Annotated in this window: 39 protein-coding genes (1 of these 39 only partly in view); 15 read left to right on the top strand and 24 right to left on the bottom strand. The window is 70.4% G+C overall.

What is annotated here, in order from left to right; genetic code table 11:
* Positions 1–508: 508 nt before the first annotated feature.
* Positions 509–1516 carry a stage II sporulation protein M gene (locus ACFRMN_RS30005; RefSeq protein ID WP_383025189.1) on the bottom strand — a complete coding sequence of 336 codons (1008 nt, stop codon included), beginning with the start codon at positions 1514–1516 and terminating at the stop codon, positions 509–511.
* Between the two features lie 167 nt (positions 1517–1683).
* On the opposite strand from ACFRMN_RS30005, the gene ACFRMN_RS30000 reads away from it, so the two are divergent.
* Positions 1684–2610 (top strand): RDD family protein, encoded by a 927-nt coding sequence (locus ACFRMN_RS30000; RefSeq protein WP_383025187.1) that lies wholly within the window; start codon positions 1684–1686, stop codon positions 2608–2610.
* Positions 2611–2629: 19 nt separating this feature from the next.
* Here ACFRMN_RS30000 and ACFRMN_RS29995 read toward each other — a convergent pair whose 3' ends face one another.
* The 9 genes from ACFRMN_RS29995 to ACFRMN_RS29955 all read right to left on the bottom strand — a co-directional run bounded on the left by ACFRMN_RS29995 (position 2630) and on the right by ACFRMN_RS29955 (position 13009).
* On the bottom strand, positions 2630–3244 hold the full coding sequence (locus tag ACFRMN_RS29995) for a hypothetical protein (RefSeq protein WP_383025212.1): 615 nt from the start codon (positions 3242–3244) through the stop codon (positions 2630–2632).
* Positions 3245–3441: 197 nt separating this feature from the next.
* Complete coding sequence (ahcY, locus tag ACFRMN_RS29990) at positions 3442–4899, bottom strand: adenosylhomocysteinase (RefSeq protein WP_383025184.1); 1458 nt, start codon at positions 4897–4899, stop codon at positions 3442–3444.
* A 256-nt stretch (positions 4900–5155) separates the two neighbouring features.
* Positions 5156–6133, bottom strand: coding sequence for a cation diffusion facilitator family transporter (locus ACFRMN_RS29985; RefSeq protein WP_383025181.1), 978 nt, complete (start codon positions 6131–6133; stop codon positions 5156–5158).
* A gap of 88 nt (positions 6134–6221) precedes the next feature.
* The gene (gene manA / locus ACFRMN_RS29980) at positions 6222–7391 is read right to left on the bottom strand and encodes a mannose-6-phosphate isomerase, class I (RefSeq protein WP_383025178.1); all 1170 of its coding nucleotides are present in this window, start codon (positions 7389–7391) and stop codon (positions 6222–6224) included.
* A gap of 89 nt (positions 7392–7480) precedes the next feature.
* Entirely contained in the window at positions 7481–8743 is a 1263-nt protein-coding gene (locus tag ACFRMN_RS29975; protein WP_383025175.1) for an SIS domain-containing protein, read from the bottom strand.
* Positions 8744–8833: 90 nt separating this feature from the next.
* Complete coding sequence (locus ACFRMN_RS29970; protein WP_351415551.1) at positions 8834–9016, bottom strand: Trm112 family protein; 183 nt, start codon at positions 9014–9016, stop codon at positions 8834–8836.
* A gap of 225 nt (positions 9017–9241) precedes the next feature.
* Positions 9242–10606 (bottom strand): phosphomannomutase/phosphoglucomutase, encoded by a 1365-nt coding sequence (locus ACFRMN_RS29965; protein WP_383025172.1) that lies wholly within the window; start codon positions 10604–10606, stop codon positions 9242–9244.
* A 159-nt stretch (positions 10607–10765) separates the two neighbouring features.
* Entirely contained in the window at positions 10766–12382 is a 1617-nt protein-coding gene (locus ACFRMN_RS29960; protein ID WP_383025169.1) for an L-lactate permease, read from the bottom strand.
* Positions 12383–12583: 201 nt separating this feature from the next.
* Positions 12584–13009: a DUF3499 domain-containing protein gene (locus ACFRMN_RS29955; RefSeq protein ID WP_365752092.1), complete on the bottom strand. Its 426-nt coding sequence runs from the start codon at positions 13007–13009 to the stop codon at positions 12584–12586.
* 274 nt (positions 13010–13283) lie between these two features.
* Between ACFRMN_RS29955 and ACFRMN_RS29950 the strand changes: the two genes are divergently transcribed.
* Entirely contained in the window at positions 13284–13712 is a 429-nt protein-coding gene (locus ACFRMN_RS29950; protein ID WP_382883854.1) for a metallopeptidase family protein, read from the top strand.
* 94 nt (positions 13713–13806) lie between these two features.
* On the opposite strand, the gene ACFRMN_RS29945 is transcribed toward ACFRMN_RS29950, so the two are convergent.
* The 3 genes from ACFRMN_RS29945 to ACFRMN_RS29935 form a co-directional block, all read right to left on the bottom strand.
* Positions 13807–15375 carry a DUF5719 family protein gene (locus tag ACFRMN_RS29945; RefSeq protein ID WP_383025167.1) on the bottom strand — a complete coding sequence of 523 codons (1569 nt, stop codon included), beginning with the start codon at positions 15373–15375 and terminating at the stop codon, positions 13807–13809.
* The gene (locus tag ACFRMN_RS29940; RefSeq protein WP_383025164.1) at positions 15372–19199 is read right to left on the bottom strand and encodes a glycosyltransferase; all 3828 of its coding nucleotides are present in this window, start codon (positions 19197–19199) and stop codon (positions 15372–15374) included. Before ACFRMN_RS29940 ends, ACFRMN_RS29945 begins: the two co-directional genes overlap by 4 nt.
* A gap of 240 nt (positions 19200–19439) precedes the next feature.
* Entirely contained in the window at positions 19440–19703 is a 264-nt protein-coding gene (locus ACFRMN_RS29935) for a WhiB family transcriptional regulator (RefSeq protein WP_014046372.1), read from the bottom strand.
* Between the two features lie 705 nt (positions 19704–20408).
* On the opposite strand from ACFRMN_RS29935, the gene ACFRMN_RS29930 reads away from it, so the two are divergent.
* The 3 genes from ACFRMN_RS29930 (at position 20409) to ACFRMN_RS29920 (ending at position 23271) form a co-directional block, all read left to right on the top strand.
* Entirely contained in the window at positions 20409–20957 is a 549-nt protein-coding gene (locus ACFRMN_RS29930) for a cysteine dioxygenase (protein WP_383025161.1), read from the top strand.
* Between the two features lie 68 nt (positions 20958–21025).
* A complete protein-coding gene (gene cofD, locus ACFRMN_RS29925) occupies positions 21026–21982 on the top strand; it encodes a 2-phospho-L-lactate transferase (protein WP_383025158.1) in 957 nt (318 codons plus the stop codon).
* Positions 21979–23271: a coenzyme F420-0:L-glutamate ligase gene (locus tag ACFRMN_RS29920; RefSeq protein WP_383025155.1), complete on the top strand. Its 1293-nt coding sequence runs from the start codon at positions 21979–21981 to the stop codon at positions 23269–23271. Before cofD ends, ACFRMN_RS29920 begins: the two co-directional genes overlap by 4 nt.
* Positions 23272–23280: 9 nt before the next feature.
* On the opposite strand, the gene ACFRMN_RS29915 is transcribed toward ACFRMN_RS29920, so the two are convergent.
* From ACFRMN_RS29915 to ACFRMN_RS29905, 3 genes are all read right to left on the bottom strand, one after another.
* Positions 23281–24276 carry a DNA-3-methyladenine glycosylase family protein gene (locus ACFRMN_RS29915; RefSeq protein ID WP_383025152.1) on the bottom strand — a complete coding sequence of 332 codons (996 nt, stop codon included), beginning with the start codon at positions 24274–24276 and terminating at the stop codon, positions 23281–23283.
* An 850-nt stretch (positions 24277–25126) separates the two neighbouring features.
* A complete protein-coding gene (locus tag ACFRMN_RS29910) occupies positions 25127–26209 on the bottom strand; it encodes a sugar phosphate nucleotidyltransferase (protein ID WP_383025149.1) in 1083 nt (360 codons plus the stop codon).
* Positions 26210–26306: 97 nt separating this feature from the next.
* Positions 26307–27581, bottom strand: coding sequence for a peptidoglycan recognition protein (locus ACFRMN_RS29905; protein ID WP_383025146.1), 1275 nt, complete (start codon positions 27579–27581; stop codon positions 26307–26309).
* A 127-nt stretch (positions 27582–27708) separates the two neighbouring features.
* Here ACFRMN_RS29905 and ACFRMN_RS29900 point away from each other — a divergent pair, with 127 nt between their 5' ends.
* From ACFRMN_RS29900 to ACFRMN_RS29885, 4 genes are all read left to right on the top strand, one after another.
* Positions 27709–28461: a TIGR03089 family protein gene (locus tag ACFRMN_RS29900; protein WP_383025143.1), complete on the top strand. Its 753-nt coding sequence runs from the start codon at positions 27709–27711 to the stop codon at positions 28459–28461.
* A gap of 266 nt (positions 28462–28727) precedes the next feature.
* Entirely contained in the window at positions 28728–30035 is a 1308-nt protein-coding gene (locus ACFRMN_RS29895) for an LCP family protein (protein ID WP_383025141.1), read from the top strand.
* Positions 30036–30257: 222 nt separating this feature from the next.
* A complete protein-coding gene (locus tag ACFRMN_RS29890; protein WP_383025138.1) occupies positions 30258–32105 on the top strand; it encodes an LCP family protein in 1848 nt (615 codons plus the stop codon).
* A 45-nt stretch (positions 32106–32150) separates the two neighbouring features.
* Entirely contained in the window at positions 32151–33899 is a 1749-nt protein-coding gene (locus ACFRMN_RS29885) for an LCP family protein (RefSeq protein ID WP_383025136.1), read from the top strand.
* A 92-nt stretch (positions 33900–33991) separates the two neighbouring features.
* Here ACFRMN_RS29885 and ACFRMN_RS29880 read toward each other — a convergent pair whose 3' ends face one another.
* Positions 33992–35026 (bottom strand): glycosyltransferase family 2 protein, encoded by a 1035-nt coding sequence (locus ACFRMN_RS29880; RefSeq protein WP_383025133.1) that lies wholly within the window; start codon positions 35024–35026, stop codon positions 33992–33994.
* A gap of 259 nt (positions 35027–35285) precedes the next feature.
* Here ACFRMN_RS29880 and ACFRMN_RS29875 point away from each other — a divergent pair, with 259 nt between their 5' ends.
* Entirely contained in the window at positions 35286–36758 is a 1473-nt protein-coding gene (locus ACFRMN_RS29875; RefSeq protein WP_383025210.1) for an LCP family protein, read from the top strand.
* Between the two features lie 42 nt (positions 36759–36800).
* Here ACFRMN_RS29875 and ACFRMN_RS29870 read toward each other — a convergent pair whose 3' ends face one another.
* Entirely contained in the window at positions 36801–37355 is a 555-nt protein-coding gene (locus tag ACFRMN_RS29870; protein ID WP_383025130.1) for an acyl-CoA thioesterase, read from the bottom strand.
* 158 nt (positions 37356–37513) lie between these two features.
* Here ACFRMN_RS29870 and ACFRMN_RS29865 point away from each other — a divergent pair, with 158 nt between their 5' ends.
* The 3 genes from ACFRMN_RS29865 to ACFRMN_RS29855 all read left to right on the top strand — a co-directional run bounded on the left by ACFRMN_RS29865 (position 37514) and on the right by ACFRMN_RS29855 (position 40937).
* Positions 37514–38779 carry an LCP family protein gene (locus tag ACFRMN_RS29865; protein WP_383025127.1) on the top strand — a complete coding sequence of 422 codons (1266 nt, stop codon included), beginning with the start codon at positions 37514–37516 and terminating at the stop codon, positions 38777–38779.
* Positions 38779–39249, top strand: a complete 471-nt coding sequence (locus ACFRMN_RS29860) for a cytidine deaminase (RefSeq protein ID WP_383025124.1) — start codon at positions 38779–38781, stop codon at positions 39247–39249. Before ACFRMN_RS29865 ends, ACFRMN_RS29860 begins: the two co-directional genes overlap by 1 nt.
* A 92-nt stretch (positions 39250–39341) precedes the next feature.
* Positions 39342–40937, top strand: coding sequence for a hypothetical protein (locus ACFRMN_RS29855; protein ID WP_383025122.1), 1596 nt, complete (start codon positions 39342–39344; stop codon positions 40935–40937).
* Between the two features lie 94 nt (positions 40938–41031).
* Here ACFRMN_RS29855 and ACFRMN_RS29850 read toward each other — a convergent pair whose 3' ends face one another.
* The 3 genes from ACFRMN_RS29850 to ACFRMN_RS29840 all read right to left on the bottom strand — a co-directional run bounded on the left by ACFRMN_RS29850 (position 41032) and on the right by ACFRMN_RS29840 (position 44008).
* The gene (locus ACFRMN_RS29850) at positions 41032–41280 is read right to left on the bottom strand and encodes a hypothetical protein (RefSeq protein ID WP_383025119.1); all 249 of its coding nucleotides are present in this window, start codon (positions 41278–41280) and stop codon (positions 41032–41034) included.
* Between the two features lie 743 nt (positions 41281–42023).
* Positions 42024–42536 (bottom strand): hypothetical protein, encoded by a 513-nt coding sequence (locus tag ACFRMN_RS29845; protein WP_383025117.1) that lies wholly within the window; start codon positions 42534–42536, stop codon positions 42024–42026.
* Positions 42537–42835: 299 nt separating this feature from the next.
* Positions 42836–44008: an acyl-CoA dehydrogenase gene (locus ACFRMN_RS29840; protein WP_383025114.1), complete on the bottom strand. Its 1173-nt coding sequence runs from the start codon at positions 44006–44008 to the stop codon at positions 42836–42838.
* 183 nt (positions 44009–44191) lie between these two features.
* On the opposite strand from ACFRMN_RS29840, the gene ACFRMN_RS29835 reads away from it, so the two are divergent.
* Complete coding sequence (locus tag ACFRMN_RS29835) at positions 44192–45538, top strand: UDP-glucose dehydrogenase family protein (RefSeq protein ID WP_383025111.1); 1347 nt, start codon at positions 44192–44194, stop codon at positions 45536–45538.
* A 128-nt stretch (positions 45539–45666) separates the two neighbouring features.
* Here ACFRMN_RS29835 and ACFRMN_RS29830 read toward each other — a convergent pair whose 3' ends face one another.
* The 3 genes from ACFRMN_RS29830 to ACFRMN_RS29820 are packed head-to-tail and all read right to left on the bottom strand — an operon-like array spanning position 45667 to position 48514.
* On the bottom strand, positions 45667–46860 hold the full coding sequence (locus ACFRMN_RS29830; RefSeq protein ID WP_383025108.1) for a dipeptidase: 1194 nt from the start codon (positions 46858–46860) through the stop codon (positions 45667–45669).
* 11 nt (positions 46861–46871) lie between these two features.
* Complete coding sequence (gene purE, locus ACFRMN_RS29825) at positions 46872–47399, bottom strand: 5-(carboxyamino)imidazole ribonucleotide mutase (RefSeq protein ID WP_383025105.1); 528 nt, start codon at positions 47397–47399, stop codon at positions 46872–46874.
* A complete protein-coding gene (locus ACFRMN_RS29820) occupies positions 47396–48514 on the bottom strand; it encodes a 5-(carboxyamino)imidazole ribonucleotide synthase (protein WP_383025207.1) in 1119 nt (372 codons plus the stop codon). Before ACFRMN_RS29820 ends, purE begins: the two co-directional genes overlap by 4 nt.
* Positions 48515–48726: 212 nt before the next feature.
* On the opposite strand from ACFRMN_RS29820, the gene ACFRMN_RS29815 reads away from it, so the two are divergent.
* Positions 48727–48770: the 5' end (the start) of a GtrA family protein gene (locus tag ACFRMN_RS29815; protein WP_383025102.1), read on the top strand. Its footprint extends 463 nt past the window's final position; the window shows 44 of its 507 coding nt (coding positions 1–44); the start codon lies at positions 48727–48729; its stop codon lies beyond the right edge, outside the window.

Genomic DNA, 48770 nt, shown 5'->3' with positions numbered 1-48770 from the left:
GTTGACTTTTGGCACGCTGTTGAGTTCTCAAGGAACGGACGCTTCCTTTGTACTCACCCTCTCGGGCTTTCCTCCGGGCTTTTCCCTTCGGTCTTACGTTTCCGACTCTATCAGACTCTTTCGTGTCCGATTCCCCGTCGGAGCGGGGCCGCCTTCCGGGTTTTGGCTTTCGCGTTTCCCTTTCCGGCGATTCCGACTCTATCAGATTCATTCGGCGTGTTCTGCCTCATGAATTCCGATGGCCTGCGGATTGGCCTTTGCCTTTCGGCTGACCCGACTTTAGCAGAAGCATTCGGGCCGATTGATCGGCCTTGGTGATCTGGATGTCGAATCGAAGGGGCCGCGCGAGAATTCGATTCCCGACGCGAGCCGCATAGAAATGATCAACTGCTCTCGAAGCTTGTCCTACTTCGAGGCAACCGTTCAAATCTACCTCCCTACGTCAACCGTGTCAACGGTCGTTGTGGGGCGAAGAGGAGACTAACAGGTGTCGACCGGGATACGCACATCAGGCCGCGACCGGGAGTTCGGCGCTGCGGTCCGCGGCGTCCACGTCTCCAGTCTCGCCCGCCCGTACGGCCCGTCCGCCAAGGACGTAGACGTAAGCGAGGAAGGCCACCTCAGCGGCTACACCGACGGCGATCCGCGCCCATGTCGGCAGGCCGGACGGGGTTACGAAGCCCTCTATCAGGCCGGACACGAAGAGGACGAGTGCCAGGCCGAGGGCCATGCCGAGTGCGGCGCGGCCCTGCCGGGCCATGGCGGTGCGACGGCTGTACGGGCCCGGGTCGATCAGTGTCCAGCCGAGCCTGAGACCCGTACCCGCGGCGACGAAGACCGCGGTCAGTTCGAGCAGGCCGTGCGGGAGGATCAGCCCGAGGAAGATGTCGAGGCGGCCGGCCGAGGACATGAGACCGATGCCCACGCCCAGGTTGAGCACGTTGACGAAGAGGATCCAGACGACCGGGAGACAGAGAAAGGCGCCCAGGACGAGGCACATGGCGGCGGCCTGGGCGTTGTTCGTCCAGACCTGGGCCGCGAAGGACGCCGCCGGATGGCTTGAGTAGTACGTCTCGTACTCACCGCCGGGCCGGGTCATCCCGCGCAGTTCGTCCGGAGCGGCGATCGCGGACTGAACCTCGGGGTGGGCTCCGATCCACCAGCCGATGACGGCGGCCAGGAGGGTGGAGAGGATCGCCGTCGGGATCCACCAGCGCCGGGAGCGGTAGACAGCCGCGGGGAAGCCGGCCGTCAGGAAGCGCGCGGCGTCGCGCCAGGTGGCCCGGCGGGCTCCGGTGACCGTGGCACGGGCTCGGGCCACGAGCTGGGTGAGACGCGTGGTGAGCGCCGGGTCCGGGGCGGTGGACTGGATCAGCGAGAGATGGGTGGCCGTGCGCTGGTAGAGGGCGACGAGTTCATCGGCCTCGGCTCCGGTGAGGCGGCGCCCGCGGTGCAGGAGATGATCCAGGCGGTCCCACTCGGCGCGGTGGGCTGTCACGAAGACATCGAGGTCCATGGTCGGCTGCTGCTCCAGGCACTGGGTGCGTACGGTCCGTACTACTGCGCGGCCAGCGCATCGATGCCACTGCTACTGCTGCTGCTACTGCCGCGACGCGCTGCGGGCCAGCTTGGCAGACTGAGGACTTCAGGGGCAGAGAAGGTCCGGCGATGGGTGGGGCACCGGTGAATGAGCTTGTGACGGGCGACGCGGTGGTACTCGGGCTGCGCCCGGCTCGGCTGCCGAGCCGGGCGCTGGCGCTGGCGATCGACCTGGTGGTCGCCTGGACGGCTTATCTGCTGGTGTCGGTCGGCATCGCTCTGGCGACGGGCTCCCTGGACGAGGCGGCGGCCATGGCCCTGTCCATCGCGGCGTTCCTGCTGGTGCTGGTGGGCGGTCCGATCGCCGTGGAGACCCTCAGCCATGGACGTTCGCTGGGGAAGCTGGCCTGTGGACTGCGCGTGGTACGGGACGACGGCGGGCCGGTCCGGTTCCGGCACGCGCTCGTGCGCGGGGCGATCGGGGTCGTGGAGATCCTGCTGTCGTTCGGGGTCATCGCCTGTATCGCGTCGCTCGTCTCGGCGCAGGGTCGGCGGGTCGGGGACGTCTTCGCGGGGACCCTCGTCGTACGGGAGCGGGTGCCGGTGACGCACCCGGCCATGGTTCCGCCGCCCCCGCCGTGGCTCGCGGGACGGTTCGCGGAGCTGGACCTGTCCGCCGTGCCGGACGATCTGTGGCTCGCGATACGTCAGTACCTGACGCGAATGGGGCAGCTCGACGCCGGGGTGAGCTGGTCGATGGCCGAGCGGCTCGCGGGTGATCTGGCGGCGCGTACCGGGGCACCCGTGTCGCAGGGGATTCCCGCCGGCGCTTATCTGGCCGCCGTCGTGCATGAGCGGCAATCGCGGGACGCCCGACGGGCCTTCGGAGCCTCCCCAGGCCCGGCACAGGTTCCCGCCCAGGCGCAGGCCACTGCGCCGGCCCCTTTCCAGGCCCCGTCCCCGGCCCCGTCCCCGGCACCGGTTCCGTCCTCCGTATCCGCACCGTCCGACGTATCCGCATCCTCCGAAGCCGGGGCGCCGCCGGCCACCGGGTTCGCCCCGCCGGCGTAGGCATCGGGCAGCGCCCGCGTCAGGGCAGGACGGACGGCGGGGATTCCAGGTCTTCGAGCTCGATGCCGGGGGCCGACAGCACCACGTCGCCGGCCAGGTGAATCGTGTGCTGCTCGCCCGTGTCCAGGGCGCTGACCTGGTACTCGTCCACTGTCAGGGGTCCGTTGTCAGTGGCGTGCGCTTCACTGTTCACCAGGGCCCAGGACTGATCGAGAGTACGGGGAGCGAGGACGGGATCCGTGAAGGCGACAAGGCGTACGCGGGTCGCGTGGGAACCGGGGGTGAGACGCAGAAGTCGCGCGGTCGCGACAAGGAACGCGGGGGAGGTGCCGGTGAAGGCATGGGCGCGGACATTGCCTTCGGTGGCATGGGTGCCGGTGGGGTCGGTACGGACCCAGGTGACGCCGTCGAGTGCGGCGCCACGGATCTGCCAGCTCGCGGCGTGGAGTTGAAGGCGGATGGGGCGGCCGAGCTCGTCGAGGGCCAGATCGACGGAGCCGGAGTGGTCGCCGGAGGGGGTGGTGATCTGAGAGACATAGCGCCAGCCGGAGGGGCCGGGTGCGCAGTGGAAGTGTTCGTCACCGAGAGGAGTGTGATCGTGCGGATCATGGAGCGAATAACGGCCGCGGGGCATGGGGTCTTTCCGGTCCTTCGGGTCCTTCGGGTCCTCGGCGTCTGACACTCTTCCTCGCCGCGCACGGGACAGGCCCCCGACACGGGGGTGCGGGGGCCTGTCCGTTGCCACGGGTACCACGGGGGTACTGCCTACCACGGAGGTACCTAAGGCGGTACCTACGTGCATACAGAGGCGGGCTGCCTCCAGAGGTGGTGTCAGTAGCGGTAGTGGTCGGGCTTGTACGGGCCCTCGACCTCGACGCCGATGTAGGCGGCCTGCTCCGGGCGGAGCGTCGTCAGCTTCACACCGAGCGCGTCGAGGTGGAGCCGGGCGACCTTCTCGTCCAGGTGCTTCGGGAGCACGTAGACATCGGTCGGGTACTCCTCCGGCTTGGTGAACAGCTCGATCTGGGCCAGCGTCTGGTCCGCGAACGAGTTGGACATCACGAAGGACGGGTGGCCGGTCGCGTTGCCCAGGTTCAGCAGGCGGCCCTCGGACAGGACGATGAGCGTCTTGCCGTCCGGGAAGGTCCAGGTGTGGACCTGCGGCTTGACCTCGTCCTTGACGATGCCGTCGATCTTGGCGAGGCCGGCCATGTCGATCTCGTTGTCGAAGTGACCGATGTTCCCGACGATCGCCTGGTGCTTCATCTTGGCCATGTCCGAGGCCATGATGATGTCCTTGTTGCCCGTGGTGGTCACGAAGATGTCGGCGATACCGACGACATCGTCGAGCGTGGCGACCTGGTAGCCGTCCATCGCCGCCTGGAGGGCGCAGATCGGGTCGATCTCCGTGATGATCACGCGGGCGCCCTGGCCGCGCAGCGACTCCGCGCAGCCCTTGCCGACGTCGCCGTAGCCGAAGACGACCGCGACCTTGCCGCCGATGAGGACGTCGGTGGCGCGGTTGATGCCGTCGATCAGGGAGTGGCGGCAGCCGTACTTGTTGTCGAACTTGGACTTGGTGACCGCGTCGTTGACGTTGATCGCCGGGAAGAGGAGGGAGCCGTCGCGGTGCATCTCGTACAGCCGGTGCACGCCGGTGGTGGTCTCTTCCGTGACACCGCGGATCTCGGACGCCAGACGGGTCCACTTCTGCGGGTTCTCGGTGAGGGTGCGGTTCAGCAGACGGAGGATGTAGCTGTACTCCTCGCTGTCCGCGGTGGCCGGGTCGGGGGCCGCGCCGGCCTTCTCGAACTCAACGCCCTTGTGCACCAGGAGGGTGGCGTCACCACCGTCGTCGAGGATCATGTTCGGGCCGCCGGTGGGCGTGTTCGGCCACGTCAGAGCCTGCTCCGTGCACCACCAGTACTCCTCCAGCGTCTCGCCCTTCCAGGCGAAGACCGGGACACCCTGGGGGTTGTCGGCGGTGCCCTCGGGACCGACCGCGATGGCGGCCGCGGCGTGGTCCTGGGTGGAGAAGATGTTGCAGGACGCCCAGCGGACCTCGGCACCGAGGGCCGTCAGGGTCTCGATGAGGACCGCGGTCTGGACGGTCATGTGCAGGGAGCCGGTGACACGGGCGCCGGCCAGCGGCTGGGCAGCCGCGTACTCCTTGCGGATCGACATCAGACCGGGCATCTCGTGCTCGGCGAGGGTGATCTCCTTGCGGCCGAACTCGGCGAGCGAGAGATCGGCGACCTTGAAGTCCTGTCGGTTGGCGACAGTCGTCATAACGAGCTGCTCCTCGTAAATCGGGTCGAGGGTGGGTACGTACGGCTGGCTCTGCGGCGGCGGGCATACGAATGCCCGAGCCCCCGCGGCACAGTCCGTCGGAGGCCCTCTCTCCCTCGGCCGGCCCGCAACCGCGGACCGCCCGACCGCCATCAGCAGCGACGTCTGGCTCTGCAGACGAATCTACACCGACCGGCCCACGGGCCCACAGCCGAACGGAAAAGGGATCATGAAGGGATCAGGAAGGGACCGGGGCTCAGTGGGCGTCGCCGGAGGCCGGACCGGGCTGGTCCTTGCCGGGGTTGGTGCCCGCCGCGGCGGGCGACTCGCTGTAGATGTCCGGCTCCAGATAGATCACCCGGGCGATCGGGACCGCCTGGCGGATCCGGGCCTCGGCGGCGTTGATGGCCTGGGCGACCTCGCCGGCCGTGTCGTTGTGCTCGACCGCGATCTTGGCGGCGACCAGCAGTTCCTCGGGGCCGAGGTGGAGCGTACGCATGTGGATGATGCCGGTCACCACATCGCCGTCGACGAGCGCGTTCTTGATCTTCTCCACGTCCTCGGTGCCCGCGGCCTCGCCGAGGAGGAGGGACTTCGTCTCGGCCGCCAGTACCAGCGCGATCAGGATGAGGAGGATGCCGATGCAGAGGGTGCCGATGCCGTCCCAGACGCCGTTGCCCGTACCCAGGGCGAGCCCCACGCCGGCCAGGGCGAGAACGAGACCGACGAGCGCGCCGAGGTCCTCCAGGAGCACGACGGGGAGTTCGGGGGCCTTGGAGCGGCGGACGAACTCCGTCCAGGAGAGCGAGCCGCGCGTGACGTTCGACTCCTTGATGGCCGTACGGAACGAGAACGACTCCGCGATGATCGCGAAGATGAGCACACCGACCGGCCAGTACCAGGCCTCGATCTCGTGGGGGTGCTTGATCTTCTCGTAGCCCTCGTAGATGGCGAACATGCCGCCGACGGAGAACAGCACGATGGAGACGAGGAAGGCATAGATATAGCGCTCACGGCCATAGCCGAAGGGGTGCTGCGGAGTCGCCTCGCGCTTCGCCTTCTTGCCGCCGAGAAGCAGCAGCCCCTGGTTGCCCGCGTCCGCGACGGAGTGCACGCTCTCCGCGAGCATCGAGGACGAACCACTGAAGAGGAACGCCACGAACTTGGCTACTGCGATCGCGAAGTTGGCGCTGAGCGCCGCCACGATCGCCTTGGTTCCGCCTGACGCGCTCATTGGGTGCGAGGTGTCCCTTCATCGGTGGCGCGGCCCTGGCGCCGCGGTACGGCGGGACATTGTTGCAGCCGCCGGAACGGCCGGTGCATCAGACCACCACTGTGGCCCGGAACACCGTGCCCGTACCGGACAGTTCGGCCTTCTCGCCCGCCGCGACGAAGACCGAGCCGCCTGGGGCCAGCTCGATGTCGTTCGCCTGCGGTGCGCCCGCCGTGCAGAGCAGGATCTGAGGCGTCGCGGTGGTGAGGTCGCGCGGCTCTCCACCGGGAGCGAGGGTGTAGCGGGAGAGCCTGAACTCGTCGATGGGCGTCTCGTACAGCTCCTCGCCCGAGGGCGACGCCTCCGGACGCAGGACACCGGGGTCGGTCGCCTCGAAGCGGACGACACGGAGGAGTTCGGGCACGTCCACGTGCTTGGGGGTGAGCCCGCAGCGCAGGACGTTGTCCGAGTTGGCCATGATCTCGACGCCGAGACCGTTGAGATAGGCGTGCGGGACGCCCGCGCCGAGGAAGAGCGCCTCGCCCGGCTGGAGTTGTACGTAGTTGAGCAGCATGGCGGCGATGACGCCGGGGTCGCCCGGGTAGTGGTGGGCGATCGACGCGTACGGCGCGTAGTCCCCGCCGAGCCGGTCCGCCGCCGCGGCGACCTCGGTGACGGTGGCGGCCATCTCGTCCGGATCGGCGGTGAGGACGGCGGTCAGCACCTCGCGCAGCGCGGCCTCTTCGGGGTGGGCGCGCAGGAGATCGACGTACGGCTTGAGTGAGTCGACGTCCAGCCGCGCCAGCAGCTCGGCGGTCGCTTCCGGGGCGCGGAAGCCGCACATGCCGTCGAAGGGGGTGAGCGCGCAGATCAGTTCGGGCTTGTGGTTGGCGTCCTTGTAGTTGCGGTGGGGCGCGTCGATCGGGACGCCGCGCCGCTCCTCCGCCTCGTATCCCTCCTTCGCCTGGGCGAGGTTGGGATGGACCTGGAGGGAGAGGGGGGAGCCGGCGGCCAGGAGCTTGAAGAGGAACGGCAGACGGGGGCCGAACTTCCGGACCGCGGCCGCGCCGAGTTCCGCCTCCGGGTCCGCGTCGATGACGGCGGAGAGCGCCTGCTCACCGGAGTCATGTCCCCGGTCGAGACGGGACGGGGCTCCCGGGTGGGCGCCCATCCACATCTCGGCCTGGGGCTCGCCCGTGGGAGCGGTGCCGAGCAGCTCCGGGATGGCGGTCGTCGAGCCCCAGGCATAGGGGCGCACGGTGTTGGAGAGGCGGTCCATGGGGTGAGCTTTCTCGTACGGGGTGACGGAGCGACGACACGCGGTGGCGGCACGGGTGTGGCGAAGGTGAAGGTGTGGTGAAGTCCGGCTTACTCGGGGGCGGCCCCGGCGAGGGCCAGATAGACCGTAGCGAAGTCGGTGACGGCGACCAGCTCGGCCAGGGACTCCAGCTCGCTGCCCTCCTCGGGCTCCAGTTCGCTGATGGCCGTGTCATGGCCGAGCGCGAGTTCGCGGGCGGCGGGGGCCGCGGTCAGTCCGCCGGTCGGCCGGTCCCGGAGCAGGATCACACGGGCGCGCCACGCCTGGGGTTCCTCGACCCGGTCACGGAAGAAGTCATCGGGGTCGGCGGCGCCGCCCGCGAAGTGACCGGCGAGCAGCGCGCTGTGGGCCGGGAGGGCTTCGGGCAGCTCGGCTGCGAGGGCGGGGCGGCCGGTCAGTTCGGCGAGTACGGCGGCGAAGCGGCGCCCCGCGGGGGCGGCGGCCGGGCCCTCCGTCCAGATCAGCGGGAGGCTGTCGGCCAGCTCGGCGGCGAGGGTCTTGGCCGGGTTGCTGTACGTCGCGATGGCCGGTCCGCAGCGTTCGGCGGTGCGGTCCAGCCGGTCGGCGACGAGTTGAAGGGTCTCGGCCGGCGCGGTGAGCAGCCCGACGCGGTCCAGGAGCGCGAGCAGCGGGACGAGCAGGGCCCAGAGCGCGCCGGGGCCTGCCACCGGCGTCTCTTCGGGCTCGTACCACTCATCGGAGCCGTCGCGTCCGTACTGGCCGGCGGGCTCGGCGGACTGTCCGTACGAGCCGTCCTGTCCGTACGAGCCGTTCCGTCCGTACGAGCCGTTCCTTCCGTACTCGCCGTACTGGCCGTTCGGTGCCGTCGCCATCGGGACCATCAGCCCGTGCGTCCCGCCGACGATCTCGCTCAGCGGCGACTGACGCGGGGCGACGGCGACGACCGTACAGCCGCGGCGGTACGCCTGCTCGGCGAGGAGGGCGAGACCGGGCTCGCTGCCCTCGGTGGTGGCGATCAGCAGCAGGTCCACGGGGCCCGCCCAGCCCGGGAGCGCCCAGCGCAGCGCCCCCGCGGCGGCGGCGACGCCGGTGGGACGGAGCCGGGTGACGGGCGCGGCGTTCGCGGCGAGCGCGGTGACCAGATCGGCGACGCCGGTCGCGGCGGCGCCGGAACCGGCGATCAGTACGGCGCGCGGGCGGCCTTCCGGCGCGAGTCCGGCGATACCGGCCTCCGCGGTGTTCCGAAGGGCGGTGCGCACTCTCGCTCCGGCCTCCGCGGCACCGCGCAGCAGACCGTCGCGGTCGGCGTTGGCCAGGGCGTCGGGAGCGTCGAGCAATGACTCGTCGAGCATGGGGTTGGGCCTCCGATCGCCGGGCGCGGGCCTCGCGGGCACGGGGCGCGGGGCGTTGACGCAGGAGCGTTGTGGGCAGTGCTTGCCTGGTCAGGCGGGGCGACGTGCCTCGTCGACGAGGAGGACCGGGATGTCGTCCCGTACCGGATAGGCCAGGCCGCAGTCCTCGCCGGTGCAGATCAGCTCGGGGGTCTCGGCCGCGGTGCGGTCGCTGAGCGGCGCGTGGCAGGCCGGACAGGCGAGGATCTGCAGAAGGCCGGCTTCGAGCGGCATGGGAATGGGGTCCCTTCGTGCGGGTGGATCGGGCCATGTCAGCGTACCGCCGGGCACTGTCGGGCGGGGACCGTAGGCCGCGGGGCCGGGCCGGCGCCGCCGAGACGGTCCCCGGCGGCTCCGGTCCCCCGGCGGCTCCGGTCCCCCGGCGGCTCCGGTTCCCCGGCGCCCGGCCGGGCACGCCCCGACGGCGCGCGGCTGAGCGCGGCCGGGTCCGGGCAGGGCCTACGCGCGGATCAGCGCCAGCGCCTCGTCCCTGACCCGCTCCATCGTCGCCTTGTCGCGCGCCTCGACGTTCAGGCGCAGCAGCGGCTCCGTGTTCGACGCGCGGAGGTTGAACCACCAGTCCGCCGTCGTCACCGTCAGCCCGTCCAGTTCGTCGAACGTGACGCCATCGTGGGAGGCGAAGGCAGCGCGTACCGCGGCCGTGCGGGCCGTCTGGTCGTCGACCGTGGAGTTGATCTCGCCGGAGCCCGCGTAGCGGTCGTACGAGGCGACCAGTTCGGACAGCGGTCCCCGCTGGCCGCCGAGCGCCGCCAGGACATGGAGCGCGGCGAGCATGCCCGTGTCGGCGTTCCAGAAGTCGCGGAAGTAGTAGTGCGCGGAGTGCTCGCCGCCGAAGACCGCTCCCGTGGCGGCCATCTCCTGCTTGATGAAGGAGTGTCCGACGCGGGTGCGCACGGGCGTGCCGCCGTGCTCCCTGACGACCTCGGGGACCGACCAGGAGGTGATCAGGTTGTGGATGATCGTGCCGCCGGGGTACTTGGCCAGCTCGCGCGCCGCGACCAGGGCGGTGATCGCCGACGGGGAGACGCCCCGGCCCCGCTCGTCGACGACGAAGCAGCGGTCGGCGTCGCCGTCGAAGGCGAGTCCCAGGTCGGCGCCCTCGGCCAGGACACGGGCCTGGAGGTCCACGATGTTCTTCGGGTCCAGCGGGTTGGCCTCGTGGTTCGGGAACGTACCGTCCAGCTCGAAGTACATCGGCACCACATCGAGCGGCAGGTCCGCGAAGACCGTCGGGACGGTGTGCCCGCCCATCCCGTTGCCCGCGTCCACGACGACCTTCAGCGGGCGGATCGCCGAGACGTCGACCAGGGACAGCAGATACGCGGCGTAGTCGGTGAGCGTGTCCCGCTGCCTGAGGTGTCCGGGCTTGGTGACCGAGGCCGGGGCGCCGTCGGTCAGCCAGCCCTCGGCCAGCGCGCGGATCTCCGCCAGCCCGGTGTCCTGGCCGACCGGCGCCGCGCCGGCCCGGCACATCTTGATGCCGTTGTACTGGGCCGGGTTGTGCGACGCGGTGAACATCGCGCCCGGCAGATCCATGTCCCCCGACGCGTAGTACAGCTGGTCGGTGGAGCACAGTCCGATGATCGTGGCGTCGGCTCCGCGCGAGACGGCGCCCCGGGCGAAGCTCGACGCCAGACCGGGCGAGGAGGGCCGCATGTCATGGCCGATCACGATCGCCTCGGCGCCGGTGACCTCGACGAAGGCTGCGCCGAAGAGCTCCGCGAGGCGGTCGTCCAGTTGATCCGGGTACACCCCTCGCACGTCGTACGCCTTCACGAGCTGCGACAAATCGGCCACGACCAACGCCTCCAGAGGTTCCTGTCACCGCGGTCCGCACGGTCGCACGGTCTGATGCGATCCGCCGCTATCCGCCACGGTCGGTTCAAACTACCCGCCGGACAGCTGTCTACGATCCGGCGGACAGCCGTAAGTCACTAGACCTCGGCGACGCGTCCAAGGACCTCAGGGAAGCATCCACCCGAGCACCGCGGTGCTCTGCCCCAGCACGATGAGACACATCACCAGCAACAGCCCCAGGCTCCAGGGCAGTACTTTGCGCAGCAGATCCCCTTCCTTGCCCGCCAGTCCGACCGCCGCGCACGCGATCGTCAGGTTCTGCGGCGAGATCATCTTGCCGAGCACTCCCCCGGAACTGTTCGCCGCGGCCAGCAGTTCGGGCGAGAGGCCGGACTGGGCCGCCGCCGTCACCTGGAGCGCGCCGAAGAGGGCGTTGGCCGAGGTGTCCGAGCCCGAGACCGCGACACCGAACCACCCCAGGATCGGCGAGAGGAACGCGAGTCCCGCGCCCGCCGCGGCGACGAAGTGGCCGATGGTGCCCGCCTGTCCGGACAGATTCATGACGTACGCGAGGGCCAGTACGGAGGTCACGGTGAGGATCGCGTATCGCAGTTCGTACACGGTCGCCGCCCACTCCCGCGCCGCGTCACTCGCGCGTACGCCGAGGACGACGGCCGTGAGGAGACCCGCGAGCAGTACGAGCGTGCCGCCGGTCGCGACGAGGGGCAGGGAGAAGACATTGGCGCCGACGCGGTTCCCGTCCGGGTCCGCCGCATCGAGGAACGGCCAGTCGAACACCCGCGTCGCCTTGGCCAGCGCCTCCTTGACCGGCGGGATCTGGGCGACGGAGAAGATCACCACGATCAGTGCGTACGGGGCGTAGGCGCGCAGTACTTCGGGGCGCGGGTCCTCACGGTCCAGGTCCTCGCTCCGTACGCCCGTGAGCACCGCGGCGCGCACCGGCTCCGCCGCGGGCCTGCGGGCCGAGGGTACGGCCACCAGCGCCGCGGCTCCGGCCAGCGCGGCGCCGATGTCGGCGAGTTGGGCGGAGACGTAGTTGGCGGCGGCGAACTGCGCGGCGGCGAAGGCGACTCCGCACGCCAGCGCGGGCAACCAGGTCTCGCGCAGCCCCCGTCGGCCGTCGACGAGCCAGACCAGCACGAGCGGTACGACGAGCGCGAGCAGTGGGGTCTGCCGTCCGACGACCGAGGCGACGGTGTCCAGCGGCAGATCGGTGACCTGCGCGAGCGTCACCACGGGGGTGCCCATCGCGCCGAACGCCACGGGCGCGGTGTTGGCGACGAGCGAGACGACGGCGGCCTTGACCGGCGAGAAGCCGAGCGCCACCAGCATCACCGAACAGATGGCCACCGGCGCCCCGAAGCCGGCGAGCGCTTCGAGCAGCGCGCCGAAGCAGAAGGCGATGACGAGCGCCTGGATACGGGGGTCGTCGGAGAGACGCCCGAAGGACCGCCGCAGGATGTCGAAATGCTGCGTACGGACCGTCATCCGGTACACCCAGAGGGCGTTGACGACGATCCACATGATCGGGAAGAGCCCGAAGAGCGCTCCCTGGGCGCCGGCCGAGAGGGTCTGGCCGAGGGGCATGCCGAAGACGAGCCAGCCCACCAGCACGGCGACGGCGAGACCGATGACCCCCGCGCGGTGGGCTTTCATACGGAGGGCACCGAGCAGGATCAGTACGGTGGCCAGCGGGAGGGCGGCGACAAGGGCGGAGAGGGCGAGCGAGTCGGCGACGGGTTCCAGTTGCTGTACGTACACGACAGTCCTCCGGATTCCGCGATACGGAAAGTGATCTCTCACGGGTGGAGGAATGCTCGTGTCCATGCCAAGGCGAGGTCAATGGTCCGTACAGGATCTGTACCGGAAAGATGCCGATGAAGGGGAAGCGCCGCCAGGGTCTCGGGGCTCGCCGCTGAGAGCTCGCCGCTCAGGGCTCGGGGAGGGCCCGAGGTTCAGGGCTCAGGGCTCAGGAGAGCGCAGCACCCGCAGATGCCCCCGGCGCCCGCCCTCGGTCGAATCCGCCCCCCGCGCGCCGTTGCCACCACCCCCCGCCGCCCGCTCCTGCGGGCGCGCGGCTTCACGTACGGCGTTGGCGAGCGCCTCCAGATCGTCACCGCTCGGGCGCGCCGGGGCCGAGCCGTCCGTCAGCCGGACGACCTCCCAGCCACGCGGAGCGGTCAGCCGCTCGCTGTGTTCCGCACACAGGTCGTAGCAATGGGGCTCGGCGTAGGTGGCGAGCGGGCCGAGGACCGCGGTCGAGTCGGCATAGACGTACGTCAGTGTCGCGACAGCAGGGCGGCCGCACGCGGTGCGCGAACAGCGACGTACAGGGCTCACGATGTTGGACGGTACCGCACTCTTGAGCGGGCCGCGACGACTCTCCACCAGGTCACTCCCCCGTGTCGCGGCGCGATATCCCACCCAACTTGGCCGGAAGTAACTGCCCTGACCTGCACGGAAAGAAGAGTGACCGAGTAGCGACACTCCGTTACTCAGTCACGACTTGGGGCAAAAGCCGTCAATGACGGCGAGAGCGATGATCGCGGGGACGCCTGGAATCGAGCGCAAGCTTGGCCGGAATGCTCAATATGCGACATGCCGTACGAGGGGGGCGGCAGCCGCATATCGGCGGCGCGGACAGGGCTACCCTGCGTCAGTGATGGACAGTCCTGTACCGCCCCGCCCGACCGAACCACGGCCGCGCCGCCGCGACCGTCACGGCCGCGGTATGCGTGGGCCCGTCGCCCCGCCCCAGGTGCCGCTCTCGACCAGCCGCTCCGAGTCCTTCCGCGATCTCGTGCGGGACTCGGTGGACCGGCTGGAGCGGCGCTGGCCCCAGCTGGCAGAGGTGGATTTCCTGGTCATGGAGGTGCCGACCCCGCAGGACGACACCGTGCCGCTCGGCAGCTCGGTCCCGGCCGGCAAGGACCACCCGGCGCGGATTCTGGTCTACCGGCGGCCCGTGGAGATCCGTACCAAGAACCGCGACGACCGCGCGCTGCTGGTGCACGAGGTCGTGGTCGAGCAGGTCGCGGAACTGCTGGGGCTGGCGCCCGAGTCCGTCGATCCCCGGTACGGACAGGAGTGAACGAGGACCCGGACGCCATCGGGCCGTGTCCGGCGGAAGGCCCCCGGCCGGACAAGGCCTAGGACGGGACCCAGGACAGGATCCAGGACAGGACCTAGTTGCCGTCGTCCAGGATCGACAGGTCCTCCCTGGCCTTCGGTACGGACACGGTCCCCCGGTCGTCCGGCAGCGTCTGGACCGTGAACATCGGGACACCGTCCTCCGGCAGCTCCAGCGTGCGCGCCGCGTGGACCGGACCGCCGCCCGGCTCCGGCTCGACCGTCAGCGCGTACGAGCCCTTCAGCCCGCCGGGCACCGGCGGCGTGACCGCCAGGGTCGTACCGCCCTTGACCGTGTACGTCTTCTCGGCCGGCTCGCCGCCCCCGGTCCCCGCCGAGGCCGTGACCTTGACCTTCGCGGTCGCGCCCGGCGCGGTCAGCGAGAGCGTCGAGCCCTTGGCCCGGTTGTCGGCGACGGTCGACCGCGACGCGATCGGCGCGGTCGCCGGGATGAACGCGATCTCCCGCTTCTCACCCTTGCCGCGCACCACACGCAGCGCCGCGACCACCGGGGCCGCGCGCCCGCCCTCCGCCGTGCTGAGGATCAGCGAACCCGCCTGGCCCTTGGTGAGGTCCGCCAGTTCGAGGGTCGCCGTCATCTGCGACTTGATGTGCAGGCTCTCCTTTCCCGCCGGGGTGATCGTGCCCTCGGCGCCCGCCAGTTGCACCTTCAGATCGGCGTCGTCGGAACCTGTCGCGAACGCCACGAGCCGTACGTCGGTCGCGTCCGCCGGGATTCCGGGCAGCACCAGCCGGGCGGCCGGATCCGCCGCGGCGGCCAGCCAGTCGCTGCCCCCGGCGCTGTCCGCCACGCGCACCGCCGCGCCGACCCGGCCGGAGCGGGTGGTGACATGGACCGTCACATCGGTCGCGGCCTCGGTGGTCAGGGTGGAGAGCAGCACCGGCACGCTGGACCTGGCGGGCACCGGAATGCCCTCGCCCACCTCCGACTTGACCGCGCCGTCCTTCCCGTACAGCTCGATGTCGGCGACGGCCGCGGTGTCGTCGGGGTTGGTGAGATGGACGTAGTCCTGGCGCGACCTCTCCGTGCTCGCGCCCGGGAACCAGAAGTCCGTGTCCGGGGCCGTGCAGCTCAGGCCGAGCACCCCGCGCGCGTCGCCGACGCCGACCGTGGTGGTCTGCTGAGTGGTCCAGCCGGGTGCGAACCGGCCGGTGGCGGTGCCGACGAGAGCGGGTGCCTCGGCGCCGCTCGCCTCGACGGAAACGGGTTTGCCGGGCTCCTTCAGACTGACGAACGGCTTGTCCTTCGCCGGGTCCTTCTTCGCGCCCTCCGCGTCCGTCCCGTCCTTCCCGTCCTTGGCCTTGTCGTCGGAGGCGCCCGCGTCGGGGGCGTCGACCAAGGTGACGACGGACTCCATCAGTTCGGCCGAGCCGGCCGTATCACTGCCCGCCGTGCCCGCCGGCGTGATGGAGGTGTACGTCGTCTCCGCGACGTCCGAGACACTCGGCGCCGGGCAGAGCTGGCTGGTGCGCTCCACGGGCAGCCGGGCCGGGGCCTGGGCGGCCGCCGCGCCTCCCGTGTCGGGCGCGGTCAGGGCGGCGAAGCCGGTGACGGCGGCGAGGGCGGTGGCGGCCGCGATGAGGGAGAGGGTCGTACGGTTCACTGGTCACTGCTCCCGTCGGGGCGCCGGCGCTGTTCGTTCTCCGTGCCGTCGGCGTAGGGCTGCTGGGGCTGAGGCTGGGGTTGCTGGGGCTGCTGGGGCTGCTGCCCGTAGCCGTACGGGTCGTACTGCCCTTCCTGGTACTGGCCTTCCGCCTGGTACTGGCCTTCCCCTTGATACTGGCCGGCCTGGTACTGCCCCTCCTGGTACTGGCCGGCGGGGTACTGGCCCTCCTGGTACGGGTCCGCCGGGTACTGCTGATACGGCTGCTGGTACTGGCCCTCGCCGTACTGTTCGCCGTACTGCCGCTCGTTCGGGTACTGGGCCTGCGGGTACTCCGCGCCCGCGTAGGTGTTGGCGTCCCACTCGCCGTACGCGGGCTGCTGGGGCACCGTGCCGTACGCCGACTGCTCCTCAGCAGGCGCCGGCGGTACGGCCGGCTGCCGCGCGGTCGCGTACTCCCCCGGCTCCCCCGTCTCAGCCATCCCGCCCGGCCCGCCCGGCCCGGCTCCCGGCCCGGACTCCGGGCCCGGTCCATCCGCCTCGGCCTCCGCCGCCGCACGCAGCCTGCGCGCGCGCCGGCCCTCGCCCGCCGACGCCTGCGCCGGAATCTCGATGTCCTCGTCGGGCAGGTCGTCGTCGATCTCCCGGCGGCGCCCCGGCAGCGCGAGCACCAGCAGGACGACGGCGAGCGCGCCCTGCGCCCAGATCCACGCGGTGTGCGTGATCGGGTCCTCGTAGGTGAGGTCGAGACGGCCGCCCTCGGCGGGCAGTTCGAAGCCCTGGGCCCAGCCGTCGACGGTCTTCTTCGTCAGCGCCTTGCCGTCGAGTGTGGCCTGCCAGCCCTCGGCGGCCCGGTCGGCGATCCGCAGCACCCGTCCGGAAGCACCGGCCGGGATCTTCGTGTGTGCCTCGACCGGCTCGGACGCGACGGCCAGCGGCTCGCCCTCGCCCTTGCCGTCGACGATCGTGGCCCGCGAGATCTGCCGGTCGACGCGCCACAGCGCGCTGCCGTCCAGCTGGCTCAGCCGGGTCAGCCCCGGGGTGGCGTCCAGCACCCGGCTGGTCTGCCGCGGCACGCCGTCCCGTACGAGTACGTAGCGGATCGCGAAGCCACTGAGCTGGTCGGTCTGGTCGGCGCCGGAGCCCGCGACGAGGTTGGCGACGACCTTGTCGAGCCGCGGATCGCCGCCGCCCGACGCGGTCAGTTCGGCATCGCCGAGCCGGCCGCCCGAGCCGCGGACCAGCGAGTACGAGACCTCGGCCGCCGACGTACCGCCGAGGACGAGCGTGCGCGGCTGGTCGCGGGTGATGCTCTCCTCCGCGACGAACGCGGGGACCTGCACCGGGTCGCGGCGCTCCAGCGGTCCGGACGCGCCGCTGATCATCCAGCCGAAGGCGGCCAGCAGCGGGGCGAGTCCCGCCGCGACGGCGATGAGTACGGCGACGGGCTGGCGCCAGCCGAAGCTCTCCGCGGCGACACGCTCCCGCGCGCCGTCCGCGCCGAGCACGGCCGCCGCGATCAGCGCGAGTCCGTAGAGCAGCGTGGCGGGTCCGGCCCAGCCGGAGTTGTTGGTGAGTACGGCGAAGACCAGCGCGAGGATCGCGACGGCCCAGGCCGAGCGGATCGCGAACTGCCGCTCACCGCGCAGCAGGGCCGCCAGCGCGGCGAGCACGATCCCGATCAGCAGGATGCCGCCCGCCGCCTTGGGCCCGCCGGGGCTGATGCCGAGCAGATCGAGCGCGGTGGCCGTGCCCGTACCGAACTCCAGCCCCGCCTCCTGGAGGAAGGCGGACGGCGAGGTCAGCAGCGAGAGCGACCAGGGCGCCAGCAGCAGCAGGGGGGTGCCGAGCCCGGCGAGTACCCGCGGCCCGTACGCGGCGAGATCGTCGCGGCGCAGTGCCAGGACACCGAGACCGAGCAGCAGCGCCACCGGCCACACCACCGGGGTGAAGGCCATCGCGAACGTCAGCAGGAAGGCGTACGCCCAGGTGGCCCGCCAGCTGCCGCGGCTCTCCCCGCTCGCGACTCCGCCCGCCCCGCCGCGCATCCCGTAGGCGGCGACGGCGGTACGGGCGATCAGCGGCAGCAGGACGGCGAGTACGGCCGTACCGAGCCGTCCGGTGGCCAGCGCGCCGGTCGCGGCGGGCAGGAAGGCGTACGCGACGCTCGCCCAGGCGCGCAGCAGCCGCGATTCGACCAGCGGCCGTGAGGCGAAGTAGGCGGTGACTCCGGCCAGCGGGACCGAGCAGACGAGAAGGAGGGTCAGCGCGAAGCCGGTGGAGCCGAGGAACAGCGCGGAGAGCGCGGCGAGTACGGCGAGATAGGGGGGCGCGGTCTCGGTGACGCCCGTACCGACGGGATGCCAGCCGTCGGCGTACCGCGGCCAGAGGTCGGAGACATCGGCGGGCGCGGGCAGCAGCGCCCCGCCCGCGAGCGCGCCACCGCCGAAGAGTCCGCGGCAGGCGATGAGCGAGACGAGCAGCAGGATCCCGAAGAGGACGGGTCCCGGCTTGTGCGCGAGCTTCTTCAGCCGGGCGAACTGCTCGATCTCCATGAAGTCGGCGTCGTCACCGCCGGGGCCCGACTCGACGGCGCCGTGCCGTGAGCCGCCCGCGTCGGCGTCCGAGTCGCCGCCGAGGCTGCCGGCGATCTGCTCGACCGTCGCCCGGACGGTGGCGCCGGGCGGCGGGAAGAGCGGGCGCAGCTCGGCCGCCTCGACGACGCCCTTGCCGCGCTGCCGCCGGGCGCTGATGATCCGGCCGGGCCGCAGCAGGGTGCCGGAGAGCCCCATCACCTCGTCGACGGCCTGGCCCGGCGCCTTGCCGACGAGATAGGCGAGGGTGCGCAGCAGGGTGCCGACGACAAGGCGGAGCAGTACGTAAGGGAGGACGGCGGCCCGCGCGTTGACGAGCATGGTGTAGACGGCGCCGGCCTTGTCGACGCGGTGCGGGTTGACGACGGAGCGGCCCGCGCAGTCGACTGTACGGCGCTCCCGGGCGGCGGCCTCGGCGTGCCGCAGGACGGCGTCGGGGGCGACGAGCACCCGGTGGCCGGCGGCGTGCGCGCGCCAGCACAGGTCCACGTCGTCACGCATCAGCGGGAGCCGGCGGTCGAAGCCGCCGAGTTCGTCCCATACGTCGCGCCGGATGAGCATGCCGGCGCTGGAGACGGAGAGGACGGTACGGACCTGGTCGTGCTGGCCCTGGTCCTGTTCGCGCCGGTCGAGTCCGGTCCAGCGGCGTCCGCTGTTGGCGATGGAGACGCCGACTTCGAGGAGCTGCTTGCGGTCGTACCAGCCGCGCAGTTTGGGCCCAACGACCGCCGCGTACTGGTCGGAGTCGGCGACCCGCAGCAGCTCCGCGAGGGCGTCGGGGTCGGGCGCGCAGTCGTCGTGGAGGAGCCAGAGCCACTGCACCGGTTCGCCGTGCGGCAGTTCGGGCATGTCGTACGTGTCGTCGCGCCAGCTCCGGGTCACCGGGTCCCAGCCGCTCGGCCGCTTCAGATACGGCAGATCGTCGGGCGTGAGCGCCCCGGCGGTGCGTACCGCCTCGTCCACGGCCGTACCGAATCCGGACCGGCGCGCGAGATGCAGGACGCGTTCCGCGCCGAGTGCTTCGGTGAGCAGCCGGGCGGAGTCGTCGGCGCTGCCGGTGTCGGCTGCCATGACGTTCTGTACGGGTCGTTCCTGGCCGAGCAGCCCGGCGAGGGCGTCGGGCAGCCAGCGCGCACCGTCGTGGGCGACGAGCACCGCGGTCACGACGTGCCGCGGGAACTCGGGGGCGCTGGCGGTGGCGGAAACGAACGCGGCGGTGGTGGGGGACATTGAGGTAGCGGGCCCTCCGGCCGGGGGGTCGCCCCGAAGGGGCGTGGGAGCGTCTCGGACGGGGCCCCACACTAACGGTAGGGGGGAGGGGCGGCGGACGGGCGGGAAACACAACGGTCCGCCGTCTGCGGGGAGGTGCAGACTGCGGACCGTGCCATACATAGGAAGTGGTGCCGGTCGTTCCGGGCGGCCGGCCGGTCTTCGGCCCCGGCCACCGCGACCGGGCCGGCCGGGCGGCGGTCAGATCGCGGCCTTCTTCAGCCGGCGCCGTTCACGTTCCGACAAGCCGCCCCAGATACCGAATCGCTCGTCATTGGCGAGGGCATACTCAAGGCATTCGGATCGGACCTCACAGGCGAGACAGACCTTCTTGGCCTCACGCGTGGAACCGCCCTTCTCGGGGAAGAAGGACTCGGGATCTGTCTGGGCGCACAAGGCGCGCTCCTGCCAGCCGAGTTCCTCGTCCGCGTCCTCGACCAGCAGTTGCTGGAACAGCTCGGTCATGTGCGCCCCTCGTCTGTCTTTTGCGTCCCCGTGATGTGGCCGCTATCGATTTCGGCCGAACGACACGAGTGAAATTACAAGTGCGGTGCTCCGGCCAGGTCAAGCCGAGATCTGCTATTGGGCCCGGTATTCACTCTGCGGAACCAAGGCTATGCGGAAAGTGTTCAAATCACCAAAAATCTGACACATGCCACTGGCCTGTTCGCATCCACCCCCTTCTCGACAAGAGAGACGTCGAGAACCGCAACCTTGTTGCGGATCACCCCCGGGAAGCGATCCGGATCACAGTCTGATCACGAGGGCGCGAAGGTGTTTACGAGCACGGTCGCTGCCCGATGTGTCCGCACCCACCGCCAGGCAAACCATTCCGCGGCCGGATCAACCGGATGAGGTGAAACATTGCGGCCAAACCGGCCATTGAGTTGACATCCGTAACCGGATTCGCGACCTTTGACTCCATGCCAGCGAACCCCGCGCCCACCGCGACCCACCTCCGTGGATACCGCAGCGCTCTCCGGGCCCGCTGTTGCTGTTCCAGCTCCGCCTGCTGTTGACGCCGCCAGGCTCCGGCCGGCCGTCCCGCTCCTCCTGATCACCCTCGCGTGATCTCCCTCGCGCTTTCCCCGCGTCTCCCGTGCGGTGCCGCGCACCCGTCGCGTCCCCGCCGCAGCCCCTCTTTCTTTCTGCCGAGGAACCACCGCCCCCATGAACAGCGACAGCGACCTCCAGATCGCCGGCGACCTCCTTGAGGTCCCGCACCTTCTCCAGCCCGCCCGGGAGCACCCGTCGACGGTGGCCGAGTTCGCGGGCCTCGCGCGCGCCCTCGCCGCCGACCGCGCGCAGTGGGCCCCGCTCGTCCAGTACGACGCCACCAGCCGCTGGTACCACCGGCTGCGCACGGGACCCGGCTACGAGGTGTGGCTGCTCTCCTGGGTCCCCGGCCAGAGCAGCGGATCGCACGACCACGGCCGGTCCTCGGGCGTACTGACCGTGCTCGCCGGGGAGCTGACGGAGCGTTCGGAGAGCGGGAGCCGCGCCCTCACGCCGGGCGCGCAGCGGGTGTTCGCGCCGGGCTATGTCCATGAGGTGGTCAACGACGCGATCGAACCGGCCGTGAGCCTGCACATCTACTACCCGGGTCTGACCGAGATGCCCATGCACTCCGCGCGCTGCGCCCCGGCGGCCCAGGATGTCGTACCGGCCCGGCCCACCCGTCGCCCGACCACCGCCCCTCAACGATCAGCCTCCGGCTGACAGACTGGCCCACCCGTCACCCGACCACCGCCCCTCAACGATCAGCCTTCGGCTGACAGACTGTCTTTATGCGCATTGTGGTTCTGGCCGGCGGTATCGGCGGCGCCCGCTTCCTCCGCGGCCTCAAGCAGGCCGCGCCGGACGCGGACGTCACGGTGATCGGCAACACCGGTGACGACATCCATCTGTTCGGGCTGAAGGTCTGCCCCGACCTCGACACGGTGATGTACACCCTCGGCGGTGGCATCAATGAAGAACAGGGCTGGGGGCGTACGGACGAGACGTTCCAGGTCAAGACGGAGCTGGCGGCGTACGGCGTGGGGCCCGAGTGGTTCGGCCTCGGCGACCGCGACTTCGCCACCCATATCGTCCGTACGCAGATGCTCGGCGCTGGCTATCCGCTGAGCGCCGTCACCGAGGCCCTGTGTGCCCGCTGGAAGCCCGGCGTACGGCTGCTGCCCATGTCCGACGACCGCGTCGAGACCCATGTCGCCGTCGATGTGGACGGCGAGCGCAAGGCCGTGCACTTCCAGGAGTACTGGGTGAAGATGCGGGCGTCCGTGGACGCCCAGGCGGTCGTCCCGGTCGGCGCCGACCAGGCCAAGCCCGCGCCGGGAGTGCTGGAGGCGATCGCCGCGGCCGACGTCATCCTCTTCCCGCCGTCCAACCCGGTGGTCAGCATCGGCACGATCCTCGCCGTGCCCGGCATCCGGGAGGCCATCGCAGAGGCGGGCGTCCCGGTCGTCGGCCTCTCCCCCATCGTCGGGAACGCGCCGGTGCGCGGGATGGCCGACAAGGTGCTCGCCGCGATCGGCGTCGAGTCGACGGCCCAGGCCGTCGCCCTGCACTACGGCTCCGGGCTGCTCGACGGCTGGCTGATCGACACCGTGGACGCCGCGGCCGTGGCCGGGATCGAGAGCGCGGGGATCCGCAGCCGGGCCGTCCCCCTGATGATGACGGACCTGGAAGCGACCGCCGCGATGGCCCGTGAGGCGCTGGCGCTGGCCGAGGAGGTACGGGCATGACGTCGTACCGCGTCCGCGCCCTGCCCGGGCTGCCGGAGGTCCGGCCGGGCGACGACCTCGCCAAGCTGATCGTCGCCGCCGGTCCCGGGCTGGTCGACGGCGATGTCCTGCTGGTCACCTCGAAGATCGTCTCCAAGGCGGAGGGCCGGATCCTCGCGGCCACGGACCGCGAGGCGGCCATCGACGCGGAGACCGTACGGGTCGTCGCGCGGCGCGGCCCCCTCCGCATCGTCGAGAACAAGCAGGGTCTGGTCATGGCGGCGGCCGGGGTCGACGCCTCCAACACCGCCGCCGGAACAGTGCTGTTGCTGCCGGAGGACTCCGACGCCTCCGCCCGGACGATACGGGAGGGGCTGCGGGACGCGCTCGGCGTGGATGTCGGGGTGATCGTCACCGACACCTTCGGGCGGCCCTGGCGCAACGGCCTCACCGATGTGGCGATCGGGGCCGCGGGCGTACGCGTCCTGGAGGATCTGCGCGGCGGGACCGATGTCCAGGGCAACCCGCTGAACGCGACCGTCGTCGCCCTCGCCGACGAGCTGGCCGCCGCCGGTGACCTGGTGAAGGGCAAGGCCGAGGGGCTGCCGGTCGCCGTGGTGAGCGGCCTGGGCCACCTCGTCGGCGACACGGAAACGGACGCGCGGGCGCTGGTGCGGGTCGCCGCGGACGACATGTTCCGGCTCGGCACGTCCGAGGCCGTACGGGAAGCGGTCACTCAGCGCCGTACGGTCCGGGAGTTCACGGACGAGCCGGTCGACCCGGGCGCGGTCCGGCGCGCGGTCACGGCCGCCGTCACCGCTCCGGCGCCGCATCACACGACGCCGTGGCGGTTCGTCCTCCTGGAGTCACCCGAGTCGCGGCTGCGTCTCCTCGACGCCATGCGCGACGCCTGGGTCGCGGACCTGCGCCGTGACGGCAAGCCGGAGGAGTCCATCGCCAAGCGCGTACGCCGCGGCGACCTCCTGCGCAAGGCGCCGTATCTGGTGGTGCCGTGCCTGGTGACGGACGGCTCGCACACCTACGGCGACGCCCGGCGCGACGGCGCGGAGCGCGAGATGTTCGTGGTCGCCATGGGCGCGGGCGTGCAGAACTTCCTGGTGGCGCTGGCGGGTGAGCGGCTCGGCTCCGCGTGGGTCTCCTCGACGATGTTCTGCCGGGATGTCGTACGGGACGTGCTGGATCTGCCCGAGGGCTGGGACCCGATGGGCGCGGTGGCGGTGGGCCACGCGGCCGCCCCGCCGAAGGACCGCCCGGCGCGGTCGCCGGAGTCCTTCCTCACGGTGCGGTAGCCGGTTCTCTCACAGCCGGGCGATGTTCCGGACCGCCATCCGGGGCGCCCGGCGGGCCGGGGTCCGGCCGCTGAGCAGGATCAGCCGGGTCGCGCGGTGCCGCTGGCCCGCGTACGGGGCGAGGAGTTCGAGCATCGCCGCGTCGTCGGCGTCCCGGTCGTCCGCGAGCGCGTGGCCGATGATGCCGGGGAGATGCAGATCGCCGACGGTGACGGCGTCGGGGGCGCCGTTGGAGCGCTGCACGACCTCGGCGGCGGTCCACGGGCCGATCCCCGGGATCAGCTCCAGCCGGGCGGCGGCGCGCTCCGGCTCCATCGCCGCGGCCTCCTCCATCCGGCGCGCGACCCGGACGGCGCGCAGGATCGTCGAGGAACGCTTGGCGTCGACACCGGCCTTGTGCCACTCCCAGGAGGGGATCATCGCCCAGGTCCGCGCGTCGGGCATGACGTACAGCCGCTCACCGGGCGCGGACCCCGGTGCGGGGCCCGGGGCGGGCTCGCCGTGCTCGCGCACCAGGATCCGCCAGGCGCGGTACGCCTCGACGGTGGTGACCTTCTGCTCCAGTACGGACGGGATCAGCGACTCCAGCACCAGTCCGGTGCGGCAGAGCCGCAGGCCCGGCCGGCGGCGCTGGGCCTCGGCGACGAGGCGGTGACGGGGGACGAACGCGTCCGGGTCGTCGCCCGCGCCGAGCAGTTCCGGCAGCTGCTCCAGCATCCACGCGGCGCCGTCGCCCCACGCCTCGGCCTCCACGACCCCACCATGCCGCACGACCCGCAGCGTGCCGGGCCCGGCGGGCGTCCGGGAGGCCCGCCACACGGAACCGTCCGGGTACGCGCGAAAGGTCGGATCGGCGGGCCCCCGCCTCAGCGGCCCGAGCACGAGCCCGAGGTCGTGGGGGTCGGGGGGCGTCCACTGGCGACGTAGCCCTGGGCCGTGATCGGCGCGCGTGGTCCCTGGACGGCGTGGCCCGGGTACGGGTCGTTGTGCGAAGCGGCCTGCCACGGTTGCGGTCCTCAGGGGTCGGGGTCACCCCCGAGGCTAAACGGTTCTCCGTCCGGCGGGGGCTGGGGGTGCGGGTTGCGGGTTGCGGGGTGCGGCTTGCGGTCTCGCGGTTGGCTGCCGGGGGTGCGGGTTGCGGGTTGCGGCTTGCGGTCTCGCGGTTGGCTGCCGGGGGTGCGGGTTGCGGGTTGCGGCTTGCGGTCTCGCGGTTGGCTGCCGGGGGTGCGGGGCCTGCGGAGGTGCGTGTCCGGACTGCTTTCCTCACCGCGCTTCGCGCGTGCTGCGACGCTTTACGTCCGGACACGCACCTCCTCCGACCCCGACCCCCTCCCCCGGCGGTCGCCTGCCCCGCCGCCCTGCCGGGGGTTTGGGGGCGGGTGCGGGCCGGTGGCCCCGTCACTCGCCGTCCCGGCGGAGGTGAGTGGGCCGGGTGTGGGAGGTGCCGCCGCCTCCCCTGCTCGGCCTCGCGCACGAACGCGTGGCTTGTGCGGGCGGTGGAGGGGGGCGCGCAGGGGTCGTGTCCGGGACGTAGAGCGTGATTTGTGGCGCGCGAACGCCAGTCTCTAAACGCTCGGCAGCTGCGCGCCGTAAATCATGCAGTCCCGGGCGCGAGCCCCGGAGCGCACCCCGGCAACAACCCGCACCCGACCACCGGCCCCACCCAAAGACGGCCGGACCGCACCCCCCGCCGGACGGCGCACCCCGGCAACAACCCGCACACGACCACCGGCCCCAGCCAAAGACGGCCGGACCGCACCCCCCGCCGGAAGGCGCACCCCGGCAACAACCCGCACCCGGAAACCGGCCCCAGCCAAAACGCGCCCGAAAACACCCCGCCGGACGGCGCACCCTCCTACGCGTCGGAAGAGAACCGCACCGCCCCCGCCGGCAGCACCGCGTCGCACCACACCCGCACTCCCTGCCGCAGTTCGTTGTCCGCCCCCACCACCGCCCCGTCCCCCACCACCACGTCCGACAGCACCGTCCGCGCCCCCACCCGCGCCCCCGCGCCTATCAGCGAGTTCGTGATCACCGCGCCCGGTTCCACGACCGCGCCGTCCAGGACCGCGCTGCCCGCGATGCGCGCGCCGTCGCCGATCAGCGCGGCCGGGCCGATCACCGTGCCGCCCGTGAGCTTCGCGTCCGGGGCGACCGTGGCCGTGGGCAGGATCAGGCGTTCGCCGCACTGGCCCGGGACCGCCGGGGACGGGGCGCGGCCGAGGACGAGGTCCGCCGAGCCGCGTACGAAGGCCTGGGGGGTGCCGAGGTCCAGCCAGTACGTGGAATCGACCATGCCCTGGAGATGCGCGCCGGCGGCCAGCAGGTCCGGGAAGGTCTCCCGTTCCACCGAGACAGGCCGGCCCTCCGGGATGGTGTCGATCACCGAGCGCCGGAACACATAGGCGCCCGCGTTGATCTGGTCGGTGACGATCTCCTCGGGCGTCTGCGGCTTCTCCAGGAAGGCCGTCACCCGCCCGCTCGCGTCGGTCGGCACCAGACCGAAGGCGCGCGGGTCCTCGACCCGTGTCAGATGCAGCGAGACGTCCGCGCCGGACGACGCGTGGGTCCGCACGAGCGCTCTGATGTCGAGGCCCGTCAGGATGTCGCCGTTGAAGATCAGCACCGGGTCGTCGGGCCCGGAGTCCAGCCGGGAGGCGACGTTCCTGATGGCGCCTCCCGTACCGAGCGGGTCCCGCTCGGTCACGTACTCCAGGCTCAGACCGAGGGACGAGCCGTCGCCGAAGTACGGCTCGAAGACCTCGGCGAGATAGGACGTCGCGAGGACGATGTGTTCGACGCCCGCCGCGCGTGCCCGTGCCAGCTGGTGTGTGAGGAACGGGACGCCGGCCGCCGGCACCATCGGCTTGGGGGTGCGGGCGGTGAGCGGCCGTAGCCGGGTGCCCTTGCCGCCGACCAGGAGGATCGCTTCTGTCACCGTGTCATCTCCGCTTCCTGCTGGGGTCGGCGCTTCCATCCGTACATGCATACACGTACGCGCACACAGAACCGACCAGTGTTCGCGACCGCTGGCGTCAGCGGCGCTGGTATCCGCCCGCCGACTTCCGTACGGCGCTGAGCTTTCCGTAGAGCCGGTTTCCCGGGCAGTCGGTGGAGAATCCGTCCCGGTGCCCGGAGATGGCGTTGAGCCTGACCTTTCTGCCCTTGCCGTACTTTCCGCTGCCGCCGGACGTCAGCGTGACCTTCCCCCGGGCGTTGACGCCGTGCAGCCCGAGCTTCCACGCGGTGAGCTTGGCGACGGCGGTCGTCGCGGCGGCACGCGGATTCGTGCCGCCGTAGGTTCCGAGGACGGCGATGCCCACGCTGTTGGTGTTGAAACCGAGGGTGTGGGCGCCCCGTACGGGCCTCGCCACTCCCCCGGCGCGGCCTTCGTAGATGTTTCCGCACTTGTCGATGGCGAAGTTGTAGCCGATGTCGCGCCAGCCGCTGCTCTTGACGTGGTAGCGGTAGATACTGCGCAGGACGGAGGGCGCCTGCTTGCAGCTGTAGTTGTTGCCCGTGGCGCTGTGATGGATGAAGGCCACCTTGACGGTCCTGGAGTAGCCGAGCCGCTTCTCGCGAAGCCTCTCGTCCGCGCCCCAGCCCCCGCGCGTGATGATGCGCGGGCGCGGTGCGCCGTACGACCTCGCCGAGAGCACGTCCCCGGGTGCAGGCCAATCGCCGCTGTACTCGGGGGAGATGGGGGTGTCGGGTGCGGGCCCGCTGTCGTCCCCCGGTCCGGCGCCGTCGTCCTGGGCGTCCTTTCCCGGGTCGATCAGTTCGAGCCGTAGCCCCCGGGGCAGCGGCGCGCGCACCGGACCGCTCCCGTCGTCCTCCTCGGCGGCCCGTACGCGCAACTCCACACCGTCCGAGCCACCGACCCAGAGCGGGGCGGTGGAGCCGCGCGCGTGTCCCGAGTCCCGCTCCGCCGTACCGAGGTCGGCGCCGTGTTCCTGGTTGTGCGTCTCCAGGTCCTGCCAGTCGGACCAGAGGTGTGAACCGGCCGCGCGGGTACGGACCTGGACCGTGCCGTGCAGTTCGGCGTCGGCGTCGTCCCAGACGACTCCGAGCAGCGAGAAGGGGCTGACGTCGCGCCGGGTCACACCCTGTTCCGTGGTGGCGCCCAAGGACCGGTCCGAGCCGACCGCGCTCAGCGGAAGCGACTGGGTGGAGCCCGGTACGGCGGCCGACCCCGTGTTCTGTGTGGCCTGTGGGACCTGTGGGGCGGCGATCGCGCCCGACGGGGACAGCGGGAGGACCAGGGCGGCGGTGCACGCGACGCCGATCGAGGTTACAAGTGAGGCACGCATGTGCCGATCCTGGGCGCGGCCCGACCACCACGCCCGTCGGGAAAACTGACGGGCCGTCGGTCCAACCGGTGGACCCCGTCACCGGTACGGCGGTGGCCGTCCGGCTCCCCCGCGTACCCTTTGCCGCGTGAACTCCAGCGACCGTACCCCCGCCGACCTGCTGCGATCCGCTCTCGCCACGGACCCGGCCCGCCCCTTGGTCACGTTCTACGACGATGCCACCGGTGAGCGCGTCGAATTGTCCGTGGCCACCTTCGCCAATTGGGTGTCCAAGACCGCGAATCTGCTCCAGGGCGATCTCGCCGCCGCGCCCGGCGACCGGCTCGCGCTGCTGCTTCCCGCGCACTGGCAGAGCGCGGTATGGCTGCTCGCCTGTTCCTCGGTCGGTGTGACGGTAGAGATCGGTGGGGATCCGGCAGGCGCGGATCTGGTGGTCAGCGGCCCGGACACGCTGGACGCGGCGCGTGCGTGCGGAGGCGAGCGGGTGGCGCTCGCGCTGCGTCCGCTGGGCGGCCGTTTCCCGCGGCCGCCCGAGGGCTTCGTGGACTACGCGGTCGAGGTGCCGGGCCAGGGCGACCGGTTCGCGCCGTTCGCGCCGGTGGACCCGGACGAGTCCGCGCTGATCGTCGGCGGTACGGAGCTGTCCGCGGCCCAACTTGTGGCGCGCGCGGGCGCGGACGCCGTGGAGCGCGGTCTCACGCCCGGCTCGCGGCTGCTGTCGGGGCTGGCGTACGACAGTTGGGACGGGCTCTCGGCCGGGCTGTACGCCCCGCTCGCGGCGGGCGGGTCCGTCGTGCTCTGCCGCAACCTCGGGAAACTGTCGGCGGAGGCGCTCGAACAGCGCGTCGAGAGCGAACGCGTGACCGACAGGGCGGTGTGACGCACGGCGGGCGGGCAAGACCGCTACCGGCCAAACTCGCCCGCCCTCGCCGCTCGCCCGAAGTGACCGTCCCCCACCTGAGAATCGGCTGAGAAATCGGCCTCTCAAAATATTCCATTCGTTAGATAACGGACCCCGTCCTCAAGGCCGTCGCCCAACCTCTTTACGTGATCGGCGATACCTGCGACCCGCAGCACAACCAAGCGCGGCGCTCGCCCGTCTACCCCTGCAACCGGCGGCCCAGTGTGTCGCCGACGCCTTGAAGGATGGACGCAGACGTGACCGACAGTGCTGGCACGGCGACCGAACCGGACACCGAGTCCGGCGGCGAGCCGTCGACCGGAGCGCCTGGGCCCGAGGACAACGACACCGAAGCCGCCGTCCCGCCCGCCGACCCCAACCCCAAGCGCCACTGGCTGCGTTGGGTCGCGCTGGGCACCTCCGTCGTCATCCTGGCCGGCGCCGGAGCCGGCTGGTGGTTCTACCGGAAGCTCGACGGGAACATCACCACCGACACCACCGCCGCCGCGGAGTTGCACACGTACGAGAAGGAACGGCCCACCCCGGTCGCCCTCGACGCGCAGAACATCCTGCTCATCGGCTCCGACAGCCGCGCCGGCGAGGGAAACAGCAAGTACGGGCGGGACGACGGCGGTTCGCAGCGCTCCGACACCACGATCCTGCTGCACCTCGCGGCGGACCGGAAGAGCGCGACGGCCATGTCCATACCGCGCGATCTGATGGTGGAGATACCCAGCTGCGCCAAGCCTGACGGCAGCCGCAGCCGGGCCCAGTTCGCGCAGTTCAACTGGGCTTTCGAGGCCGGCGGCGCCGCCTGCGCGATCCGTACGGTCGAGAAGCTCACGGACATCCGCGTCGATCACCACATGGTGATCGACTTCAGCGGCTTCACGGACGTGGTGAACGCGGTGGACGGTGTCGAGGTCTGCCTCGACGAGCCGGTCAAGGACGTCCAGGCGCGGCTCGAACTGCCCGCGGGCCGGCAGACCCTCGACGGCGAGCAGGCCCTCGGCTTCGTACGCGCCCGCCATGGCATCGGTGACGGCAGCGACACGCAGCGTATGGACCGCCAGCAGCGATTCCTGGGGGCGCTCTTCAAGAAGGTGCAGAGCAACGGGGTGCTGCTCAATCCGGCCCGGCTCTATCCGGTGCTGGACGCGGCGACGAAGTCCCTCACCACCGACTCGGGGCTGAACTCTCTCAGCGATCTTTACGAACTGGCTCGCTCCATGCGGAGCGTACCGATGGAAAAGGTGCAATTCCTGACCGTGCCGCGCCAGCCGTACAGCCAGGACGCGAATCGCGACGAACTTGTCCAGCCCGACGCGAAGAACCTCTTCGAGCGGCTGCGCGAGGACGACCCCGTATCGGTTTCGCCGGGCGGGAAGGACGAGCGGGACGCACAGGACGGGAAGAGCGAGGGAAAGAGTGACGACTCCGTGAAGAATTCGGGGAACGACAGCGACGGCGGCAGCGGCACCCCGGCAACGGGGAGCCCTTCCCCGGCCCCCACTTTCCAGGGGACAAACGCCGCGGTGGGCATGTGCGGGTAAAGCCGGACCCAAAGACAGCTCTTCAGTCCATGAAGATTGGGCAGATTGCCCGCTTGTAAGGGATGAGGAATTTGTCACTGGCGTCGCTGGACGTAGAACTGGGCGGATAGTGTGACGCGATCCGGTGCGTCCGGCCGCCAGGTCGCGCACTACAGGATCGAAAGACCGAGCGTCTTCGGGGGAAGACGCCTCGCGTGGCACCGACGGAGGATTCAAGCAACCGTGGATGCGCAAAGCCGTGGACAGGCGGACGAATTCGACCCCGCCGACCAGTGGGTCCTCAACCCGCAGACCGGTAACTACGAACTGCGACTGGACCACTCCACAGGGCAGCCGCCCGCCCCCCAGCCCCGTGGCTCCAGAAGAGCGGGCGCTCCGCGAAAGGAGCCCGCGCGTCCCTCCACCGACGAGGGATCGCGGACGCGAGAACAACCGCGCGTGGAATCGCCTACGGAGTCGGGCGCGGAATCGCGTACGGACTCACGCGCGGAGTCCCGTTCCGGGGGGCGCGGTCGCGGTGGGACGCGCGCCAACGTTCCGGGCCAGCGCAGCCGCCGTGCGGGAAAGGGCCAGGCCGAAGCGGCGACCGCCGTCGTCGGCCGCCGCAAGCGCAAGCCCCAGAAGTCGCGCAAGAAGAAGGCGCTGGTGTGGACCGGCGGCGTGCTGGCGTTCCTCCTCGTGGGCCTCTCCGTCACCGGGTACTTCGTCTACCAGCACTTCAACGGCAACATCGACACGATCGACGTCCAGGGCGCGGGCAGTGGTGGCTTCAAGAAGGACAAGCCCATCAACATCCTGCTGATCGGTACGGACAAGCGGACCGGCGCGGGCAACGAGGGGTACGGCGACGCGGGGAGTGTCGGCCACGCCGAGACCACCCTGCTGTTCCATGTCTCCAAGGACCGTACGAACGCGACGGTGCTCTCCATCCCGCGTGACCTGATCACCGACATCCCCGACTGCGAGACCAAGACCGCCGACGGCATCGAGGTCATCCCGGGCGCCCAGCAGTCTCGCTTCAACATCAGCCTCGGCCAGAACGGCCGGGACCCGGGCTGCACGATGCGCACCGTCAAGGAACTCACCGGGCTCACGGTCGATCACTTCATGATGGCCGACTTCGACGCGGTCAAGACGATGTCGACCGCGGTGGGCGGTGTGGAGGTGTGTGTGGCCAAGGACGTCAACGACCCGAAGTCGCATCTCAAGCTGAGCAAGGGCACGCACACCATCCAGGGCGAGCAGGCGCTCGCCTTCGTCCGTACCCGGCACGCCTTCGGCAACGAGAGCGATCTGAGCCGGATCGAGACCCAGCAGCAGTTCCTCAGCTCGATGATCCGGAAGATGAAGTCGGGCGACACTCTGACCAGCCCCAGCAAGCTGTTCAAGCTGGCGGAGGCAGCGACCAACGCGCTCACGGTCGACAGCGGCATCGGCAGCATCCAGAAGCTCAGCGATCTGGCCATGGAGCTCGCCAAGGTCGACCCGAAGAACATCACCTTCACGACGCTGCCGGTGCTCGACAACCCGGCGGAGGTCGTCAAGGCCACGGTGGTGGTCAACGAGGCCCAGGCCAAGCCGCTGTTCTCAATGATGCGGAACGATGTCTCCCTGACCGAGGTGGAGCAGAAGGAGAAGGCGGACGAGAAGGCCGCCAAGGCCAAGCAGGAAGCACTCCTCAAGGGAACCAAGGCCGACGCGTCGGACGTACGGGTCGATGTGTTCAACGGCGGCGGTCCGCAGGGCTCCGCGCAGGAGACCCTGAACTGGCTCCAGAACACCGAGGGCGTACTGAAGTCCACCAACAAGGGCAACGCCCCGGCGGATGTGGCCAAGACGACCCTGGAGTACGCGCCCAACCAGGCCGACCAGGCACGGGCGCTCGCGGAGATGATGGGGCTGCCCGCCGCCGGGATGAAGCCGGGCACCGAGGACGCCGAGGGGCTTGAGGCGATGACGCTGACCCTCGGGAAGGATTTCAAGGGCGCGGGAGTGCCCATTACCGGACCGGCGAAGGCGCCGGAAGGTGTGCAGAAAGTGGAAGCGGACAAGCAGGTCTGCGCCAAGTGACGCCGGAGCGCCGGCCCATACGGACGGCCTGAAGAGGGAGTCTGGATGGGTCAGAGCAGCGTACGACGGGAGGGGGCGCGCCAAGGCGTCCCGCAGGCGGGGGAGTTGGGCTGGGACGACAGCCTGTACGACGGTCAGGGCGCGCGGCCGGACGGCGCGCCTATGGACGGCGATAACAGCGACGGCGGTAACAGCGACGGCACCGGTGGCGATGGCACCGGTGGCGACGGCAAGGGCCGGCGTAAGGACGGGCGTGGCAAGGGCGGGCGCGATGGCACGGCGCGCAGACGGTCGAAACGCGGCCCCTGGCGAATACTTCGCTGGGTCGCCGCCGGGCTGTCACTGCTGCTGCTCGGGACGGCCGGCGCCGGCTATCTCTACTACCGCCATCTCAACGGCAATATCCGCAGCGGCGAGCGCAGCAACGGCGCCAGCGGCCTGGACAAGCCCGCGGCCAACTCGGCGGGCCAGACCCCGCTGAACATCCTGCTGATCGGCTCCGACAGCCGGGCCGACCCCGAGAACGTCAAGCTGGGCGGCAGCAAGGACACGGCGGGCAACCCGCCGCTCGGCGACGTACAGATGCTCGTCCATGTCTCCGCCGACCGGAAGAACGCCTCGGTCGTGAGCATCCCGCGCGACACCCGGGTCGACATCCCGGAGTGCAAGGACGCCGACACCGGCAAGGTCTACCCGCGGACCAACGCCATCATCAACGAGACGCTGGCCCGCGGCGGCCCCGGCTGCACCCTGTCCACCTGGGAGAAGCTGACCGGTGTCTATATCGACCACTGGATGACGATCGACTTCGCGGGCGTCGTGAAGATGGCCGACGCGATAGGCGGTGTCGATGTCTGCGTCAACGACAACGTCTGGGACCGGCCGCTGCCCGGGGTCCCGGGAGGCTCGGGACTGAAGCTCACGAAGGGTACGCACCAGATCCAGGGCGAGCAGGCGCTCCAGTGGCTGCGTACCCGGCACGCCTTCGAGAGCGACCTCGGCCGTGCCAAGGCCCAGCACATGTACATGAACTCGATGATCCGCGAGCTCAAGTCGCAGAGTGTGTTCACCGACACCGCCCGGCTGACCGGTCTCGCGGAGGCGGTTACGAAGTCGCTGGAGGTCTCCGAGGAGATCGACACGGTCAAGAAGCTGTTCGATCTGGCCATGCAGCTCAAGAGCGTGCCGACGAACCGCCTCACCATGACGACGATGCCGACCGTGCAGGATCCGCAGAACGTGAACCATCTGATCGCGGCGGAGACGGACTCCCGCAAGCTGTGGTCGATGCTCCGCGACGACGTGGCCTTCGACAGCAACGGCGACAAGGCGGAGAGCGGCAAGAAGAAGCCGTCCGGGCCGGCCACGAAGGACCCGTCCTCGGCGCCCGCCGACACCGGCGTGATCGTACGCAACGGCACCGGCGGCGCCCAGAGCCCGGTGCCGCGCCGCGCGGCCGATGTCGCGAGCACACTCAACGGCAAGGGCTACACCCTGGCCAAGGCCGACTCGCGACAGACCCCTCAGGAGACGAGCACGGTCAACTATCCGAGCGCGGACATGGAGGGGGACGCCCAGGCGGTGGCCAAGGCTCTCGGCATTCCGTTGGCGTCGGTGACGAAGTCGACGGATGTCTCGGGGGTCACGGTGGTCGTGGGCGCCGACTGGCGCAGCGGCTCCTCCTTCCCGAAGGAGGCCGAACCGAAGGCCGGCGGCATACCGGACACGGCGGACGCGCTCAACGGCGCGAAGGAGGACGCCTGCATGGACGTCTACGCGCCGTACCGCTTCTAGGAAGCTCGGCAGAGACGTGAGCGCCGTCCGGTGGTGGTCCGCCGGACGGCGCTCACGTCTGTGTCAGGGAGTTGAGCGTCTATGCCAGGGAGTTACGCGTCGACCGGCTGCGCCGCCGGGCGGCGGCTCGCGATGACCTTCTTCGCCAGCGACCGCGGGCTGGTCAGGAAGCCGTAGCCCCACGACATGTGCATGGTGGCCAGCGCCACCGGGATCTGGAGCCGGGCCTTCAGCGACAGCCCCTTGCCCGCCGGGACGGAGCCCGCCGCGATCGCGGCGAGATAGCCGGCCGGTACGACCAGGCCCCAGGGTGTCAGCACGGCGCCGGCCACGATGCCCGCGGCGATGGCGCAGACGGCCGTCGGCGGGGCGAGATAGCGCAGATTGATCGAGCCCGAGTGGTAACGGGCGACGACATGGCGCCAGCGGCCGTAGTCCTTGTACTGCTTGGCGAGCGCCCGGACCGAGGGCCGCGGGCGGTACTGGACGCGCAGCTCGGGCGAGAACCAGATGGCGCCGCCCGACTCGCGGATACGGAAGTTCAGTTCCCAGTCCTGGGCGCGGATGAACTCCTCGTTGTAGCCGCCCTGCCGCTCCAGCGCCTCGCGCCGGAAGACACCCAGATACACGGTTTCGGCGGGCCCGGCCTCGCCTCCGGTGTGGAACGCCGCGTTGCCGACGCCGATCTTCGACGTCATGGCGGCGGCGACCGCGTTCTCCCAGTCGTTCTCGCCCTCGGCGTGCATGATGCCGCCGACGTTCTGCGCGCCTGTCTCCTCCAGGAGCCGGACGGCGGTCGCGATGTAGTTCGGCGAGAGCATCCCGTGCCCGTCGACCCGTACCACGACGGGGTGCCTGGACGCCTTGATCGCGGCGTTCAGCGCGGCCGGGGTGCGGCCGGTCGGGTTGGGTACGGTCTTGACGCGAGCACGCTCATGGGACGCGGTCTCCCGTACCAGCTCCGCGGCGATCTCGTCCGTACGGTCCGTGGACGGGCCGAGCGCGATCACCACCTCCATCTCGCCGTCGTACTCCTGCTCCAGGATGTGCCGGACGGAGTTCCTCAGATGGCGTTCCTCATTGAGCACCGGCATGATCACGGAGACCGCGGGCGGCAGGGCAGGCATGTGGTCCTTCAAGGGTCCTTCGGCGGCGGTATGACCGCCCACGTTACCGCGAACGGGGGACAGCGACGCGCGCCGCCCGGTTGCGGACCGGTGTCACTGATCGTATGGGCCTACCGTGCACACGGTCCCCTCACCATCCCCCCTTCACGCACGATCCCTGTTCACGCGGAGGTGTTTCCCCGTGCCCACGCCGCCCCGCACCACCCGCCGCCCGGCCCCGTCCCGGCGGCCCGGGACGCCGCGACAGCCGCGCTGGGGAATGCGGATGGCGACGACGCTCTCCGTACTGGTTCTGGGGGCCGGCGGGATCGGCCACGCGGTGATGACCAGCCTCGACACCGGCATCGACCGGGTCGATCCGTTCAAGGACATGAAGAACCGCCCTTCCGCGGGCCACGGTCTCAACCTCCTGCTCGTCGGCACGGACGGCCGCGACAAGATCACGGAGGAGGAGCGCCAGAAGTACCGGCTCGGCGGCGAGCCCTGCAACTGCACCGACACGGTCATGCTGGTGCATCTGTCCGCGGACGGTGAGCGCGCCAGCGTCGTGAGCGTGCCGCGCGACAGTTACGCGGAGCTTCCCGAACACACCGACGCGGCCACCGGCAAGCGTCATGAGCCGCACGCGGTGAAGCTCAACGCGGCGTACGCGGAGGGCGGGCCGCATCTGACGGTCAGCACCGTCGAACGCATGACGGGGGTGAAGATCAGCCACTATCTGGAGGTCGACTTCACCAGCTTCATGAAGACGGTGGACGCCCTGGGCGGCGTCGAGATCTGTACACCCCGAGCGCTGAAGGACTCGTACACCGGGCTCGATCTGACCCCGGGCACGCACAGCATGAACGGCGGCCAGGCGCTCCAGTACGTTCGGTCGCGGCATATCGACGGCGCGGCCGACCTGGGGCGTATGCAGCGCCAGCAGCGCTTCCTGGCCGCGCTGATCGACCGGGCCACCAGCAGCGGAGTCCTGTTGAACCCGGTGCGGTTCAAGGAGGTCGCCTCGACCATGCTCGCCTCGGTACGGGCCGACGCGGGCTTCGGTACGGAGCAGTTGCTCGCCCTCAACGAGGCGATGCGCGGCTTCTCGCCCTCCTCGTCGGAGTTCACGTCGGTGCCGCTGGCCGGTGACGGCGAATCGGTCAAGGGGGTCGGTTCCACGGTGAAGTGGGATCCGGTGAAATCGCGGGAGCTGTTCCGCGCGCTGCGCGAGGACAGACCGCTGACGTCGGCGCGCGGACCGGCGGCCTCGCGGTCCGCGGCGGAGCCCGAGCCGGGACGGGAATCGGGCTCGGAACGGGAATCGGCGAAGCAAGGGGAGCCGGCCAGGAAGGACGAGTCGGCCGAGCCGGCCGAGTCCGCCAAGCCGGTCGATGTGAAGCCGCAGGATATCCGGGTGCAGGTCTACAACGGCACGCGTACGGACGGACTCGGCAAGCGGGTCGACGACGCGCTGCACGCCATCGGCTTCAACACGACCCGTACCCCGCTCAACTCCGACGGGCCGGACCTGGGGCGCACGGTCGTGCTGTACGACCCCCGCTGGGACCTTTCGGCGAAGTCCCTGGCGGCGGCGCTGCCCGGCAGCGAACTGCGCGCGGTGAAGCAGCAGGGCGCGACGCTCAAGGTGATGGCGGGGACGGACTTCACGGCGGTGAGGCCGGTACGCGCGCAGGAGGCCCCCAAGGGCCGGTTCGGGGCGACGACCGGCGACCAGGTGGTCTGTCCGTAACCACGGCAGCCGCGGCCACCGTGGAGCTGGGTGCGCCGCCGGTCAGCGGTGGTCGTCGATGCCCTCCGCCGCGCGCTTCGCCCGTAGCTCCTTGATCGCCCGTCGCCTGGCGAGCCGGTGCGTGCGCCGGATCTGCGCTTCCTGGTAGCGCCGCTTGTCCCGCTCCGTCTCCGGGATCACCGGGGGTACGGTCCGGGGCCTGCCGTCCGCGTCCACGGCGGCGAAGACCAGATAGGCGCTGCCGACCTGGGTCGCCGGGGTGGACTCGTTCCAGCGCTCGGCCATGACCCGTACGCCGACCTCCATCGAGGACCGCCCGGTCCAGTTGACCTGGGCGCGGACATGGACCAGGTCCCCGACCCGTACCGGCACGAGGAAGACCATCTCGTCCATCGAGGCGGTGACCGCCGGGCCGCCCGAGTGGCGTCCGGCGACGGCGCCCGCCGCGTCGTCGACCAGCTTCATGATCACGCCGCCGTGCACCGTACCGAGGAGGTTGGTGTCGCTGACGGTCATGATGTGGCTGAGCGTGGTGCGTGAGGCGGAGGTGGGCTTACCCGGGATATCGCTTTCCGGGGGTGGGACCTGGGCTGTCATGTCCTCCACCCTATGCGGGGCTCCCCCGGGCCCCGGAGGGAGTCCGGGCGACGCCGGTGCCCCGGTGCGATCCGCATTGCATCAGCTTGGCAACAGCACCGACCCGATTTCCCACCTCCCCTGTCTGGCGCACGGTCCGGCCCGGCACACTGGTCCGCATGAATGATTGGCCCGATGGATGGACCGGCGACCGCGGCGAGCGGAGCAACCGTTACGGGCGCGGCAGCGCGGGCGCGCAGCCCGAGGGCGCGCGCGCGATGCCGCATGTGCGGCCCCGCGGTGTCCCTCAGCAGTCCCAGGGGTACGACCGGGGCCATGAGCCCGGGTACGACAGCGGGTACAACACGGGCCAGGTCTACGGCTCGCCCCCCGGCGGAGGCCAGGGCGGCGGCCACGGCGGCCACGGCGGTCCGCCGCCGGGCGCCCCTCGCGGACCGCGGCAGGCGCCCGACTGGCGCCGCCGTATCAAGGTCGGCGCGCTGGCACTGGTCGTGGTGATCCTCGGTGTCTCCATCGGCACGTACTTCTGGGCGGACGGGAAGCTCAAGCGCGAGGTCGATCTCGCCAAGGTCATCGAGCGGCCGTCGTCGGGCGACGGCACGAACTATCTGATCGTCGGCTCGGACAGCCGCGAGGGCATGTCCGACGAGGAGAAGAAGAAGCTCCACACGGGCTCGGCCGAGGGCAAGCGCACCGACTCGATGATGATCCTGCACGACGGGTCGAGCGGTCCGACGCTGATCTCGCTGCCGCGCGACTCCAACGTGACGATCCCGTCGTTCGTCGGCTCGGAGTCCGGCAAGACGTATCCGAACACGGGCCGGCAGACCAAGCTCAACGCGGCGTACGCCGAGGACGGTCCCGAACTGCTCGTCCGTACCGTCGAGTTCAACACCGGCCTGCACATCGACCACTACGTCGAGATCGGCTTCGCGGGCTTCGCCAATATCGTGGACGCGATCGGCGGGGTGGAGCTGGACATCCCGAAGGCGTTCAAGGACAAGAAGTCCGGCGCCGACTTCCAGGCGGGCAAGCAGACCCTGGACGGCGAGCAGGCCCTCGCCTTCGTGCGGACGCGGTACGCCTTCGCCAACAGCGACCTGGACCGTACGAAGAACCAGCAGAAGTTCCTCGCGGCCCTGGCCTCGCAGACGGCGACGCCCGGCACGATCCTCAACCCGTTCGCGTTCTATCCGACGATGAGCGCCGGGCTGGACACGCTGATCGTGGACAAGGACATGTCGCTGTGGTCCCTGGGTCAGATGTTCTTCGCGATGAAGGGCGTCACGGGCGGCGAGGGTACGTCCATGAACATGCCGATCTCGGGCAGCGTGGGCGGCAATCTGGTCTGGGACAAGGCCAAGGTCAAGGAGCTGGTGAACCAGCTGAACAACGACGAGAAGGTCACGGTCTCCGGCAACTGATGTCCGACTCTCCCGCTCTGACGCCCGGTGCCGAGCCCAGTGCCCAGCCCGGTGCCGAGACAAGTGCCCAGCCCGGTGCCCAGCCCGGTGTCGACCACGAGCTGATCGAGGCGGCGGCGGAGGTCGCCAGGACCAGGTCCCGCGGCGAACTTCACACGATGGCCGCCGCGGCCCGCGCCGCGGACGGCCGCGTCATCACCGCGGTCAACGCGTACCACTTCACCGGAGGCCCCTGCGCCGAGCTGGTCCTCGTCGGCTCGGCGGCGGCGCGGGGCGTCTACGACCTGGACACGATCGTGGCGGTGGGCGACCGGGACCGCGGGGTGGTGCCGCCGTGCGGCCGGTGCCGGCAGTTCCTGTTCGACTACTTCCCGGATCTGAAGGTCATCGTCGGCGCGGGCGACCGGCTCCGTACCGTACGGATCTCCGCGCTCCTGCCGGAGACCTATGTCTGGGCGGACCACCAGTAGTCCGTCACAGACGGACATCGCGTACAACCTTCCTCCCGGGCCAGGGGTCGAATGTGCCGTAGATCAATGCGTGCGTGTCCGATGGGGGACCCTTGAGAAAGATCATGGCCGTGGTGAGCACGGCCGTCGCGCTCTCCGCATCCACTCTGGTCGCCGCGCCGACCGCACAGGCGGCGGAGGTCAACCTCCGTTCGTTCGCGTGGAGCGTCGAGAAGGACGGCAAGATCCATGTGCTCTACGAGCACTGGGACCGGAACTCGCTTCCGTCCGACGTCACTGTCCGGGTCCGCGCGAAGGGCGGTAACGCGGTGCTCGCCACGCTGGGCCTCAATGACGCCGGGCGCTGCACCACCGCGTCCGCCTGCGAGGAGCAGCAGTTCTGGACCGATCCGGTCCAACTGCCCGCGCTGGGTGTGTACACCGTGGACCTCGTGGTCCGGGCCGGCACCGCCGGCGAACTCGTCGACCGCGACAACGGTGAGGTCAACTACGGTCTCGCCCCGAAGCTGATCGCCACCGCCGACCGTCAGTCGGTGTCGTACGACCACCGCGTCGTCACGGTGAACGGCACGCTCTTCGCGCAGGACCCGAACACGCGCGAGATCAAACCGTTCGCGGGAGCCGGCGTCTACACCTGGTTCAAGTCCCCGGACTTCAGGACGGTGACCGTCGACAAGACGGGACGCTTCTCCGCGCCCTTCGAGTTCAGCGGGTACGAGACCAGCGCATCGATCGACGTCTCGTTCCAGGGGAACGACGCGACGTTCCCGGTGGCGGTGCGCAAGCAGCCGCTGAAACTGGCGGTGGACACCCCCGCCCGCACGGTCACGGCCCCCTACGGCAGCGATGTCCCCGCACGCGGCAAGGTGACCCGTACGGCCGACGACGGCACCGAGAAGCCGGCGGGCGGCGTCGGCGTCATGGTCGACGGCGGGCACATCACCAGCACCAACGCCGACGGCACCTTCTCCGGAGCCTTCCCGGCCACACGGAGCGGGGCCACGCGCCTTGAGCTGGGCCAGGAGCCGTGGTTCGAGAAGTGGGCGTCCCCGTACGACTTCCAGGTCAGGACGGCCGCCACCAGCACGTTCTCGGCGGTCGAAGCCGCTGTGGACAAGTACCGGAAGGTCACCTTCAGCGGCAAACTGGGCGTCACATCGGGCTCGTACCCCGCCGGGACGACGGGGCGCGTCTCCATCGATCACTCCTCGGACGGTCAGAACTGGTCGAGCACGGGCCAGTTCACGGCCACGTACGGAGCCGCCTTCAAGCAGACCGCTCCGTTGAAGGGCTCGACCGGCAGCTACTGGCGCCTGCGCCACCTGGGCGCCACGGGCGTGGAGAGCCGCGTCTACAAGCTCGGCCGCCAGTACACCGAGATCCGGAGTGACGACGTCACCCCCGAGGGCGTACGCAAGGGCACGAAGCTGACGGCCAAGGGCACGCTGAGGCAGAAGTCCGGCTCCACCTGGAAGGCGTACGCCGGCCAGAAGGTCCGCGTCTACTTCAAGCCCGCCACGCGCGGCGCGGTCTGGAAGGAGCTGGGCAGCGCCACGACCCTCACCAACGGCACGTTCAGCAAGCAGTTCACGGCGCAGCAGGACGGCACGTGGCAGATGCGCTACGTCGACACGGTGAAGACGCACTACGCGTCCAGCGGCCGCGAGGACTACGTCGACATCCGCTGAGGGCGCGCCGAACCCGAAGCGGGACGGCCTCAGGTCCCTGAGGGCCTGGGGCCGCCGCCCCTCGTTCAGGTGATCAAATACGGGAGAACGCGCCCTAGCCGAACTGCCCCGGAGGATGCGCCCAGAGCACCACGGCGTCGTAGCCGTGCCGTTCCCGGATCGCGGCTTTCAGATACTCGACAGGCGGCGCGACCAGGTGGTCCCTGCCATCCGGGTCGGTCCGCTGCGCACAGAGGCCGGCCGGGAACGCGAACAGTTCCTCGCGTTCGTCATCCACCGGCCCTTCGGAGTCCTGCGGGATGGGCCGGTACGTAACACGCAGCTCAAGGCTTTCCTCTCTCATCCGGTCACGCTATCCGCCACCCGGACGGGAGGTCGGCAGCCCAGCCGCAGGGTCACGAGAACGGCCGAAGCAGAGCGGACAGGACGAGGGCGCCCCCTGTCCGGCCAGGCGCGCACGCGCGACGAACTGGGCGAGCAGGACGGTCTGTTCACGTGCCTCGGTGGCGGCGGAACACCTGCCGAAGGTCAGACACGGCCAGCAGCCTATCCAGCCTCTCGACGCTCCGAACATGCCGAAACGCCCCTGCTCTCGCGTGGAAGAGCAGGGGCGCGGTGTTGGGTGCGACGAGCTGCGGCACGGATACAGGTGAAGACGGTCGGCGCCTGTGGGCTGTGCTGGACCTGTAATCCGTCCTGTCAGGCCCCATCGCCGTCCATCCGGGCCGGGGGCCCTTGGTTCGGTGCCGCCACGCTGTGCGCGCGAATACCGGCGACCACCCGTCATGAGACGGACCCCACTCCGTGCAGAAGCTAGGCGCGCGTGGTCGCCGGTTAAGCCCCCCGAGCTTGCGAGCACCCGGAGGCTTCGGAGCCTAGGTTACGGCGCTGCGTCTGGGAAGAGTTCTCCGAATGCCGCCCGGTCGTAGATGGTGCCACTCGTTGGCCTCCGGGGCGGGTTGGGCGTCGGTACGGGCCGCGCCGCCGAGGTCGCCGTCGAATTCTTGGCGGCCTTCTTCGGTATCTCGTGCACCGCCGCACCCGCGCCGCGGAACTCCCGGGCGGGGGTGACCGACTCGTTCATCTTCATCCGTCTTCTTCTGCTTCCTCAACGGAATCGACGAGAATTGAAAGCATCTCGCGAAGAATTTCGGGCTCACGCTCGACGGCAAATGCTTCGAGGGTGTGAAGGGGTACGATCGCGTCCTCGTACTCGATGGGGACATTTGAACAAATCAGTGGAACTCGGTTGAAGATATTCCGATCAGATTCTCCGCTGTCGTGGTAGGCCCAACGGCTTGGAGTGGCACGGCGCCACGTCTCGCCAATGTATCGAACCGCCCCATCGGTAAATTCGGCGTTATCGTCCGACTTGACGGCTGCGCGATCCGGGTACCGCCCCAGGAGTATCGGTTCGAGTGCATCGAGTGAGTCGATTGAGAAGTCGAAATTGAATTCTCCGGGAAGGTGGCGTTCGCGCCATCGATTCAGTGCATCATCCATCTCGGCGAGCCAATTTTCAAGGAACTGAATCGCGTATGCGGTCATCCTCGCACGGTCTTCCGCCATGTACGCTTCGGTCGAGTTTCCTTCGGGCATCTGATCCGGCTCCAAAATCGGGTGAATTCAAACTGCCGAGACTATGGTATCGGCGAGGGAAGTACCAGCGGCACAGGTTGCGGGAAGAGAAGATCGGGCGCAAGAAGAAGGCGGCGCCGGAACCGGCGCCGTTCTTCGGAGATTTCGTCACGCCGCACGCGGACCGCTGGGCGCAGCCTGCGGGCGGCGCGCGCATTCTGTTGGTATCCCAGTCGCCCGACAGCGACCATGCGAACGACCCCCGGCATCACGCCGGGGGCCGTGGTGTTTGCGCAGGCCGCCGACCTGCGCAAACCCTGCTAGGGAAGGTTCCGGGCCATCACGATGCGCTGGACCTGGTTCGTGCCCTCGTAGATTTGCGTGATCTTCGCGTCGCGCATCATCCGCTCGACCGGGTAGTCGCGCGTGTAGCCGTACCCGCCGAGGAGTTGCACCGCGTCCGTGGTGATCTCCATGGCCGCGTCGGAGGCGAAGCACTTGGCCGCCGCGCCGAAGAAGGTGAGGTCTTCCTTGGCGCTGCCCGCGGAGACGCGCTCCGACCTGGCGGCGGCGGAGTAGGTGAGCTGGCGGGCCGCCTCCAGCTTCATGGCCATGTCGGCCAGCATGAACTGCACGCCCTGGAAGTCGGCGATCGGCTTGCCGAACTGCTTGCGCTCCTGGACATAGCCCTTGGCATAGTCGAGCGCGCCCTGTGCGATGCCGAGTGCCTGGGCCGCGATCGTGATGCGGGTGTGGTCCAGGGTCTTCATGGCGGTGGCGAAGCCCGTACCCTCCTCGCCGATCAGCCGGTCCGCGGGGATACGGACGTTGTCGAGGTAGACCTCGCGCGTCGGGGAGCCCTTGATGCCCAGCTTCTTCTCCGGGGCGCCGAAGGAGACGCCCTCGTCGCCCTTCTCGACCACGAACGCACTGATGCCCTTGGTGCGCTTGTCCGGGTCGGTGACGGCCATGACCGTGTAGTACTCGGAGACGCCGGCGTTGGTGATCCAGCGCTTCACGCCATTGAGGACGTAGTGGTCGCCGTCCCGTATCGCCTTGGTCTTCATACCGCCCGCGTCGGAGCCCGCGTCCGGCTCGGAGAGGCAGTACGAGAACATCGCGTCGCCCTTGGCCAGCGGGCCCAGGTATGTCTTCTTGAGGTTCTCTGAGCCGGAGAGGATCACCGGCAGCGAGCCGAGCTTGTTCACGGCCGGGATCAGCGAGGAGGAGGCGCAGACGCGCGCGATCTCCTCGATGACGATCACGGTGGCCAGGGCATCGGCGCCCGCGCCGCCGTACTCCTCGGGGACATGGACCGCGTGCAGATCGGAGGCGACCAGCGCGTCCAGGGCCTCCTGCGGGAAGCGCGCCTCCTCGTCCACCGCCGCGGCGAACGGGGCGATCTTCGCCTCCGCGAGCGCGCGCACGGTCTCGCGGAGCATGTCGTGCTCTTCGGACGGGCGGTACAGGTCGAAATCAGCCGATCCGGCCACGGTCTTTCACTCCCCAGGATGCTAACTACCGTTAAGTAACACAATTTTAGGGGGCCGAGGCACCGCAGGCATAGGTGAGTTTGCCGACAGCACTCCGTACTGGGAGAAGTGCCCCTGCGAAGCCCCTGCTACGCGCGGCTATGCTCGGGCCCGCACCTGCCCGCATCCCCCTGGAGCACTCACATGGCCCTCAAGATCACCGTGATCGGCACCGGCTATCTCGGCGCCACACACGCCGCGGCCATGGCGGAGCTGGGCTTCGAGGTCCTTGGCCTCGATGTGGTGCCCGAGAAGATCGAGCTGCTTTCCGCGGGCCGGGTCCCGATGTACGAGCCCGGTCTCGAAGAGCTGCTGCGCAAACATGTCGCCGGGATCGAGGGATCGAGCGGGCGGCTGCGGTTCACCATGGACTGGGCGGAGATCGCGGAGTTCGGCGATGTGCACTTCGTCTGTGTGAACACCCCGCAGAAGCATGGCGAGTACGCCTGCGACATGTCGTACGTCGACTCCGCCGTCGAGAGCCTTGCCAAGCATCTGGGCAGGCCCGCGCTGGTCGTCGGCAAGTCGACGGTGCCCGTGGGCAGCGCGGAACGGCTCGCGGCCCGCATCGTCGAACTCGCGCCCGCGGGCGGCGAGGTGGAGCTGGCCTGGAACCCGGAGTTCCTGCGCGAGGGCTTCGCCGTACAGGACACGCTGCACCCCGACCGGATCGTGGTGGGCGTACGCAGTGAGCACGCCGAACGCGTGCTGCGCGAGGTGTACGCGACGCCGGTGGGCGAGGGGTCGCCGTTCATAGTGACGGACTTCCCGACCGCCGAGCTGGTGAAGACCTCCGCGAACTCCTTCCTGGCCACGAAGATCTCGTTCATCAACGCGATGGCGGAGGTCTGCGAGGCGGCCGGCGGCGATGTGGTGAAGCTGGCGGAGGCGCTTGGGCACGACGAGCGGATCGGGAAGAAGTTCCTGCGCGCCGGGATCGGCTTCGGCGGCGGCTGTCTGCCGAAGGACATCCGGGCCTTCATGGCGCGGGCGGGCGAGCTGGGTGCGGACCAGGCGCTGACGTTCCTGCGCGAGGTCGACTCGATCAATATGCGGCGCCGCGGGCACATGGTGGAGCTGGCGCGCGAGGCCGTGGGCGGCGACTCGTCGTTCCTGGGGAAGCGGGTCGCGGTGCTGGGGGCGACCTTCAAGCCGGACTCGGACGATGTACGGGACTCCCCCGCGCTCAATGTCGCGGGGCAGATCCACCTCCAGGGCGGCCAGGTGACGGTGTACGACCCCAAGGGCATGGAGAACGCCAAGCGGCTCTTCCCGACGCTGAGGTACGCGCCGTCCGCGCTGGACGCGGTGCGCGGCGCCGATGTCGTCCTGCATCTGACGGAGTGGCGCGAGTTCCGCGAGCTGGACCCGGCGGCCCTGGGCGAGGCCGCGTCACGCCGGCTGATCCTGGACGGACGTAACGCGCTGGACCCGGCGCGGTGGCGCGCGGCGGGCTGGACGTACCGCGCGATGGGGCGCCCGCGCGCCTGAGCCCCCCGCGTCTGAGCCCCCGCGCCCGAGCCGGGGCGCCGCCCTCGCGCCCGAGCCGGGGCGCCTGAGCCCGCGCGCCTGAGCCGGGGCGCCGCCCTCGCGCGCTCCGCGGGAGAGCGCGGCTCTCCTCAGCCGTCCAGGTCCTGGATCGTCGCGAGCGACGGACCCCGTTCGTCCCGCAGGCCCCGCGCCACGTCCTCCGCCGCGCGCAGCACCCGTACCGCGTTCTGCCACGTCAGCTTCGCCAGGTCCGCGGTGGACCACTTACGGGCGAGGAGTTCCGCGATCAGGTTCGGATAGCCCGCGACGTCGTCCAGGCCGGCCGGGGTGAAGGCCGTGCCGTCGAAGTCGCCGCCGATGCCGATGTGATCGATGCCGGCGGTCTCGCGCATATGGTCCAGATGGTCCGCGACCGTCGCCGCCGTGGCGGTCGGGCGGGGGTGGGACGCCTCGAACGCCTGATGGATCTCCATCGCGCGCGCGGTGGTGTCGAGCGGGTGCAGACCATGGGCCCGCATGTTCTCGTCCGCGGCCTGGGTCCAGGCCACCGCGGCCGGGAGGATGAACTTCGGTACGAACGTGGCCATCGCCACGCCGCCGTTCGCGGGCAGCTTCTCCAGCACGTCGTCCGGGATATTGCGCGGGTGGTCGCAGACCGCCCGTGCCGACGAGTGCGAGAAGATCACCGGCGCCCCGCTCGCGGCGAGCGCGTCGCGCATCGTCGTGGCGGCCACATGCGAGAGGTCGACCAGCATGCCGGTCCGGTTCATCTCGCGGACCACCTCGCGGCCGAAGGCCGAGAGACCGCCCACACCCGGCACATCCGTCGCCGAGTCCGCCCACGCGAGGTTGTCGTTATGGGTGAGCGTCATATAGCGGACACCCAGGGTATGGAGGGCCCGCAGGGTGGCGAGGGAGTTGTTGATGGAGTGGCCGCCCTCGGCGCCCATCAGGGAGGCGATCCTGCCGTGTCGCCGCGCCGTCTCCATGTCGTCCGCCGTCAGGGCGCGGGAGAGGTCGCCGGGATAGCGGGCGAGCAGCCGGCCGACCACGTCGATCTGCTCCAGCGTCGCGCTGACCGCGTCGTCACCGGCCATGTCGGACCGTACGTACACGGACCAGAACTGCGCGCCGACGCCGCCGCGCCGCAGCCGGGGGATGTCCGTGTGCAGCTTCCCCGACAGATCGTCCGCGATGTCGAGCCGGTCCAGGTCGTAGCCCACGTGCTCGCGCAGCGCCCAGGGCAGGTCGTTGTGTCCGTCGACCACCGGGAAGTCGGCCAGCAGGGCTCGGGCCTCGTCGAGGAAGGGCGTGGAGTCCATGGCCGTGACCGTCACTTTCCGAATCCGAAGTGGTCCGCGCCTTCGACTTTGGCGCGCAGCCGCTTGCCCTTCGCCGTCGCCTGATCGTTCAGTTCCTGCAGGAACTCCCGCATCCTGGCCTGGAGTTCGGGGTCGTGGGCGGCGAGGATACGGGCGGCGAGCAGCCCCGCGTTCCGGGCGCCGCCGACCGAGACCGTGGCCACCGGTACACCGGCGGGCATCTGGACGATGGACAGCAGTGAGTCCATGCCGTCGAGGTACTTCAGCGGTACGGGGACGCCGATCACCGGCAGCGGGGTCACCGAGGCGAGCATGCCCGGCAGATGCGCCGCGCCGCCCGCGCCCGCGATGACCGCCTTGAGGCCGCGCCCGGCGGCCTCCTCGCCGTACGCGATCATCTCGCGCGGCATGCGGTGCGCGGAGAGGACATCGACCTCGTACGGGATCTCGAACTCGTGGAGGGCCTTCGCGGCGGCCTCCATGACGGGCCAGTCGGAGTCCGAGCCCATGACGACGCCGACCAGGGGAGCAACAGTCATTCGGTGATCGTTCCTCGGAGATAGCCGGCGGCGTGGCGGGCGCGCTCCAGCACGTCGTCCAGGTCGTCGCCGTAGGTGTTGACATGCCCCACCTTGCGGCCGGGTTTCACGTCCTTGCCATACATATGGATCTTCAGTCGCGGGTCCCGGGCCATGCAGTGCAGATAGGCCGCGTACATGTCCGGATAGTCGCCGCCCAGCACATTGCACATGACCGTCCAGGGCGCACGCGGGCGCGGGTCGCCGAGCGGCAGATCGAGCACGGCGCGCACATGGTTGGCGAACTGCGAGGTGATCGCGCCGTCCTGGGTCCAGTGCCCGGAGTTGTGCGGGCGCATGGCCAGCTCGTTGACGAGGATCCTGCCGTCGCTGGTTTCGAAGAGCTCCACCGCGAGATGGCCCACGACCCCCAGTTCGGCGGCTATCCGCAGGGCGAGCCGCTGGGCCTCGCCCGCCAGCTCGTCCGGCAGTCCGGGCGCGGGGGCGATGACGGTGTCACAGACGCCGTCGACCTGCCGGGACTCGACCACCGGGTACGCCACGGCCTGGCCGTGCGGGGAGCGGACGATGTTCGCGGCGAGCTCGCGTACGAAGTCGACCTTCTCCTCGGCGAGCACGGGGACCCCGGCGCGGAAGGGCTGCTCGGCGTCCTCCTCGGACCGTACGAACCAGACGCCCTTGCCGTCATAGCCGCCGCGCACCGTCTTGAGGATGATCGGGAAGCCGCCCACCTCGGCGGCGAAGGCCGTCGCGTCGGCCGGGCCGGTGACGATGCGGTGGCGCGGGCAGGGCGCGCCCAGCTCGGTCAGCCTGGCGCGCATCACACCCTTGTCCTGCGCGTGCACCAGCGCGTCGGGGCCGGGCCTGACCGGGATTCCGTCCGCCTCCAGGGCGCGCAGATGCTCGATCGGCACATGCTCGTGATCGAACGTGATCACATCGCAGCCGCGCGCGAAGTCACGCAGCGTGTCCAGGTCGCGGTAGTCGCCGACGACGACATCGCTCACCACCTGGGCCGCCGAGTCCTGCGGGGTGTCACTGAGGAGCTTGAATCTGAGGCCGAGGGGGATGCCCGCCTCGTGGGTCATACGGGCGAGCTGACCGCCGCCGACCATGCCGACTACCGGGAACGTCACGCCCCCAGGGTATCCGCCGCCCGGCGGGCACCGTCCCCGAGTACCGCCGCGGCCTCTTCCCGTACGGGCGTCCCCCGTACGGGCGCCACCCACCGTGACCGAGCGTGACGTACGGTCCCCCAGGCGGCGGAAGGGGCCGCTGGTTAGCATGGTTCGGAACTGACATCGACCGGACGGGGCTGAACGGGCATATGAGCGAACGGGGCGCACTCCGCGTGCGACTGGACCGGCTCGT

Origin of the sequence: Streptomyces sp. NPDC056835 (assembly GCF_042789485.1) — a bacterium.
Lineage (GTDB): Bacteria > Actinomycetota > Actinomycetes > Streptomycetales > Streptomycetaceae > Streptomyces.
This window is presented reverse-complemented; position numbering and strand designations above follow the sequence as displayed.

What these genes read in the sequence shown, in the direction of transcription:
- ACFRMN_RS30005 (WP_383025189.1), bottom strand. Translation starts at nt 1,516, where the DNA reads ATGGACCTCGATGTCTTCGTGACAGCCCACCGCGCCGAGTGGGACCGC.
- ACFRMN_RS29995 (WP_383025212.1), bottom strand. Translation starts at nt 3,244, where the DNA reads ATGCCCCGCGGCCGTTATTCGCTCCATGATCCGCACGATCACACTCCT.
- ahcY (WP_383025184.1), bottom strand. Translation starts at nt 4,899, where the DNA reads ATGACGACTGTCGCCAACCGACAGGACTTCAAGGTCGCCGATCTCTCG.
- ACFRMN_RS29985 (WP_383025181.1), bottom strand. Translation starts at nt 6,133, where the DNA reads ATGAGCGCGTCAGGCGGAACCAAGGCGATCGTGGCGGCGCTCAGCGCC.
- manA (WP_383025178.1), bottom strand. Translation starts at nt 7,391, where the DNA reads ATGGACCGCCTCTCCAACACCGTGCGCCCCTATGCCTGGGGCTCGACG.
- ACFRMN_RS29975 (WP_383025175.1), bottom strand. Translation starts at nt 8,743, where the DNA reads ATGCTCGACGAGTCATTGCTCGACGCTCCCGACGCCCTGGCCAACGCC.
- ACFRMN_RS29970 (WP_351415551.1), bottom strand. Translation starts at nt 9,016, where the DNA reads ATGCCGCTCGAAGCCGGCCTTCTGCAGATCCTCGCCTGTCCGGCCTGC.
- ACFRMN_RS29950 (WP_382883854.1), top strand. Translation starts at nt 13,284, where the DNA reads ATGGACAGTCCTGTACCGCCCCGCCCGACCGAACCACGGCCGCGCCGC.
- ACFRMN_RS29940 (WP_383025164.1), bottom strand. Translation starts at nt 19,199, where the DNA reads ATGTCCCCCACCACCGCCGCGTTCGTTTCCGCCACCGCCAGCGCCCCC.
- ACFRMN_RS29935 (WP_014046372.1), bottom strand. Translation starts at nt 19,703, where the DNA reads ATGACCGAGCTGTTCCAGCAACTGCTGGTCGAGGACGCGGACGAGGAA.
- ACFRMN_RS29930 (WP_383025161.1), top strand. Translation starts at nt 20,409, where the DNA reads ATGAACAGCGACAGCGACCTCCAGATCGCCGGCGACCTCCTTGAGGTC.
- cofD (WP_383025158.1), top strand. Translation starts at nt 21,026, where the DNA reads ATGCGCATTGTGGTTCTGGCCGGCGGTATCGGCGGCGCCCGCTTCCTC.
- ACFRMN_RS29920 (WP_383025155.1), top strand. Translation starts at nt 21,979, where the DNA reads ATGACGTCGTACCGCGTCCGCGCCCTGCCCGGGCTGCCGGAGGTCCGG.
- ACFRMN_RS29905 (WP_383025146.1), bottom strand. Translation starts at nt 27,581, where the DNA reads ATGCGTGCCTCACTTGTAACCTCGATCGGCGTCGCGTGCACCGCCGCC.
- ACFRMN_RS29895 (WP_383025141.1), top strand. Translation starts at nt 28,728, where the DNA reads ATGGACGCAGACGTGACCGACAGTGCTGGCACGGCGACCGAACCGGAC.
- ACFRMN_RS29885 (WP_383025136.1), top strand. Translation starts at nt 32,151, where the DNA reads ATGGGTCAGAGCAGCGTACGACGGGAGGGGGCGCGCCAAGGCGTCCCG.
- ACFRMN_RS29880 (WP_383025133.1), bottom strand. Translation starts at nt 35,026, where the DNA reads ATGCCTGCCCTGCCGCCCGCGGTCTCCGTGATCATGCCGGTGCTCAAT.
- ACFRMN_RS29875 (WP_383025210.1), top strand. Translation starts at nt 35,286, where the DNA reads ATGCGGATGGCGACGACGCTCTCCGTACTGGTTCTGGGGGCCGGCGGG.
- ACFRMN_RS29870 (WP_383025130.1), bottom strand. Translation starts at nt 37,355, where the DNA reads ATGACAGCCCAGGTCCCACCCCCGGAAAGCGATATCCCGGGTAAGCCC.
- ACFRMN_RS29865 (WP_383025127.1), top strand. Translation starts at nt 37,514, where the DNA reads ATGAATGATTGGCCCGATGGATGGACCGGCGACCGCGGCGAGCGGAGC.
- ACFRMN_RS29860 (WP_383025124.1), top strand. Translation starts at nt 38,779, where the DNA reads ATGTCCGACTCTCCCGCTCTGACGCCCGGTGCCGAGCCCAGTGCCCAG.
- ACFRMN_RS29850 (WP_383025119.1), bottom strand. Translation starts at nt 41,280, where the DNA reads ATGAGAGAGGAAAGCCTTGAGCTGCGTGTTACGTACCGGCCCATCCCG.
- ACFRMN_RS29845 (WP_383025117.1), bottom strand. Translation starts at nt 42,536, where the DNA reads ATGCCCGAAGGAAACTCGACCGAAGCGTACATGGCGGAAGACCGTGCG.
- ACFRMN_RS29835 (WP_383025111.1), top strand. Translation starts at nt 44,192, where the DNA reads ATGGCCCTCAAGATCACCGTGATCGGCACCGGCTATCTCGGCGCCACA.
- ACFRMN_RS29830 (WP_383025108.1), bottom strand. Translation starts at nt 46,860, where the DNA reads ATGGACTCCACGCCCTTCCTCGACGAGGCCCGAGCCCTGCTGGCCGAC.
- purE (WP_383025105.1), bottom strand. Translation starts at nt 47,399, where the DNA reads ATGACTGTTGCTCCCCTGGTCGGCGTCGTCATGGGCTCGGACTCCGAC.
- ACFRMN_RS29820 (WP_383025207.1), bottom strand. Translation starts at nt 48,514, where the DNA reads ATGGTCGGCGGCGGTCAGCTCGCCCGTATGACCCACGAGGCGGGCATC.